This is a genomic window from Methylobacterium komagatae (assembly GCF_042661665.1).
Lineage (GTDB): Bacteria > Pseudomonadota > Alphaproteobacteria > Rhizobiales > Beijerinckiaceae > Methylobacterium > Methylobacterium komagatae.
This window is the reverse complement of the sequence record NZ_JBHSWN010000001.1, coordinates 1,697,244-1,753,182: the sequence shown is the minus strand read 5'-3', so window position 1 is coordinate 1,753,182 and position 55,939 is coordinate 1,697,244. Positions and strand designations below refer to the sequence as shown.

Below are 55,939 nucleotides of genomic sequence, written 5' to 3'. Positions count from 1 at the left end.
ATCGCGGCGACTGAGTCGGCGATGGCCGCATCGGGCGGTGATCCGGTCGAACAGCTTCGCTCGCTCGCCAGCGCCTATCTGCAATGGGCCAACGAACACCCCGCACACTACAACGCGGTCCGGAACCCGGAGGTCGTCCGATGCGCGAGCCCGGGCCTTAAGGCCAAGATGATGCGGTTCGCCGAGAAGCAGAGGGCAACTTTGCGGCAGGCGCAGGCCGCAGGATGGATGGTCGAGGTGGACCTCGACCTCCTGATGTTCCAGTTCGTGGCGACCCTGGTCGGGTCGGCCACGGTGATCTCCGATCCGCTCTATCGTGAGGTGCTCGGACCGATCTGCGCGCCCGACCGCGTGGGTGACATCGTCGAGCGCGCCTTCCCCCGGATGACGGCATCGCCCCGATTCGGCGAGCAGGCCAGGACGCGCGGCTGAGCAGCACCGGCATTGCGCGACCAGGTCCCGGAGAATGCAGCCACAGCAACGATCGGGGTTCACGATGGCATACGAGAAAGGCGCAGCCGCCGTTCTCCGCAACGGCTCGGCCGGAGGTTCCCGCCTCGGGCGGAGCGGGTCGTCGGCGGCAGCACCGAGAGCGCGACGCGCGTGAGGAAGAACGATCCGCCCCAACGTACGGATAGGGCGAGCAGAATCGTCTGCTCGGACGCGGTCATGCTGCGGTTCACGGAAGTGGACTTGGCGGGACGGTTCAGTCGCGGAAGGCCATCCGGTCTGCACCGCGTCCACGGGGTCGCGCATCCCGCTTCTTGCGCCGCAATCTCGATCGATCTGCCGGCGCCCGGCGGCTCAAGCCGTGATCGCCTGGTTGGGCCACAGCCAAGAGCACGGCGTTATTGGACGATCCAGCCCGCAGGCTCGGGAGACCGCCGAGAAGCGCCGGCGCGGTTGTTCGTTCATCGGATGCCTTCACCCATGACAGGCGGATCGGTCGGGTCGCGGAGGACTCCAGACCAGGAATGGCGAGGGTTGGATAACATGATGTCGGCGCACCGCCCGGGGGACTAAGCTGAACGATGACGCACGATCTGCGACAGACGGATGGGGCGCCCGAGGTCTCGACGCATCCGCCCGAAGTGACCCTCGTGGCCGGCTACCAGAGCGGTGCTCTCGCGCGCTGCACGGAGATGCACGCCCAGCACTACGCGAGGATTGCGGGGTTCGGACGCGCGTTCGAGGCACGCATCGCCGCAGGTCTGGCCGATTTCGCAGATCGACTCGATCATCCCTGCAACGGCCTCTGGCTCGCGGTTCGCCGGGGGCAGATCGTCGGCACGGTGGCCATCGACGGCGAGGACATCGGCGCGGGCATCGCGCATCTGCGCTGGTTCATCGTCGATGACGGATTGCGCGGTGGCGGCGTCGGCAGAAGGCTGTTGACCGCCGCTGTGGGCTTCTGCGAGCTGCGGGCCTTCGACGCCGTCCACCTTTGGACGTTCCAGGGCCTACATGCCGCCCGTCACCTGTACGAGTCGCACGGCTTCCGGCTTGTAGAGGAGCGGCCCGGACAGCAATGGGGGGTAGAGGTGCTGGAGCAACGTTTCGCCCGGCCGATCACGCGGGCGGGCTGACCCTCAGACGCAACGGCGCTCAATGGGCGGCGGCGTGTTCGCCTGACTTGGGTCGGAAGCGGAGCGTTCGCTGTTCCGGCGGCCCTTCTCCGAAGCGGGCGGACCGAATCGGCCAGCTCCTGCTGACGTCAAGGGGTAGCTGAACGCCTTGGACGGGTGGATTTCCGCCCGACCGCTCCCGGAGGGCGGATGCATCAAAGCAGGCTTACTCAGGAGATGCGCTGTCCTGTTGTTCGCGCGGTGAGTGCCCGACGATGCGGGAGAACACCCGCGAAAACGCAGCGGGGCTGTCGTAGCCGACCTCCGCGGCCACGCTCTTGACAGACTTGCCCTTGGCGAGGCGCTGGCGCGCCACTGTCATCCGCCAGAGCGTGAGATAGTCGATCGGTGTCCGGCCGACAACGACGCGGAAGCGCTCCGCGAAACGGGTGCGCGACATGCCGGCCACCTCGGCGAGGTTCTCGAGCGACCAAGGCTTGCCCGGCGCCTCGTGCAGCGCGGTGAGCGCACGCGCCAGCCGGGTGTCGGCGAGCCCCGCGAGGACGCCGCCGTCGACGAGACCGCTCCTCACCACGTGCCGCACGATCAGTATCAGCAGGTAATCGAACAGCCGGTCGAGCGCCGTCTGCCGGCCGTCGCCCTCCGCGAAGGCCTCGTCGACGATCAGGTCGCAGGTCGGCCCGAGCGCGGGATGGCTGGCGAGCGGCAGCACCACGAACGCCGGCAGCCCCTCGCCGATCGGGCTACCCGCTTCGCCGCCGAGGTCGACGGCAGCGCAGGCAAGGTCGGCGCCACGCTCGGGGTCGACGAGAAAGCGGTGGGTGCGGCTGCGCGGGAAGAACAGCAGCGTCGGCTCTGAGAGCATAAGGTCGGGCTCGCCACGTTGCGCGAGCGTCAGCGTGCCGGCGTTGAGGAAGTGCAGATGGCCGCCTTCGGCGAATTCTACCGCCTGGCATAGGTTGCCCGTGAAGAAGGTCCGCGCGGTGGGCGTGGCGTGGGCGAAGAGGGCGGCGAGGTGATCCATCGGGACGATCGGCAACGTTCTCGGGACCTACGCTACCGCGTCGTTCGGCATAGAGCGGGCGTGCAAGCCGCACAAACCAAGACGAGGATCTCGCCGATGCCCCGTATCGCTCCCATCGACACCGCCCATGCCGCCGCCGAAGTCCAGGCGACGCTCTCGGCCGTGAAGGCCAAGATCGGCATGGTGCCGAACCTGTTCACCACCTTCGCGCAGTCGCCCGCCGTGCTGAACGGCTATCTCGGCTTCTCCGACGCGCTCGCCAAGGGCGCGCTGACGGCCAAGCAGCGCGAGATCATCGCGCTTGCCGTCGCACAGGCCAACGGCTGCCACTACTGCCTGTCCGCCCACACGCTGATGGGCAAGGGCGCGGGCCTGACGCCCGAAGGCGTCCATGCCGCCCGCCACGGCAAGGCGCAGGACGCGCTCGACAACGCGGTCGCCGCCTTCGCCCAGCGCGTGGCGGAGGCGAAGGGCCACGTGAGCGACGCCGACATCGCCGCCGCCCGTTCGGCCGGCCTCGACGATGGCCGGCTCGTCGAGGTGATCGCCAATGTGGCGATCAATGTCCTCACCAACTTCACCAACAACGTCGCGCTGACCGACATCGACTTCCCCAAGGTCGACGTCGCGCTGGCGGCCTGACCCACGGCGGACGCGGCGTCTTACTAGCCGCCGCGTCCGACTCCCTCGACGTCCATCAACTGCGGCCTCGCCATGACGAGCGTTCGCAAAGCCAACAGGAGAGTGTCATGAACTTCCGTTTCGTCACCAAGACCGTCCACGCTTACCTCGACTATCCGGTGGCGCTGAGCCTGATAATCACCCCGTTCCTGCTGGGACTGGGCAAGACCAACCCGCTGGCGCTGTGGCTGTCGGTCGCGACTGGCGTCGCCGCTTTCGCGCTGACCTTCCTCACTGACCACAAGACCGGCGTCATCCGCGTGCTGCCCTACTGGCTGCATGTGGCGGTCGATCGCTTGGTCGGCGCCACCTTCATCGTCGCGCCGTTCGTGCTTGGCTTCGAGGGCCTCGACGCGATCTACTACTGGGCGAATGGCGCGGCGGTGCTGCTGGTGACGTTCGTCCTGAACGCGCCCGAGACCGAGGACCGCGCTCCGGTTCTCGCCGACGCTTGAGCTCCGGATGACCAGTCCTGAGGCGGCTGGACGCAGGCTCGGCCGCCATTTCATTCGCCTGGATCATCCTCCGGTGGGTTAGGCCGATGCGCAGGCGGAGAGGAGCCGGACATGACGACCACCATGGACGCGCGGCTCATCGAGGCGCGTCGGTGCGTTGTCTTTGTGCTGCACATACCGCGGGGATCCGCTGTCGATCGTGCAAGCGGGTGCAGGCGCCCGACTGCCCGCTTCTCCGGCGTACTTACGGCAAAGCGGATCAGCGGCTTTCGGCCATTCTCGGTCGTCCCGGCGCCAATCAGATTGCCGGCAATCAGACCATCCGAAAGCCTGGTCGGAAGCAGCCCCTCGCTACGGATACCAAGCATTGATTTCCGGCCGGTAGCCGCGCCGGAGAGCGACCTTACTCGGAAGCCACCATGTCCCTTCCACGAGAACTTCATCGGACGACGGTACGCCGAACGCGAAGCTAAATGCCGAACTTCCGGCACTCGATCCGCTTCCGACCTCGCGCCCTCATTCGGGCGCTCCGCAATCTGAGGTAGTACGTTCGGAGGCAGACTTCGCGGCCGTCACAAAGGAACGATCGACCGAGACTATTGCGCGATCGTGCATCGGGCCGAGGCCGGCGGGTTTGGTGCACCGTTCCATCAGGTCTGGACGGCCAAAAGGAACAGGGCAATCCATTGCCAGGCAATCGATACCGTGGCACGGGAGGGCACCGGAAGGAACCGGAAGGAGCGGAGGCCGCACTTCGACCGCCGCTCCAGGCGGGGCCGCGATGTGCGGCGCCGGAGTCGAGCGAGGTTGGCCCCATGAGGTAGATCGCGATCACGCAGAGCGGAACCGAGCCGAAAAATGGGTTTTGGCAATGGTTTTGGCAATTGGATGCCCCGTTCGTGCGTACGCGGGCCGGCAACCTCGGCCCGCGTCCGATCGACGTCCGGCCGCGCGATCCGAAGGAGTGGCGCGGCCGGGCGGACGGGCGACGGCACTTAAGCCCCATGCGGCCCGATCGGACGGGGCGCCCAACCTGAGCGTGCGCCGCCTCCCCGTATCTCATCCGCGACGGAACCATCGAAGCCTCATGAAGCGCCGGCCATTCTATGCGGCAGCAATCGCCACTTCGCGTCGGACGTCGTGCCCGGAGCCTCGTTCGCGCAATTCGCGATTCGGCGGCGGGTGCCGGGCGCGGCGCCGTCCGGCTTCCGATCGGCAACGGTCTCGGCCGAGCCGACCACGCTGGGCTGCCCACGCGTTCGCAGGCGACGTGGGCCCGCACGGAGAAGGGAATCGGGATCCCCAGGCGTCCGACCCGAGATGCAAACAGCCGGCTTCCGGAAGCCGCCGGCAAGGCCGGCAGGAGAACCGGCCAGGAGCGACCTGCAGCCACGATCGTCGCGCCGCCTAGCGGAGTTCAGTTGGCCCTTTCTCCCAGCCTGTAGAACCTCGACCTCGTGCGCGCGTAACCCAAGTCCGGTTCGAGCGTGAACAGTTCGCTGGTTCTGCAGAGTTCTCCGTCCGGTATGACAGGATGACCGAGCACGATGCCGACGAGGTGTGGCGCGGGAGCCAAGCGAAGCCTCCATTCCATCAGGAGTGGCGCATCCCTCAAATCGTCGGCACCGGGATGGTGGCCGCCGGCGATGCGTTCGAGATCCTCCGCCAACCGACGATGGCGGGCAGCGATGCGGGCGAGTTCGGGAAAAGGGCCAGGACCCTTGTGCAGGACCGACATGATCGATGTCCTTCGTTCCGACACCGTGGTCGGATGGGGGGCGACAGAGCGCATCGAGGTCGGCAGGATCGCGCCTCCGAACGCGGCGATGCGACATCGGCCATCGTCGGCCGTCGTCGGGACGGATCGTGCGGCAACTGGGCCCCGATCCTCCCGCGCGCGCCCGAAACTCGCACGGGCGCGATTCCTTTGATCGCGGCTCGAACGACGTCACCGAGCGGTCCCGTCCGAAGCCAGCGCCGGATCCCGGCGTGCGACTGCCGATCGCCTTCGGCGACACGGACTTCCGGGCGGCTTCGAAACCGACCGCCTCGCCGGAGATCGCCTTTCATCGTTGAGTCCCGACCTTCCAGGTCGACAGCCCGGGAGCCGGAACGGAATCCGGATCGTCCCCGGACCGAGATACCGGAGCTTCGCCGACCGACCGAGCCGCCGCCGAACCTGCGACTTCGTCGTAACGGGCGCCGAAGACGTGATGCCGATTGAGCAGGCGCAGTACGAAGTGCGGCGACCTCTGCCGCAGATAGAACTCCTCTCTCGAGCGTCGGGCCCGTCCGCCGCGCGCAGTCAGGTAGGCGACGAGATCCTCGGTCGCCTGGGCCCGCATGAGTGCCGCGGCGAAGGTGAGCCGCGCCGACCGGATCTGCGCACCCTTTCCGAGCGACCTGTCCCGAGCGCAGCGCGCGATCGCAGTCCTGAGATCGGCCGCGCCAAGTGGTTGCTTCGCCGACAACATGAACAGGCCGTTCCCGCCGGTCGCATATTTCCGGCGGTCGCGCATGTACGCTTCCAGAACGTTCCGGACGGGCTTGAGCAGCGGAACCGTTCTGGCGGCGTCCCGGCCGTGGATCGAGCGGCGCGCACCGACCACGATCGTCGCGATGCCGGCTTCTGTCCCGAGATCGTGAGGGTGGACGGCGCATAGCTCGTCCGGTCCTGCCCCTGTTCCTATGGAGACGGCCAGAGCAGCCGCAAGACAGCGTTGCGCTGAGGGAGGAACGTCCGGTCGTGCATGGACGACAGGATCGATCAGCGCCAGAGCGGTCGCCCTGTCGAACGGCAGAGCCGCGAACGACGGGATCATGGCGTACGTCGCCGGTTCGGTCGCTTGGACATGCGCCAATCGCGCGTCCATCTGTCACCACGACCATTGGATCTGCCGGGGTCGCTCGGCACCCGTAATGTGACGGGAGCTGCGGATGCATTGCTCCGGCGGTCCGGCGACACCTGCCGCTTTCGATGAGCGAATGCGTCCACGACCAACTCGTGGGAGTCGAGCGTATGCGAACCGTAGACGTTCTCGAGAGTTTCCACCGTCATCGAGAGGTAGTCCGCCGCAACCCAGATCGGCACCCCCTCGTTTTTCATCCAGTGCGCGCAAGTGTGCCGGAGAGTATGAGGGGTGATGCGCTCGGGGTCCAGTCCGGCGTCTTTGACGATCTGCTTGAAGGTTATTTGAATGTACGCATTGTAACCTGTACCATTTTGCTGATGGACGATGTTCAGAAGATCGCGCTTGTCGTCGTTCTCCTGCCAACGACGTATATGTGCCTGAAGCGATGTTGGGATTCTGCAAGGATTGCGGCTTTTCGAGGTATCGGCCTCGCGATCACCTCTGCGAAACAATGTCCTCAGATCGCCTGAAACGTATCCGGCCGAGTCGTTTTTCTTCCAGCGCAATCGGAGCACCGAGTCGTGCCGTGTTCCGGTCCAAGCTGCCAGCAATATGAAACGGGCGATCCCGGCACGTCGGCGCCGTGTGTAGGGATCCTTGATGACGAGACGGCCGCGAGCGTCGCGAATCCAGTCGTCCGCCTCGGGATCCCAACGACGCCCACGGCACGCTAGGAGGAGGCGGGCGACCTCGTCGTAGGTCAACCACTCGTCCCTAGGCTGAGCTTTCGGCGGAAGCTCGGCCTGTCTGATCGCGGTTAGGTTCTTCTCGCGCGCATAGCGCTGGATCGCCGAGTTCAAAACCTCGGGCTCTCTGCGAGCCGACTGTGTTCCGGTTACGCGGATCTTGGAAGAATCGGACTCCTTCGTCTGATTCTTCCAGCGCACACCCGTTCTGATGTTGCGGTATTCAACACTGGATTGCGCCGTGACATCGGACAGGTACTTTCCGCTCCAGTATTTTCGAAGTTCGGAAATGCAGAACAGGAGGTTCGTGCGATTGCGGATCTCTGCATCCGTCGCGCCCGCCTTTTCAGGGTTGGACGCCTCCATGTGGTCGAGGATGTCGTCGAGGGGAATCTCATCCGCATTGGATGGCGCCGCCGCCGTTCGCGGCCCTTTCGCTTTGTCCACCTTGTACTCGGAAAGCAGAAGATCAGCCTTCGTACCGTCGGGGTCATGCGGATCCCAGAACAGGCCCAGACTGAGCGATTTTTTCCGTCGATGATATACCACATCCACGTTGAAGAATCCTGTTCGTCGCGCTTGCGCAACCAGAGCCGCGCACCCGCCTGTTTCCTTCTTCCAGCCATGGCCCGATCCCTTGCTTCGGTCAGCGGAACATCAAGGTGCAGTCGTTCTCGAGATGTTAACGGGAAGATCTTCTATTCCCTCCGCCGGACCTCGCTTTGGAGTCTGGTTGATGAGACCATAGTCTCACTTCTAAAAGCCGGCGGTAGAGATTCAGCGCGACTTACCAGGATCGATGGAGCAGCTTCGGCTTGCGACCCCGGCGGCGGGCGACGGACGGCACCTCCGCCTCTCGATCCGATCGCGGGCTCCTTCGGTCGTCCATGCTTTCGGCCGATCCGCACGTGTCCTTCGCATCCCGACGAAGCTGCGGCTCGAGAAGCGAGCGGACCGCCGAAGGCGTCGTGTAGAGCCTGCCTGCGATCGAAGCGGATGCGAGTTGACCGAGACGGACCGCCGAACGAAGCGATTTGACCGTCAGCGGGCCGTTCGGGAAGAACAGAGCGCGCGCCTCTTCGAGGGTCACGATCTCGTCGTCGGCCCATTGATCGACCGCCGGCCTTCCGACGAGGCGTCGAAGAGGATCCGCACGGTCGTCGATCCGGCCGCGGCTTGGACGCTCATGCCGCTGGCCGCGGTCTGCGGCCCGAGGCCGGTCGCCTCCGAACGCGTCCGGATCCGGGCCGGGAGCTTCAGAGTTCATCGATCGGCATCCAGGTGAGACGCGCGGACGCGGACGCCCCGCCGGTGACGAAGGCGGTCGCTTCGCGTGCGCTGCGGAAAGTGACGAAGGCGGCGACGGTGAGGTACCGCGCGTCGTCGCCGGGCACGAGGACGCCGGATCCGATCAGTTCGATCCGCTTCTCCCGCAACCACTGCGTGTTCGCGCATACGTCCGCGACGATCCGCGAGCCGGGCAGAAGCACGGTTTCACCGCCGCGCATCGTCGCGGTCGCCAGCGCGCCCCGCCAACGCATCGTATGTGTGGTTCGGACGAGACCGAGGGGATCGAGGCCGCGCGGGGCCATGACCACACGCGCGCCGATCGGCGCCTTCACCGGTTCGACCGCCGCGACGAGTCCCGGCATCGCCATGTCGAGGAGCGGGCGTAGATCTTCGGTCACCTGCGCCGCCGTGGCGATGTCGTGTTCCGTGGCCGTGAACCTCTCCGCGTCCTGCCTGTTCGCAATCGTCGCGAAACCATGGTTGGCGATCTCGTCGACGAACGCGCGCTGGAGGATCAGTCGAACGGTCTCGTTCATGATGCGCGGCCCGGTCGCGACGCACGCGTCCCAAACGAAATCGAGCGTCGGGTCAGCGGCGTGTGCGGCGAGACGCTCTTGAAGCATGCCCGATTCGCCGACTACAGCTCTGAGCTTCGTCGATTGCGGTGCCGGCATCCCGACCAGGATGTACAAGCCGGGACCAAGCATTGCAGGAAGGTCCAGCAGACGATCCATCGACCATATCGGACATGCATGGAGCGCGACGCCCGATGAGACGAACTCGAGTGAGACGTACCCTTCGTCCCGTGTGCCGGCCATCATTCCTCGGAACGGACGCGGACGTTTCTCCAGCATCGCGATTCCTCCTGCACATCATGTTGGGAGTCGCGATCGGTTCGTCGCGACGATCGCGCTACTTGGATCGGAAGGACCGACCGGTCGGCGACGCACCTCCGGTCGTCGACCGCATCGAGGACCGGCGGGTCGCGTCGCCGATCATCGGAACGTCAGCGGAGAAACTCCTCGACTTCGACCGAGGCGAGCGACCTTCGCGATTCGAGCATCTCGGCCAGTTCCAGGAGTCGTTCACGTCGGGTCCCCAGGAGGGCCAGCGCGGACTTCGCCGCCGACCGCAGCGCCCTCTCGACGAGAGTCCCCACCGCAGGGTCGACCATGCGTCCGCCATCCGCCGACAGCCGCCGGTCCAAACCCCAGCGGACGTGCATGTCGCGCGCGAGCGTCGTTGCGGCGAGGAGATCCGCCTCGGCTCCGGCGGAAGGGTCGCCGAACGCGAGTATCTCGGCCGCACGTCCCGCCATGAGAACGATGAGCATGTTCCGGAGCACGTGTCGGGTCACGACCCCGGGGGGCGCAAAGCCCATGTAGCCGCCCCCCGTGTCCGGGCGAGCGCAGGACCAGATCGCCGATCGACAGGCCGAGCGACCGCGCGGCTACGGCATGCCCGCATTCGTGGATCGCCACCCGTCTCTCGTCCTCGACTCGTGCGCGTCCGGCTGAGCCTGCGATCTCCACGAGGATATCGTTCTCGACGAGAGGCCGTCCGGCGCGGCGGGCCCGGCCTCTGGCGCGCCGCACCCAGGCGGCGCAGTCGGCGCCGGTTCCGCCCAACGCCTTTCGGGCAATGGGCCGAAGATCGGAGGCGACGAGATCCGATCCGAGATGGTGGCGCAGGATGGCGGGCAGTTCCTCGAGGGCGGGCCGGGCGATCGCGATCACCCGATCGAGATCGTCCCGCTCTCAGGATCGCGGGATCGATCTGAGTGGCGTCGTTGGTCGCGCCGATCATCAGCACGCCGGCCCGGCCGCCATCGCCGTCGAGACATTCCAGGAAGCCGTTGATGACCTGGACCCCGTAGCTGCGGTTGTAATCCGCGAGTTTGCGGCGATCTCCGAAAGAGTCGGCTCGTCGACGAGCGCGACGCAAGGCGCCATTTTTCGCGCCTCGCGGAAGAAGCCGATCATCGCCTTTAGCGTGGTCCCAAGGTGCGCTTCGCCTTCCGCCTGCCACTGTGCCAACGAACCTGCGATGAAAGGTACATCCGCTTCTCTCGCCAGTGCCGATGCGAAAATGGTCTTGCCGACGCCCGGCGGGCCGCTCAGTAGCGCACCGGGCTCGCAATCCGCCCAGGGCAGCTCACCTCTGCCGAACGCCGCCAGATCTGCCGCTGCAGCGATCCCCCATTCGGCCGCAGCGCCGTAACCCGATAGATGCGACAGACGCGGCGTAGGAGCGGCCGGCGGCTTCGAAACTCTGCGTTCCACGATCGCCCTGAGCCGGTCGATGGACCCGTCCGCTCCCCGGGAGGCATGCAGCGCGATCCGGAGATCCGTCGCGTCGACCCGCGCCGCGATCGAAGCAGGAACGGTCGTCTTCGGATCCGACCCGACGATCCGGGCTGCAATCATGGTCAAATCGTCGGGCTCGAGCGGGCCGAGCGGGATCCGCTCCTCCCACGATCGTTCCACTTCGAAGGGCAGCCGTGATCGGCCGGGGGCCGCGACGCAGATCAAGGCTTGGAAGTTCCGAAACGCTCGTCCGACGTCGACGCCCGGCGTCTCGGCTCTGATCCGAACGTCGTCGGACCGCCCCTTCACGACCACCGCCTGGCCGGCACTTCGCTGCATGCCGGGCGTTCGCTTCCATAGCGTGGATCCGGACCCGAAACCTCGTACGAGGACGTTCGTCATCGGTTCGAGCCAGCTGTCGTCGGGGCAATCCACGATGAGTACCGGCGAGCGCTCCCGGATCCGATCCAGTATCGCGGGGTCCCGCTCGATGGCGCGACCGAACAGGATCGCCGCTGCGATTTCGGCCGGGTCGTCGGGTAGGTGGGACGAAGAGGCACCCGGCTCGGCCTCGTCCGGGTCGACATCGACCGCTCGACGGCTAGAGTCGAGAAGCCGAAGCATCGCGAGGATGCCTGACGGGCGATCTTCCGCGAAGGCGACGCTTGTCGTCGGCCCGCCTTCCGCGGGCCGCTGCGTGCCCTTCGAACGGCCGAGGGACGGGATCGGACCCTGGCCGCTCATCTCGTTCCCCCGGTCGTTCCGACGAGTCCGGGACACGCGATTCCGATGAGAAAGAGGTGACGGCGGGCTTCGCGTGCGCGCTCCACCTCCCCGGCTGGAAAGTTGCATGACCACGGCGCGGCGGTTCGAACCTGCGTTCCGCCGTGCCGCAGCGCGTCCTCGATGCCGGCGACGGCCAGGGCCCGGCGCTGTGCCGAGAGAGGCAGCCCGCCCACCCAAACAACCTGCCGCTTCTCGGATGGATCCTGTCCGTGGTCTGCGCGCCTCTGATCGTCGAGCCGAAGTCGTGCCATGCTCACATCGATCGTAGGACGGCCGTTCGGATCCAGGCTGTGCACCAGCTGAAGCGTACCGCTTTCTGGAGGGCACAGACCGCACAGCAGGTCGAGATCGGCGAACCCGCTCCGAGCCACCCAGGCACAGCTCGCCCGGTCCTCGATTCTGATCGCGAAGCGCCCGAACACGTCACCGGCGAAAATGAATCGCTGGCCGTGAGGCCGCGCGTCGTGCGCACCGGCGGCTTCCGACCAGGGGCGCCCGATCTCGAAAGCATGACGCATCGCTAGTCTCGCCGCCGTGGCAGGCGTGAGGACCCGGCTTCGGGCGAGAGCCGACAACATGTCCACCGTCTCGTCGGCCACGCCGGTCAGATCGCGAAGTTCGATGGAGAGAGGCTGGCGCCCGGATACGGACTGCCGGCGCCGAAGTGCGGACGCCAGCTTCCGTGCCATGGTCGCGACTCTTCCTCGGTCGTTCGTGAGTCGTGGCATCGGTCGTCCGGTCGGGAACACGACGACGTTCTCGTTCCGCATGAGGCACCTGTCGGGTCCGGAAAGGTTCGATAGCGTTCGCGCGCCAGGATCGAAGCAAGCCGCTCGAAGGACGACGAAAGGGTCAGTCCAGGGAACGGGACGGCGAGAGGCTTCGCGGGTCGCGTCTGCACCCGGCCAAGCGGAGCAAGCCCCTTCCCGTGACGAGCACGACGCGTCGGCCGATACGGCGGGCGTCGCGCTTGACCGCGATCAGCCGACGTCTCAGATCCGGCCGCCGCCAGACGCGACCGGCCGCCGCCAGGACGATCACAGTTCCTTGGGCGCGCCGGACTGTTGCGTGCGCCAAGCCGTGGTCGGCGAGCTTCCTGTAGGATTGGATGTCCTCCAACCCCCTGGGAAGGACGGACAGGACGTCGTCGCGCGATCTCGCGACGATCTCGAGTTCGCGGGCCAATCGGATGCGCTCGCCCGCGATGCGGATGCTGCGACACAGGCTGTCATGGATGCCGCCGACGATGGCGTCACCAGATCCGGTGTACGACTTCGACATGGCACAATCTCCCGATCCGCCGAAGGAGCGGAGGAACAAGGCTGCCAAGTTTCGGGGTGCCGTCGCTTCCTCTCGCCTGCGGCGCCAAGGAAGCGCGTCGTCTTCGACAAGCATCGAAGGAATCGCCGTAGCAACGGCGTGGACCCATTTCGACGGACTTGCAGGTCGGCCAAAGATCAGGTCTTCTGGACAGACGCCTTCCGCAATTGGCGTTCCGGCTCCGTCTTCCAGCGATTCGCAGGCTGCACCAGAGATGCGTCCGCGTCAAGTATCTTCCGCGGCCAAAGTGGAAGCTTCGCAGATCCGAGGCGCCAGGGCGATGCTCGGCTGGACACAGAAGGAGCTCGCCGTCCGCTCCGGCGTCGCCAAGAGAAGTATCGCCGGACTGGAACTCGGTACCAGCACACCGAAGCCCGAAACCCTCGAGCGTTTGGTTGCCACGCTTTCGGCCGGCGGCATAGAATTCCGGAACGCCGACGCCGACGGTGTCGGCATCAAGCTTTTCAAAACTTCGAAGTTCGCCCACGGATCGAAGCCGCGGTTCGACGAGATGAAGGGCTGAGGTGATTTCGGTGTGGAATGCACCGGAATTTTCTCACCGCTCTCTGAACTGTCTCGTGTCGCCTGAGGCTGCGCGAGCGGCCAGTCGAGGAGCTTCGGCCTGAGGTGCAGCCCCAGACGACATCCCTCGTACCGTGCCCGCCTCGCGGTTGGCGGGCGCGCGGGGCCCCGAGCGAGCTCCGGATGGGGGCGGCATTCGCCGAGAGCCGCCGCTTTGATCCTCCGGTGAGCCTCCGCCCATCCGCACGCACGCTGGGGCAGCGCCGCTGTGGGCCAACTCCGATCCTTTCATAAACCGGAGGCGACTTCGTGCGTGCAGGACGGCAGGACGTCCATGATCCCGCGCGCGGCGGCCGATCAACGCCGCGCATTTCGTGCCGGCTGGGCAACCGCCGCGGCGAGCATCGGAAAGTGAATATGAAAGAAAACGCTATGTTCCTTTGAGGCCGAAGTATCGCGTCTGCGGCCGAAGTGCAGGCTCTCAAGGCGGCACCGCAGGAGGCGAAGGCTGTGCTGGACAAATTGAGCCGGTTCCTGCTCGCCTGCAGCCAGGATCCAGGATCGGCCACGCTCACGCACTACATCGTCGCGCAAGCGCTGCAGTTTCCCAACCTCGCGCGGCTCGCCTACGAGGAAGGATGGTTGGGTGGCGTGCGCGCGGTTGCACCGCTCCTGGAGGTCATGGCCGCACGGGGCCAGATCGCCGTCGACGACGTCGAGATCGCCGCGGACCTGTTCCTCAACCTTGTGCCCGGACGCAGTTCCAAGCAGGCGCTGTACGGCATCCAGGGCGACCCGGAGGCGCAGGAGAAGCGCTGTCGGGCAGCCGTCGCGCTCTTTCTCGCGGGCGTTCGCCCGCAGCGACAGGGACGGCCGCGACGAGCCGGAGTTCCGTCCCAGGCGGAACCGACGTGAACAGTCGCGTTCGTGAGCCGGTTCCGATCTGACCGCCAGCCCGTATCGACGGGTTTCAAGCTTCGCGCGAACAAATCGACCCGAGCCGTGTCGACAAACGTTAAAGGTCGGCGTTCGTGGTGATCTCGGCCTCTGCACGCGGGGCGGCATGCAGGGTACGCGGCGCGGTCGAGGTCTGGGCTGTCGGCGGAGTTCGTTGCCCGTTGCTCGCGCGGCCTCAGGCGCGGCGAGACAATCCGGAGGCCGGTCCGGTGCAGCTCATGCTTTCGGCAGGAATCCAGACAGCCGATCGGAACGGTGAGGACCGGTACAATTCGTCAGATCCTTCAGAGACCAACTCCCGCGTCCGAGTCATCGGCTTTACTCCTCTGGTATAGTTCGTTCACCCAGGGTGATTGTTGATTTTCTTGAAATATCAACCCAAGCTCTTTCCGTGGTCGGGTAACTCCCACATAGAACAGGCGGCGAGTCTCACGCAGGGCTCCGGCGGTCCTTTTGTCGCGTTCACTGGGAAAGTCTCGTGCATTCACGCCATACATGACTACGGCATCGAACTCCCTTCCCTTGACGCTGTGCAACGTGCTCAGATTGACGCGACCGGTTCCGCCCACGCGGCCGGCGAAATGGCCGAGCGGCATATCGAGACTCGAAGCCGGATCGGTGTTGGCGATCATCTCGACGCAGACATCCCACTCCTGCTCCGAATTACGGCCAATTGACCGCCAAGAGGATATCGAGCTCGCGATCGAAGCGTTGCAGCCAAGCATGCGTGCCGTCGACATGTCCTATCGTCGATTGAAGGAAGCCGATGAGTTGCTCCGACAGAAATCGCTCTTCATCGGCGGTGGCGTGCCTGCCGAAGACGAGCAGCGATGCTCGATAGATCAGACGACTGTATCGCGGGTCCGCATCCCGCCAGCCCCCGACGACCCAGCGCGCACAGTCCTCGATGAAGCGAGCGAGACGCGAGCTACGTCGTACGAGCGCATTTCCATCCGTCCGCACGAAGGGAATGTCGGCTTGCTTCAGGGCGTCCGCGACTTTGTCGCCGAGGTATGCGGCTCGGTACAGCACGGCGATTTCGTCGAGCGGAATGCCTTTTTCCACGAGCTTGGGAACAACCGTCTCGGCGATCGCCCGCGCTTGCATATCGAGGCCCTGGGTCGTCGACCAGAAGGTGAGCTCGCCTTCGGGCGCGCCTGCACGTTCCCGGTAATCGCGCTCCTCGCCCAACGCGCCTAGCCCGACTTATTCATTGGGCTTCGGCGGACGGTGCGTTTTGGGCTGATGGCGAGCGGGATCGCACGTCTGTTCTGACGCGTGTGGATCTGGAGTGTTCTGTCGGCGCTGGAGGGATGGAAGCGGGTTCGTCGGGGCGTCACAGCCCCGTGGTTCAGGCCGGGGCCGGAGCAAACGCGGTCGCGAGGTGGCGTAGCAGGTCGGCCTCGGGACAGGCGGCAGCGAAGGCAAGACGGACACGGGCAGCGGTCTCGCGGATGCGGGCCCCGAGCTTGAGTAACCGCAGCCGGATCGTCGCGAACTCGGCTCTGGCGAGACGATGGGTCTTCGGGATGGCGTCGCGGACGGTCAGCATCAGCCAGTAAGCCGCCGTGTGCAGCACGAGCCGCATCTGGTTGGCGGCAGGGTTCCGGCAGGAGGTGCGGTCGGAGGCCAACTGCGTTTTGTGGAGTTTGATCAGGTTCTCGGCCTGACCGCGGGCGCAGTAGAGGTCGGCGTAGAGCCATTCGGGCGTGCCGGTGGTGATGTTCGTGACCACGTAGCGGATGTCGAGGCCGAGCCGCGTGGCCTCGATGCGGGCAGCGACGCGGCGTTGCTGTCGCCAGGACTTGGCCGCGTGCGTGGTCTCGGCAAAGCCGCGCACCGCATCCTTGTCGTCGATGGCCCGCGCCACCCGGATAGGGTCGGCGGTGTCCTCGACCTTGGCGGCGAGCGCCTTGGTGCCGGTCAGGCCGAAGACGTAGGTGACCCCATTATCCTCGCACCAGTCCATCGCCTCCGGCCGGCCGTAATGGCCGTCACCCCGGATGGTGATCGCGGTGTTCGGCCAGTGGCGGCGGATCGCCCGGACGAGCCGACGCAGATGGCCCCGCACCTCGCGACCCGAGGGCGTCTTGCCCGGGCGCAGGATCATCGCGACGGGACGGCTGGTGGCGGTGTCGTAGACGTGGATCGGCAGAAAGCAGCGCTCAGCGTGATGAGCGTTGAACAGCGACAGTTGCTGCTGGCCGTGCACCACATCACAGGTGTCGTCGATGTCGAGAGTAACGGCGGCTGGCGGCACGGCGTAACTGGCGCAGTAGAGGTCGACCAGCACCCGCCCGAGCCGGATGAGGTCGCGCAGGCCCGGCGTGTTCTCCAGCCGCGAGACGGTGGGTTGGCTCATCAGGTCCGCGCCGCTGTCGGGCAGGCGGCCGCAGGCGAGCTTGAAGGCTGGATCGGCGCGCAGATGGTCGAGGTCATCGGCATCCTCGTACCCGCAGGCGATGGCCAGGATGCGTGCCAGCAGGATCTCGGGCAACGGATGCAGAACCCGGCTCGGATCACGCCGGTCCGGGATCACCGCGGCGAGCTTCTCGGCGATGCCCAACCGTCGGGCAGCCTGGGCGAGCAGCAGGACGCCGCCGTCCGAGGTCAGGCGTCCGCCGTCAAACGCAGCCGTGAGCTTCTTGCCCCAGACGGATGGAAACGCGAACGGGAGACACGTAGGATCGGACATGGCGGGCGTGGCGGGCTCGATGCGGTCTGAAGGCTTGGCAACAGCACCCAATCCCTAAGCCATATCAATGGCCTACGCTACGCTCGCCACCTCAGATCCACTGCCCTCATGAATAAGACGGGCTAGGCTCGGCAGGTCGATGCCTGCGAACAGGTGCTCGCCCCGGCCCATAACAATGGGCGACACCGCCAGGTGCATTTCGTCGATCGCCCCAGCGAGCAGATACTGCCGGACGGTGGACACGCCACCTCCGATCTTGACGTCCAAGTCGCCAGCGGCGGCCTTGGCTTGGGCGAGCGCCGCCTCGATCCCCCCGGTCACAAAATGGAAGGTCGTCCCGCCCTTCATCACGATGGACGCGCGAGCGTGATGGGTGAGGATGAAGGTCGGCGCATGATACGGGGGATTGTCGCCCCACCAGCCCTTCCAGGCGTCGTCCGGCCATTCGCCTCGGATCGGGCCGAACATATTGCGGCCGAGGATGAAGGCGCCAAAACCTTCCATCCCGGTTTCGGCGAAGCGATCGTCAGTCCCGCCGTCTTGCCCGATCATTGATCGAAAGGCTCGCGTCGGGAAGAACCAACGCATCAACTCCGGCCCGCCTTTGCCGAGCGGATGCTCCATGCTCTGGTCCAGGCCGGCCCCGAAGCCGTCGACGGACACGGCGAAACCTCTTACGCGCACCTTGCTCATAGCGATCAGACCTTCGCGTCCAGGCTGATGATAAGCTCGTCCAGCTGTTCGAATTGCTCACTCCACCCGCTGGTGCTTCCGGAGGCTACGGCGTCATCAAGCGCTTCCTTCGAGGGATAGAGTTCGTGCACGACGATGCGTGTCGCGCCATCAGTGTCCTCGAACGCCACTGTGGTGATGGGCCCGTCTTCGCCCCCTTCGTCGTTGGTCCAGACGAGGCGGGTATGGGGCGCCACCTCGATGTATCGGCCGAAGAACGCCATGGGTCGTTCCGCTGAGGGGTGGCCCATCAGCAGACGGTACGCTCCACCCGTGACGATGTCGGCCTCGAAGGAGATCAGGGAGACGCCACAGGATTTGGGCACCCACCATTTCTGGAACAGCCCGGCCTCGACCATGCTTCGAAGACGATCTGCGCCGGGCCGTCGACAATTCGCATGACGGCGAGCCCCTGTCCGATGCCCTCTCTACCGTCGTGCGTGCCTTGCTGGCCGCGGGCGCACTCTGTCTGCCTGCGTGCATCAGCGTCTCGTTCGTCATCGCTAGCCTCCGTTCACGCTGCCTGGCGCGGGCCGGCAAGCCCGAGTCTGTTGCCTGACGGATCGGCAATGTTGGCTGAGTAGCTGCCTCCGGGGATCGGATCTGGTCCCTGAAGCACCGTGCCGCCCTTATCGCGGACCGTCGCGAGCGCGGCATCAATGTCGGCCACGTGTACGTACCAGTTCCAACGGGATGGCGCTCCAATAGCGGCACTCGACATCACGGCGCCAGGCCGTAAGTCGCCCCGGCCGATGAAGGCGTACTCGCCCATCCCGCCCATTGGCATGGCCCCGAGCTTCTCCCAGCCGAACAGCGCTCCGTAGAACGCGAAGGCAGCTTCGGGATCAGGGGTCGCGAGTTCGATCCAGACGCCGTGCCCGAGGGTTTGCTCCATCCCGAGGGGCACCGGCCCAAAAGCCCGGCTCTCGCCGGGGCTCGTCGCAGCCATCAGGGCGAAGACCACGTCCTGCGGGTCGCTGACCATGACGAAACGCCCGACATGGGGAATGTCGACAGGCCCGAACCGGATCCGGCCGCCGAGATCCACCACCCGAGAGACCGTGGCGTCGACGTCGCGGGTCGCGAGATAGACCACCCAGCCGGGCAAGCCGGGCGCCTCCGGCATCGTTTGCCGGATCCCTGCGACGGGGCGTCCGTCCGCCTCGGCGATCCGGTAGCCACCATGCTCGGACATTGGCGACGGCGCGACGCACCAGCCGGTGATAGCCTGGTAGAAGGCCTGCGCCGCGTCCTGGTCCGTCGCGTTCAGTTCAAACCAGATGGGTGTACCCTCGACAGCTGGCATTGAGCGTATTCCTCCATGTCGATGGGCCCGTCGTCCGCATCGCGGCACCGCTGAAGGCTCCGCTTTGCCAAGGCTGGCATTCTCGGTTACACAAGACAACCATGAAGTTAGATAAAATAACTAACGAGGCATCTGCGCCACGAGAGCGTCGGTACGACGACGCGTGCGGCACTGCGCTCGCCCTGGAGTTTGTCGGCGAGCGCTGGTCGTTGCTGATTATGCGCGAACTGGTCTTCGGTGCGCGTCGCTTCGGTGAGATCCGGGCAAACCTCCCGGGCATCAGCGCGAACGTTCTGACCCAGCGCCTGGAAAGCCTGGAAGATGCAGGCATCGTCCAGCGCTATCGATTGCCATCACCGGCCAACGTGCAGGTCTACGATCTGACGGAGTGGGGCCGCGAAGCCGGGCCGCTGATGCGCGACCTGGGTCGCTGGGCGGCTCGCTCGCCGCGGCATGACCGGAGCCTCTTCATGTCGGCGGCCTCAGCCATGATGTCGCTCCAAGCCCTGATCGACCGAAAGCGCGCTGCAGAACTCCCAGTGTCGGTCGCTTTCCACTTTCCCGGTGAGGACTTTGGCGCGACGGTGACTGGCGGCGAGATCCTTGTGAGCCGTGGTGCCATAGAGGCATCCAACCTCGCTTTTACCGGAGATACGATGGCGATGCGCCGCACGATCTATGGCAAGGCGCCCTTAGCCAAAGACGGTGCAGGCGGCACGCTTGCTTTCGTTGGCGAGGCCGATCTCGCACGGTCCTTCGTCGATCTCTTCTATCTGCCGGCCAAGATTTCTTGAGGAGCGACTTAGCGGGTTGCTGGGATTTGACGCCGTACCTGATTGCAGAGCAAGCTGCACGAAGGCAATCCGGAACGCATCTTCGCGGGTGCGGACGCGCCGCTTCCAGTCCAATTCGGTTGCCGCTGCGCTACGGAGCGCGACCCAAAAGCGGCTATGCATTCGGGACCGAGGACTGTCTCTAATCGGCTATCGTTCAGACCGCAGTTGTACGAGGAGCGCGCGCAGAACCGCCAAGGCGTTCCTAGATGCCAGGCTCTGGAAAGCCTCCATCTCGTTCGAGCCGGCATTCCCGCCAGCTAGGTCTGACAAGCTGCGGATCGATAGGAACGGCACCTTGTTCATGTAGGAGGTGTGCGCCACCGCAGCGGCCTCCATGTCGACGGCTTCGGCCTGAAAGGCGCGGCGCGTGAATTCACGGAAAGCGGCGTTGTCGACGAAGGCCGGCCCCGAGATGCCATTGCCGCCCACGATCACGCGGGGCTTCGATGGCAGGCATTTGCGGTCGGCCGTGCAGTTTTCCAGAGTCACGTCGGCCGACACCTTCCGAGCAGCGTCCAAAAGACGGGCATCCGCCGGGAACCACGTGTGAAGATCGGTTCCGCCCATAGGCTTCTGGATCCGCACGGGCTGCGGGAAGATCATCCCGAAGTGCTCGGTCTGCGGCACCGCGAAGTAGCTCGGCAAGGTGTATTGGCCATTCTGCTCCCGAGCGAACACGGAGTCCAGATATTCGCGCCATTGGGTCGGGACGACGACGTCACCGACGTGCAGATCGGGGTCGACCCCGCCCGAGATGCCCATCACGATGATGCCGTCGAGGTTGTAGTGGTCGATCGCGGTCTGTGTGGCTATGGCCGCGTTGACCTGGCTGATGCCGCTCTCGATGAGCACGACTGGCGTGCCCTCGATCCGCCCGAGGACGAAGGTCACACCAGCATACGTCGCATCTTGCCGGTCCGTGAGCGATGGCAACAGCGCCTGCCATTCCGGCTCGTAGGCGCACAGGATCGCCGTGCGCGAGCCGTGTCTGGCGCCTGTCTCGGCGCTGGCCGGCGCGAAAGTGGCGAGGGACGCCAGCATGAGCAGCGTCGCAGTCATGCTTCCGAGCGCGGCACGAATGCTCCGACGTTGGGCCACAGAGCCGGCGCTGATGTCATGTTTCATTTGGATCTTGGCTCCGTCCGGATTGAGAGCGTGAGGCCCGGTCGGCCACAGGCTTGGGGTGTGGCACGCGCTTCTCCCCGGCCATCGAGGTTCAATGCTGGCCTCAAGCTACAAAATGATTTCAGGCCGCGGCCGGCGGTCCAAGTCGTGAACCCTCAACAGCTGGCATGCTTTGGGCAAGGCGTCGTTGGGCCTCTGAGCGGATGAACGAGGATGGCGCCGCTTAATCTGACGGACGCGGAATGGCGCTGATCAAGACGGATCTGCCGACGGACGTACATGACGAGGATCGTGTGCACGACCGGCGGGGGCTCACGATCTTCCAGCGGCAAACCACGGACGTATCCTTAGGCCGACATCCCAGCGCACTACGGATCCGACACGACCTACGACAACCGGTCCCGGCGCTGACTGACGGCCAGGTGGCGGAACAGGGCCGTCATGGTGGGAAGGGCGGCGCCTACTGGTCGAGCGGCGGCCTCGGTGTTCGGGCGTTGGCGAGGGATGCCGATCCCATCAAGGTGAGGCCGACGAGGAACGGGCGGATGATGGTGATCATGACAGGTCTCCCATTGTCGATGCTTGGAGAAGTGGTCCAGGGCTGCGCGCTACCTGAGCGGCGGCCTATCGCGGTGAACCCGCACGATCACCATGCTCGGCAGTGACGGATAGTGACGGATTCACTCGCCAGGATCGGCCCAGGCCGCAAGTCGACCGGACGCGAGAGCGTCACGGGTACATTCCGCCCCGAGCGCGGCGATATTCTCGAAGCTGGACCAGGCGCGAAGGTCCACGCCGGCAAGGGCTGGTTTCAGCACGACGGTCGCCTGGCTGACCGCCATCATGCTCTGGGCGTCGCTCGAGACGGTTGCGGCCCTGAGGAGCAGAGGGGCGATCGCGGGCATCGCGTCGGGAGCACCGAGCCAGCGACGCAGGGTGCGGCCGCGCCAGGACCGCATCGGCATGGACTGGAACGCGAGGTCGCTCCCGACATCCACCGCGAGAACCCGGCCGCGCTTCAGGCGTGCCATTACGTCGGCGGGAAGATTGTTCATCATCCCGCCGTCGACGAGGACGCCCTCGGGCGAACAGACCGGCGGCAGGAGGCCCGGAATTGCGATGCTGGCGCGCAGGGCAGCCGCGACCTTGCCCGCGCGATGGATCATCGCGCTGCCGGTGGTCAGATTCGACGAAATGCAGAAGAACGGCAGCCACAGGTTCTCGATCGTGGCATTTCCGAACCGTTCGGCGAGCCCGGCATCGACCTTCGCACCACGCGTCAGGGCAAGATACGGCAGCGTGTAATCGTTGAGTGGGTTTCGCCCGACGAAGGACTCGATCGTGCGCTCGCGGATCTCAGCCAGGTTCCATCCCATGGCGACGCTTGCGGCGATGATCGCCCCCATGCTTGTGCCCCCGATCAGGTCGATCGTCAGGCCCGCCTCTTCGAGAACCTCGAGTACGCCGAGATGCGCCAGGCCACGCGCCCCGCCCCCGCCGAGGACGAGCCCACGCGCGCAGCCGCTGACGAGCCTCGCCAGACGGACCAAGTCGGGCGCACGCCCCTGGCGGACATGGATGGTGAGCGAGGCGGAAAGGGCTGCAATCTCCGGATGGAGCGGTCGTGGCAGGCGCGCCGCCTCATCCTGGCAGACGACGAGGTCCGTCTCCACCCAATCGGAACGGATGCGGGCCACGTATTCGGCCACCCCGGGTCGCGGCGGCGCACCGGCCGCGGCCAGCAGCAGGACGTGGTCGGCATGGCGCAGGCAGAGCTGGCACCAGGGGCAGTCGATCTGCTGGGCGACGAAGATCGTACGGGCATGCGCCGCCTCGAAGGCGTGAAACCACGCCTCGTCCGCCTCGGCCGGCCAGTCCGCGAGGCATCCGGTCGTGCCGGGCAGAACGGCATCGAGCGCTTCGGCGAGGCGATGACCGAACCCGGTCGTGGCAGGGCCTTCCGTCACGGCCAGTACCGCGAAGGTGCGCGGCCGGTCGTCCAGGGGCCTGCCCTCGTAAACGCTTCGCAAGCGCTCGACGAGCAGACGGCTGAAGTAGAGCAGCGTCTCCGGATGCTGCGCGATGATTCGTTCGAAGGCCGGCCGCGCTAGGTACAGAACATGGCTGTCGCGCAGGGCGGTCGCGGTCGCGGAGCGCGGCGCGGAGGAGAGCAGGGCCATTTCCCCGACGGTCTCGGGCGGGTTGAGGCGGGCGATCCGCTTCAGGGTGCCGGTGTGCGGATCGCGCATCGAGATCCCAACGCATCCCGAGACCAGCGTATACAGCCCGTCGCCTGCATCGCCCTCATCGAAGAGCGTGGCTCCGCCGGGGATTGCGAGGGACACCATGTTGGCGGCGACGGCCTCCGAGATTGCGGGGTCCAAACCAGCGAGAAACGGGATGTCGCGAAGGCTCATGCCAGGTCGGCCTTCAGCTGCTGCGCGGCTCGTGCATAGCCACCGTCGGCTCCGTCGACAAAATGTACGTGGCCCGCGCTCATCACCGAGGGGCTGATGCAGGTCACCACGGCCGAATCCTGTCGGGTCAGGCCGAACCGGAGCAGGCCTGCTGCCCGGGCGGCGGTAAGCTGCGCTTCGATCGCATCAGCGGTCGCGTGGGGGCAGGCGATGGTCAGGCGAAGGCCGTCGTCGAACTTTCGAAAATCGGCGTTGGCTGCGAGATGGCGGCGGTAGGTGCGTGGTGAGAATCCGCCGAGTGGCAGGCCGATCCGGAACACGGCATAGGCGAGGCAGGCCCGGACGAAGACGGCAACGCGCCGGAGGATGCGCGATCCGGCAAGGGGGCCCGCCGCGGCGGCCTCCGCCTCGATGCCCGACCAGGGCGGGCGCATCGATGGTCCCTGTGGCGGCAGCGGCCGCCCCGCGGCCGGGCTCGCCTCCACCGCGGACAACACTGCCGCGAGGGTCTCTCGGACTCGGACGCGATCTGCACCCTGCCTCGGGACGACGATCAGCGAGAGAACGACCCCGTCCTTCACCGCAAGGGGCTCGAAGCGGCAGGATAATCCGGTGAGATCCGGCCGCGGTCCGTCGGCTGTGGGTTCCAGGGTGTAGTCGCCCCGCTTCATCAGCGTGTCGGCGAGAGTCAGACCACCGCCCGTGAACATCGCGTAGTCGGCATGTTCGGACGCGGAGTAGCGGGCTACCCGCAGGTCCATTCCAGCGGCCCGCAGGGCTGCGACGGGGATCAAGGCCGTACGCAAGTCGAGCTTGAGTTCTGCGCGGACCCAAGCCGCCGTGGCGGCGAGCGCTGTGCCAACCGCCGCGCGATCTGACGGTGCCACGAGAATACTCGCGCCGTCGCCTCCGAAGGCGAAGCCGAAAGGAACACCCTTCAGCGCATTCCGGACCGCAGCAATCACGGCCGCGCCGGCGAAATTCACGGCGCGGTAGCGCCCCTGCGCGATCGCACCGGTCGAATCGACCACGTCGCAGAGACCGACCGCCCAGTCGTTCGGCACAGGCGCGTACCGGCTCTCGTCGAGGACGTCGGCAAAGTACCGCAAATGTGGCAGGGACGCGTAGGAAAATGGAGGGTCGCCCTCTCCGATGCCCCGAAGGCTCACGTGCTGGCGCATCGCCCGCCACCCCCAGGAAGCTCCGGTCGCCGCCTCCTCCATCTGTCGAACGCGGAAGGCACGAGCCCGGAGCCGCGACGAACTATCGGGTCGAACCTTTGGTGCCGCCGAACATCATCTCCGAGTCGTCGGCATAAGGCGAGAAATTCTTCACTTTCTCCACCGGGAGCAGGACCATCATTTTTCCATTCGGTGCTTTGACGACGTTGAATTTGCGGCCGTTCCTGTCGGATGCGACGGCGACGGACGCTTCCATCTTCTCGAACGGTGTCGAGCTCGAATTTCGAGCCGTAGGCATCGATCGATCCGTAGGTTTGAGCCAGAACCGGGGATCCTCCCGTCACGATGACTGAGAACCCCATCGCGAGTGCCGTGCGCTTCATGTCTCACATCCTTAGGAAGAGTTGTGACCTCGAAAGGGCAAGCCGCTCACGCATCGGATTGACGCCGAGGCGACCTGCCCCGCTTCGCGGTAGCGGTTCGATGGCTAGTCCGTACAATGCCGAGTTGGTATCGTGGCGATCAGATTCCCTGCAGATACCAATCCCGATTCAAATCACCGAATCGGAAATCAACCAACTCTACAAAGGCAAGATCGCTGCAGACACCGGGTCGGGCTTCTATGCCTTGCTCTGCGTGCTTGCCCCGGGATGAGGACTCAGTCGCCCTTCCGCTGAGACGTCAGGCTGGTCCTATTCATGGGCAAAATTGCCTTGCGGCGAACGCCGGCGGATCGGCGTTTCCAGACCACAACCATGCCTGTCCGCGTCGGCTTGCAATCATTCATCAGGGGCGCCTCGAACGCGTTCGCTGCGCCCTGAGGCAGCTTGGATTGAGGCATATCGGGCAACCCGTGCCCAGGAGACGCTTTTCACCGAAGCACCTCCTCAGGAAATCCCTACCGCAATCCCTCCAATTCGGATGCCGAGGGTCTCGGGACCGCGCAGGGACGCACCGGGACGATACGGAGGCGGATCGGCCAAGAGCCGCGGAGCGACGAGGCGGCGGCAGAGGGCCACCAGGGCGATCTCGGCCTCGATCCGCGCGAGCGGCGCACCCATGCAATAGTGCAACCCGCCGCCAAAACCGAAGTGCTGGTTGTCCTCACGATCCGGGTCGAAACGGTCCGGTTCCCTGAAGCGGTCCGGGTCTCGGTTCGCGGCGGCGAAGAGCAGGATGACCGGCGCGCCCTTCGGGATGGTGCGTCCCGCGATCTCGATCGCCCCGAGGGCCTTTCGGGTCCGGAAATGTACGGGTGGCTCGTAGCGGAGAAGTTCCTCGATGACACGCGGCGCGCGCTCGGGATCGGCGCGGAGGCGCTCCAGTTCTCGGGGGTGGCGGAGCAGGGTCAACATGCCGTTGGTGATCAGGTTCACCGTGGTCTCGTGGCCCGCCACCAGCAACAGGATCGCCGTCGAGATCAGATCGAAATCACCCATCACCGGCTTGCCGGAGGGACCCGGTGCGGCGAGTGCGCTGAGCATGTCGGCCGTTGGCCGTCGCCGCTTCTCGCGGATCAGGGCGCGCATGTAGCCGGAGATCGCGTCGAAGGCCGCGACCGTCCGGTGCCGGCTGGCCTCGTCGTGGCGGGCATCGGGCTCCAGAGCGGTTGCCAGTTGCGTCGCCCAGGCCTGAAACTGGGGCTCGTCCGCCTCCGGTACGCCGAGCATGTCGCAGATCACCGAGACCGGGAGCGGATAGGACAGATCCTCCACGAGGCAGACCTCCTCGCGCCCTTGGCATGCGTCGATGAGGGCGTCCACGTCCCGGACGACGCGCTGCTTCAGGCCCTGCACCCGGGCCACCGAGAACTCGCGCATCACGGCGTGGCGCAGGGTGTCGTGATCGGGCGGATCGCGGAAGATCAGCGGGCGATGGGCCGTGGCGATGCGGTCCTTGATCGGATTGAGGAACCAATCCTTGAGTGGGTTGCCGGTACGCGGTCGGTGGGAGGGCGGCAGGTCCTCGGAACTGAGGCGTGGATCGAAGATCAGGCTGCGGATGGCCGCATGCGTGCTCACCACGATGCTGCCGTCGCGCTGAAGCGCGACAGGATTCTCGCGAAGCCGCGCGTAGATCGGATAGGGATCGGCCCGGTTGGCGGGGTCGAGCACCTCGGAAAACAGCGTGTCCTCAGCCATGGCGTGCCTCGATGGGATGCGAATCGGCACGCGGCGGCGGGAAGGCGGGTGCCCTGGAGAGGAGTTCGCCCTGGTCGCTCGCATCGCGGATCGGTGGAAATGCCTGGCCGGCCTCGATCGCCTCGGCATAGGCGGGAAGCCACCGCGCCTGATCGAACGACACGGCACCGATGCTGCGGCCGGCGCGACCGTAGACAGCGAGAAAGCGATGCGACGAGCGCGAACCCTGCACGATCGCGACCGAGTCCGCACCTTCCGTCAGGCCCACGGCCTTGATGTTGATGCCGAACTGGCTCGACCAGAAAGCCGGCAGGTGCCGGTAGGCCTTCTGGTCCTCGGCGGGCGCCAGCATGTTGCGGGCGGCGTGCGCGGATTGCGCGACGGCGTTGCCCCAGTGCTCCACAGCCATCAACCGGCCGCCGTAGAGGGGGTTCGGCCAGCGCGCCACGTCTCCGGCCGCGTATATGTCCGGACATGGCGTCCCATCCGTGGTGAGGACCCGGCAGGCGCCGTCGCAGGTCACGCCGCGGGAATCGGCCATCAGCCCCGCGCCCGAAAGCCATTCGGTGGCCCGCGTCGCGCCGAGCGCCACGATCACGAGGTCGGCCTCCACCACGTTCCGGTCCGCGAGATGGGCACGAACGACCCGACCCGCCGGATCGCCCTCGAAGCGAAGAACTTGTGCGCCTGGGCGAAAGGCCACGCCGGCATCCCTCAGGCAATCCGCGATCACGCCGCCGACCCAGGTGCCCAGCGAGCGGGCGAGCGGCGTCGGGTTGGGATCGACCAGCGTGACGGGCAGTCCGAGATCGCGGCAGCAGGACGCCGCCTCGCAACCGATCAGACCAGCGCCGACGATGAGGACGCGGCGGGGCCCCTCGGCCAACGCGGTTCGCAGGCGGGCGGCATCGTCCCGGCCGCGCAACGTGAAGATCCCGGCCAACCCGCCACCGGAGGGTACGGGCCAGGGGCGCGCCTGCGCGCCGGTGGCGACGAGCAGGCGCTCGTAGGCGAGCACCGCCCCATCAGCGAGGCGGATCCGGTGCGCATCGCGCTCAAGGGCGACGGCTCCATGCCCCAGGCGCCAGTCGGCCTCAAGGGCGAAGAGTTCCGGCAACGCGGTGGCGTCCGGTGTCAACGCGCCCGACAGCACGTGCTTCGACAGCGGGGGGCGGTCGTAGGGACGATGTGGTTCGTCGCCGACGATCGTCAGCCGTCCGGCGTAGCCGTTGCGGCGCAGGGCCTCCGCGCCCCGGAGGCCGGCGAGTGAGGCGCCGACGACGACGAAGCCGGCCGACTCCGCTGTGCTCACGGTGCTTCTCCGAAGTCGACCTGAAGACTGATGGCGCGGACGGGGCAGGCCTGGACGGCCCGTTCGATCTCACCTCGTCGCGCGCGCGGCGGAGCAGGATCGTAGAACAGGATTTCGTGACCCCGAACTTCGAAGGCCCCGGGTGCCGCGTAGCAGCATTGCGCGTAGCCTTGGCATCGGTTGAGGTCGACCACGACCCGCAGGGGAGCGGGCTGGCCGGGCGTCGCATCGGCGACATGCGTCATGGGTCGTGCCTCGCTCATCGTTAGATACCGATGAAGGGATCGGTGTGATCGTCCGCCTGCGGAACCAGGCGGGCGACGGAAGTCCAAGGCAGGCGCGTAGTGCTGACCAGAACCAGAGCGGCAATGAAGCCGACCACTCGCGGCGCGCGCAGCGCCCATGGCCGGTTCGTATCGGCTCCGAGATCACTGACGAACGTGAGCGCGCTCATGCGACGGCCTCCTCGACCGCGGCGTGCACCCCAACTACCTCGTCGATCGCGTCGAGGATCTGCCGGCTCGAATCCAGCCCCTGGAAGTCGCGCGCTAGGGCTGCGGCGCGGGCTCGGAAGCGGGGACTCCCGAGAACCGTGTCGATCGCCGTGCGAAGGGCGCCCTGCGTCGGGGTGTTGGTCGCGAGATTGAGGCCCGCTCCTGCCCAGCCGATGCGGGCACCGACTTCGGCCTTGTCCTCGGTGAGCCCCGCGGAGACGATGGGCACACCGACCGCCAGGGCCTGCGAGACGCTGCCATAGCCGCCGTTGGTGACGAGAAGGTTGATCTGCGGAAGGAGAGCGTCGAACGGCAGGAACGAGGCCGCGCGAGCGTTGCCGGGCAGCGGCATCTCGAGGGCTTCGACCGGGCGCCCTCCTGTCGTGACGACGACAAGGAGATCGTCGCGGTCGGCGAGGGCAGCCAGGGTCGGCTCGATCAACTCGCCGAAATCCGCGTTTGCCAACGTGCCCTGTGTGACCAGGACGACGGGCTTGGCGGGATCGCGCGCATGCCACCAATCGGGCAGCGGGGCTTCAGACTTGGGCGCCGGGAGCAGACCGACGAAGCGGAGATTGAGCGGCAGTCGTCCGAAATCATACTCGAAGGCTGGAACGGTTGGTTGGAGGAACAGGTCCGGCAGGACGGCGATCGAGTGCGGGAGCGAGGCCGGCAGGGAGGAGGCTCCCAGGCGCGCAAGCTGCGTGTCCGTAGCAGAGCGGACGGGATCTGCGAACGCCGCGTCCATGCCGACCTTCAGAAGGGCATAGTGGGTGCGCTCGGCCTCGGTCCGCGCCGGCGGGAGACCGAGGCCGACGGGCGCTTGGTCCGGCCGATCAAGGAACAGGAAGCTCACGTTCAGGACGATGATTGGTGGACGTCGGTCAGACGCGAGCAGCAGCGGCAGAACCCCGAGCATCATGCTTCCGGCGATGATGACGTCGGGTTCCTCCGCGGCGATCAGTGTCCGCAACACCCCGGTCTGCAGAGGAATGGGATCGATGAAGCGGCGGGCGAACTCGATGCGGTAGCGCTCCGGGCCCGCTGGCAGGGCCGTCTCCCGATACTCGGCGGCGTCGCCGTCGTCGTACGGCGCGAACCGGAGGCCGGATGCTTCGATCTTCGTCCGGAACCGCTCGGCGGTCATCACGACGACATCATCCCCTCGCGCAGTGAGCCGCCGGCCGACGGCGAGAAGGGGATTGATATGCCCGGTCAGGGCCGTGGCTGCGATCAGCACCTTCATGGCGAAACGTCCTCGGTTCACCTGTTGCAATGCTGGGTTCTCGCGATTGGACATCGAATGGTTACGCCGGCGCTGTTTCGTGCGTGCGCCTCCGCACCCTGTTCCGCCCTCTTGCTCGGACGCGGTCTAATGCCGGCCTTCGCCAGTCATCATGCGCGCGACGACATCCGGCGCGGTTTGCGACGAGGCCTCTTCACACCGTGGGACCGGGTGGATCCATCGGTCGGGCATCGAAGGCTGAGGCAACGACTGGCGCTGTCACGTTCGACTGCCCAAGTGCCGGCATCGGAACGTTCATCGCGACAATCGGCGGCGTGCCACGTTCGAGTTTCCCATAAATGTATCGATCCTCGTTCAGTGGGTCATGAGATCTCCAGCTTAGCCATTGCGCAGGCTCGATGCTCATGCCTTTTAAGCATCGAAATCATAGGCGTTGCTTATTTTGAGCCGTCCCCTGCCAAAGGCGCGATAGTGTCGGCTGTGGCATCCGGAACGATCAAGGACGTGCGCAAAAGAGCAGTGGCCCACCGAGTGGTGGGTTCAGAATCGTGTATGCCCCGACCACGATCTTTGTTGCATGGAGCAACGATTCCCGTGCCCGGGGCGACACTCGTATGCCGCTGCAAATTAGCGACACAATCCGCCTTCTTGCTTGGGCGTGCCCAGATCCGTGCAGTGGCGAGCGATCGTGCATGGTGTGAATAAGCGCTTTTCCTATGCGCTTCGACCAGGGACTTAGCTCGACTTTGGCCATTCATGCGGCGTGGCAGAGCGCATAGAGCCAGGGTGCAGGCAATCGGAAGGGGTGTTTTGTTCGAGCGCGTCGGCGCGGTGATGTTGCCAAAGTCCTCTCGCGCCAGATCGCACAGCGCACGGCGGCGAGCGCATCGGCAAAAGTCGGGCGCGGTTTTGGGTACCACGCGGCGGCTGCGATGCGTCGCCGTTGGCGGGCCGGGAGCCGTGCAGCCAGCAGTGTGATGATCGAGAACAGGGCGAGTAGGCAGGGCGTGGTGCGGGCAATCGCCTTGTCGGACCACTGCCGCTCTCGTCTCGACGCCGAGGTGGGCGCGCACTTCCTGGAACGTGACCTCGACGTTCCCGCGCTGCACGAACCATCCTACGATCTGCGCGGGCTCGCGCATCGGATAGGTGCAGAGCAGGGCCTGGGGCGGGAAGCGCGCCTCGGGATCGCGGATGAGTACGAGAGCGGATCGGTACGACGGGCAGGCCCCCGTGCCGCCACACTGCGGTGTCCGGGGCGATCTCGATCGTGCGCTCACCTGCTCCGTACCGGCCCGGCACCACAACTGCGTGCCAGCGCGTGTCCTTGGACGCGAGGGTTGCGGCTGGCGTCGGCAGCCGTGCGCCTTTGGTGCGCGGGCGTCCGATCGTGCCGCGCAACCGCGGCGGAGCGGGGTCGTAGAGGGCTGCGTCGAGCCGTAGGCGGGTGATCGCTGTTATGCGGGCACGGCGCATCGCGTCGAGGAACAGCAGGGCCGAGAAGCCGCCATCACCGACTAGCACGAGGTCGCGCCCCGGTAGCCAGCGGCGGGCCTGGAGGGCGAGTTGACGTCCGACGTCGAGCAACGGCTTGTGCCGACGGCCTCGTTCGCGACAGGCACGCTCGGACGGCACCAGCGCGGTCAGGAACGGCAGCGCCCAGACGCGCCCCGCCCAAGGGAGTGGGGCGAGCAGCATCAGGCTCATCCAGCGCAGCCCGCTCGCCTTGACGAAATGGCTGTTGGAGGAGCGAACCGGATCTCGGTAGAGGCCCTTGGCGGTGATCCGCTTGCCGCGGCGGCGCTCGCTCGTGTCGTCCAGTCCCAGGACCACGGGGCCGCGTTGCGCGAACGCGTTGACTAAGAGACCGAGCAGGATGCGGCTGCCAGTGCGCGGGCACCACGCTGCCCGATCGAGGACGCGGTGGACGTTCACGAACCGTCGCTCCTGCGCACGGCCCATGATCCGCAGGACGCTGGTCACCGTGCGCCGACCGAGGGTGAGGATCGCGCCGATCAGTAGAACCTGAGCGTGTCGCCACGAGCGATGGACGAACAGCGGCGCGAACGCCAGGATGAGTTCGGCGAAGCGGGCGGGCAGATCAGGCATCAGGTGTTTCTTGGTCGGGACGCCCCGAACCTACCCGTCATGTCCGCTTCGTCACCCCACCCCTCAACCGCCCGTCAAATTGGCCAAAGTCGAGCTTAGATCGCCGAGAGTACGCATGCGCTTACGACCACTTCGCCGCCCTCTGATCACGGCGCCGGGGCCAGCGGCGTGACGCGGAAGCAACCGCCCAGAGGTGCGAGACCGCACGGCCTTCGCGTTCGTCGCGTAACGCGTGGCCCCCACCTGCGAATTCCCGGCAGATTCCCAGGAGACATGCCATGATCGCCGTTCGTCGCGCCGCGCTACTTGCCGCCGCCCTGACCCACGCGACGGCCTTCGCCCTGTTCGTCGGTCCGGCCTCCGCGAAACAGCCCGGGCCCTTGCCGGTTCCGGCGGCTTCAATCCTGTTCCGTCATATGGTCGCCGATCAAGCGACAAAGGTCTCCGGTGCCGTTCTGAACACCCGTCCGGTGTTCGGAATGGTTCGGGCACCAGCCGACAGGCGCCTCGACCGAGTTGTGCGCGCGGCCGTATGCACCGGCTGCTGAGATCGTTTACGGATAACGGCCCCAATTCGCCGCTTCTTTGCCTTACGCCCGCTAAGGCCGCAGAAATCGCGATATCCGCCAACGTTCCAATCGCTCCCGCGCGGGAAGCTCTGCCGGAGCCGGCTGGCGAAGGCGAGATCACGGAAGGTCAGGGAAATGGAATTTCACGAGATCCGCTACTTTCTGGCGGTCGGTGAGACGCGCAACTTCACCAAAGCCGCAGCCGCCTGCCGCATCACCCAGCCCGCGCTGACGCGCGCGATTCGCAAGCTCGAGGAGGAGCTCGGCGGGATGCTGGTGTCGCGTGAGCGAGGCAACATCCATCTCACCGATCTCGGCCGCCTCCTCGAGCCGAGCCTGCGGGAGATGATCGTCCAGGCGGGAGAGGCGAAGCGCACTGCCGAGAGCTTCCTGAGCCTGACCGGTGCACCGATCCGGCTCGGGGTGATGTGCACCGTCGGACCGGTCCGGTTCACTGGCTTCCTGAATGAGTTCCGCGTCTCGCATCCCGGCATCGAGCTGACGCTGATCGAGGGGATGTCATCCGAGCTCAAGGATCTCCTGCGCAGCGGCGACCTCGATGTCGCCGTCATTTCCGATCCCGACGGATTCGAGCCGCCGCTCCTTGCGAGGGTGCTCTACGAGGAGCCCTTCGTTCTTGCCTGCGGACCGACCCATGCCTTCGCCGCACGGAAGGCGGTCACGCCGGAGGACCTGGAGGGCGAGATCTACCTCCAGCGCATCCATTGCGAGTACCGGGACCGCCTCGCGCAGATGCTGGCCGACCGCGGCATCACCATCCGGCGCGCTCATCGTAGCGAGCGCGAGGACTGGATCCAGAGCATGGTGGCGGCCGGCATGGGCGTCTGCTTCCTGCCGTCGTTTTCGGCGACGGTCCCCGGCCTCGTGCAGTTGCCCGTCGTCGACCCTGGAATCTCGCGCGAGGTCTGCATCGTCACGATCGCCCAGCGACGTCCGTCGCCGCCGATGGCGGCCCTGCTCTCGGCACTCGACCGCTACGTCTGGACGAACGACCGAATGGAGCCGGACAGGCTCGGCGCGGGCGAGCTGCCACACATCTGAAGGCGGTTCGCGGGTCGGCCAAAAGTCACGCTACTGCACAGCCACGAAGAGGTATCGATCCAGCGCATCGAAAGCCGGAACCGCCCCGAGACGGCCGAGGCCGATGCGCAGGTGATCTGTCGGGACCTGTCCCAGCCGCGAGCGCCACAGGCTCGCCGGCAGGACGAGGATATCGGCCCGGCCGGCGAGATCGTTGGCAAAGCGGTCAGCGCCTTCGGTTCCGAGATAGCGTGGGAAGGCGAAGGCGAGGTTGTGCGAGGCATCCGCCCCGAAGGTTTCCGGATGCTGGGCAATCAGGGCATCGAGGCGTGCGCGGCTCCGCTCACCCACGGAGCGGCTGCGGGCAAGGATGCGGTCCTCCGCGCGGAGGGCCACCTGGGCCAGGATCTCGCTCGCCGCGGACAGGCGAGCTCGACATGCGGTTCTTGGCATTGAGGGCGGCGGCCAGGAGCCGCCGATCGCGGCACGCGATCCAGCCGACGCGGAGCCCCGCGAGCCCATACCCCTTCGACAGGCTGTCGATGGAGATGCCGCGCTCGTAGAGGTCGGCGACCGCAGGGGTTGCACCAAGCCCGTGCGAGCGGTCCAGGGTATGCCGATAGACCTCGTCGCTGACGAGCCAGAGGCCGCGGCGGCGACAGAGCGCGACGAGATCGTCCATGGTCGCCGCGTCGAGGGTCGCGCCGGTGGGGCTGTTCGGCATGTTCATCAGGACGAGCTTTGTCTGCGGCCGGAGCGCGGCTTCGACCGCGCCGACATCGAGGCACCAGCCATCGGTCGCGCGGAGCGCGACGCCCGTGGCGGTGCAGAGCGCGGTGACAGCCTCCTCGGAGGGCTGGTAGATCGGGAGCACGACCACCGCATGGTCGTGCGGAGTCAAAAGCGCTGCCACCACCGCGGCGAGTGCCTCCTGCGCCCCAGCACAGCAGACCACGTCGTCGGCCGCCAGCCGCTCATGACGAGCCGCCACGGTGTGCCGCAGCCACTCCGCCCCGCGCGGGTCGAGGTAGCCGAAGCCGAGCTCGTGCCAGCGCTCGAGATCGTCCTGCCCCGCCAGATCGAGGAGGTCGGAGAGGGTCGTCGTCTCGGAATCCGAGGAGGCGAGGTCGTGCCGGACCGAGGGGACCCACCGGCTCAGGAAGTTTGCCAGGGCGAAGGGCTCTCTCACGGTCGCGCCACCCCGTGGGGCGGTGCCGGCGTCGCGGCCACGCGCAGGAACGTCGTGACGATCTTGGTCCCGGCCCGAATCGTTCCCTTGACCGAGCCCGCGACCTTGGAGTCGCCGGCCATCCGGCAGCGATAGGGCAGCGGCACTTCCTCGATACGCAGGCCTGCCCGAGCCGCCTGCATCTGCATCTCGATGTTCCAGCCGTAGGTCATCTCGCGCAGGGCCAGCCCCTGCAACGCGCTGCGCTCGATGGCGCGAAAGGCGCACATGTCGCTGTAGCGCGCGCCGTAGAGCGCGCCGATGCCGAAGCCCGCCAGCCGACCAGCCAGAACCTGGTGCCAGAGCATGGCGCCGGGCTCTCGATCTCCACGTGTGCGGGAGGCGAGGACGAAATCCCGTGCGCCGTGCAGCACCGGGCCGGCGATCGTCGCGATCAGGTCGCCACGATCGGCGCCGTCGCCATCCATGAAGACGATGACGCGGCTCGCCGGATCGGCGGCAGCGACACCGCGGGCACAGGCACGGCCGTAGCCGCGTCCTCCGTCGATGACCCGCGCCCCCGCTTCGCGGGCGATGCGGGCGGTGCCGTCTTGGCTGCCGCTGTCGGCGACGATGATGTCGCCGGCATAGGCTGCTGGGATCTCGCGGATGACGCTGCCGATCGAGCCGGCCTCGTTCAGCGTGGGAATGACGACGCTTACAGGCTCCATCGCATCCCGCAATTCTGGCAGGGCGCGGGCGGCGCGCTCGAGAGGAGCGAGGTGCGGAAGTCGCGATAGGCCGGGCTGTTCCAGATCTCGCGCAGGCTCTGCTGGGTGGCGTCGCCCAGCGTGTAGTTGCTGTAGCCGCGCACCGAGAAGGGGGCGATGCAGCAGGGCAAGGCCCGGCCATGAGCGGTGAAGTACATCAGCGACCACGGCCTTCGGCAGGTCGCCCAGGGCTGGTCCTCGCTCTGGCGCTTCAGGCTCATGCCGGGCTCGGTGGCACCGGAGGCGTCGAGGCTGACGCCGAGGTCACGTCCGAGAGCCTGCGCCGCCTCGATCGCCGCCAGTTCCTCGCCTTGCGTCGACTCGAACAGCGACAGGTCGGCGCGGGCCATGCCGTACCCGACCTCGTCGAAGACGAGGCGCTGGAGATGGACGTCGGTGACGCCCATCGTGGCGGCGAGGCGGACGAAGGCAGGGAGCTGGTCCACCGTCTCCTTCATGCCGGTCAGCCACAGCGACACAGCGGGAGTCGCAGCTCCGACCTGCTTCTTGAAGGCGATGAATTTGCCGACATCGCGCACGATGCGGTCGAAGAAGTCCTTGCCGCGCACCTTCGCGTAGGACTTGCGGTCTGCCGCATCGAGGGAGACGCGCAACTCGTCGAGGCCCGTATCGATGGCTCCTGGAAGCGTTTGGGCTGCATCAGGGTGCCGTTCGTATTGAACAACACGTAGGTTCCACGGTCCTTGAGGTAGCGGATCATCCGCTGCAGGTCCGCGACCAGCATCGGCTCGCCGACCCCATGCAGGACCACGCGGGCGACATTCGGAACCTGGTCGACGATGCGGGTAAACAGCTCCCAGCTCATGTCGGCCGGCGGCTCGAGTTCCTCGAACGTGCGCGGGCAGGTCTCGCAGAGGAGATTGCAGCGGTTCGTCACCTCCAGGTAGAGGCAGACCGGCGCGCTCTCCGTAGCGCCGGAACGTTCTCGACCGACCTCCTCGAAGTAGCGGCGGGGGTCCTTGATCGCAGCGGAGGCTGACATCAGCGCGGTCCTTCCGGGCTTGGAACTGGGGTGACGGCGCGGGCCTGGAGCAGGCCGCGAAGGGCGAGCGCGAGCGCGGGCACGAAGACGAGGCTTGGCCAGAGAAACCGCTCGTTGAAGGGGTCGACGTAGAACAGGACCGGCGCGGCCGAGAGCCAGACCACCGCCGGAATCGGCGCGACGACCGCCGGCAGGGCAAGCCAGGCGTAGTACCAGGCATAATGGGGGTTCGCCGCCGCGGTGGTGCAGGTTACGAGGATCGCGGTGTCCCGGCACAGGGCGATGGTCGCGGCCGGCCCCCGCAAGGCCGGCCTGCGAGCGATCCAGAAGGCCAGGGCCCCGAGCAGGATCGCGGCGCAGATCAGGTAGATCCGTCCCGCTCCGTCCGGCAGGGGCACGAGATGGGACATGCCGGACAGCAGCCAGAACCCCTTGCCGGAGCGATAGCCCTCCTCGTCACCATAGGCGGAGAGGAAGCCGAGGACGCCTGAGCCCACCGAGAGGTAGGGTGCGTATAGGAGGACGATGACGAGGAGGCCGGCCAGCACCGGTTTCCAGAACCGCCCGCCGCGCAACAGGGCGGGGGCCGCGGCCACCGGCAGGAACTTGACTAGAATAGCCGCCGCCAGCATCGCGCCGGCAAGGCCTTCTCGTGCCCGCGCCCGGCACAGGAGCGCCACGGCCAGCAGACCAATGGCGATTGCGTCGACATGGCCGTCGCAGGCGAAGGACCAGAGCGCGAGGGGATTCCACGCATAGAGCAGGACGCGTTCCCGAGGGAGCCGTGCCAGCGCCAGCACTCGGAGGAGGCAGAGGACGGCCAAGGCCTCGAAGCAGACCATGGCGACCTTCATTCCGAGCACTGTCGGCGTGATCACGCCGACGAGGGCGAACACGGCCTGGGCCGCCGGCGGGTAGATCGTCAGCGCGTAGGTCGCGCGGTTGATCCAGGGAAACACCGCCGGGTCGCGCAGATGCGCGAGTGCCGGATCGACGGGCAGGTAGCGGTAGGGATTGATGCCGGCGGCCTGGACCTGGCCGTCCCAGACATAGCGGTAGATGTCGCTCGACAGGAACGGCAGCGAGGGCAGCAGCGCCGCGCGTAGGGCGAATGCGATGCCGATGATGATCCAAAAGGCCTGAGGCGGGAGAATGGTCCGCAGCACGAGCCGTACGGCGACGAAATAGACGGCGACGCCTAGGGCCAGCACGGCGACGAAGATATTTGCCCGCTCCGGTGAGCCGACGGTGTCGGCGCCGGGCACGTGCAGCATCAGCGCACCGAGCATGATGAGGGCGAGCAGAAGACCGAGGCCGGTCAGACGTGCCAGCGGCGAGGTCATGCGAGGGCCACGAGCTCTGCGAGACCCCCGGTTCGTTCAAGTTCGCCCAGGACCGCCCGTGTGGCCGGAGCCGCGTAGCCGTCGGTCTCGGCGATCAGGACGGACAGGGACGGCGCGTCATCGACATCGTACCAAGGATCGAGCTCGATCAAGGGGAGGCCGATCCCGCGCGCCCGCTCCCGTGTCGCCTCGGCGACCGAAGCCGTGCTCCAGGCGATGTCGGCGAACATCTCGGCATGCGCCGCCTTCAGCCCGAGGATGTAGTAGCCGCCATCGTCAGAAGCTCCCAGCACCGCCCGATCGCCTGGGGCGAGAAGGTGCTCGGCCGCTTCGATCAGGAGGCGCGTCGGCAGGGTCGGGATGTCGGAACTGAGTACGCAGGCCGCCGCGTGGCCGCGCTCCAGCATGCCCTTGATTGCGTGAAGCAGGCAGCGGCCGAATCCCTGAACGTCCCCGGGCATCGGGGCTGTGCCGTCGGCAAGAACGAGGCCAGTTTTGGCACCGACATGGGCTGCGATCAAGGCCTCCGTCCCGCGCGGCGCATAGGCGGCGTAGGCGGCGATTGGCGCGGATCGCGATGCGTCCGCGATGTTGGCGGCGGTGTCCCGGAGGAAAGCTCCGCTGAGCGCGGCGGCCTCGTCCGGAGTCAGCGGCGGGCACAGGCGGGTCTTGGAGCGGCCGGCCTGGGGCGCCTTCGCCATGATGCCGATGGCGCAGGTCGGAGAGCGCGTGCCGTCGGCCGCGGGGCGGTCGGCGGCGCTCACAGGCCGCTATGCCAGTTGAAGCCGCGGCTCTCCCAATAGCCGGCCTGGTAGACGTTACCGACCTCAATCGCGGTGATCCATTTCGGGTTCTTGAAGCCAAGCTTCGTCGACGTGCGCAGGCGTAAGGGGTAGCCGAACGGGTCGGGCAACGTCTCACGGGCGTACTTGGTCGCGAGCAGCGTCTGCGGGTGCAGAGCGGTCGCCATGTCGATGCTGCTCGGATAGTCGTCGGCGGTCCTGAAGGACACGTACTTGGCCTTCAGGTCGGCACCGATCCGCTCAAGGAACGTCCGCATGGGCACGCCCGACCATTGGCCGATATAGTCCCAGCCCTCGACGCAGATGTGCCGGACGATGATCTCCTTCTCCGGCAATGCCGCGATGTCCTGACTCGTCCAGGGACGCTTGTTCTCGACGAGGCCCGCGACTTCGAGGCGCCAGGTCTCGCCGTTCACCGGGCGCAGGCTCCTCGATCGGATAATAGGCGTTGAAGCGCGGCGGCTTGAGCACCTGGCTCTCGGGATATTCGGGAGCGAGCTTGTTTGGATCGAACAAGGCGGCCTGGACGCCGTCGTTGAGGGTCGAGACCGCTCGCAAGGCCTTGCCGATGGCGCTGGAATCGCCGACGTCGCAGCCCGTCAGCATCGTCAGCGCCCCTAGCGAAAGGCCGCCCCGCAGTAGACCGCGCCGCTCCAGTGAACGGATTTCCGGACGGTGGTCGTCGAGGATCCGCGGGTTCGGGAGCGTTTGGGGACGGAACAGCGACCTCATCGATGCTCTCCAAGGGTGGGGTTCCGGAGGCGGGACGGGGCGAGGCGCGGACCGCCGCTGAGCATCGCCCAGATTGTTTGGGGCACGAGGAGGGCCAGAGTGACATGCACCAGCAGGAAGCCGACGATGACGGCCATGCCGAGGAAGTGCGCCAGGCGCGCACCCTGGAAGCCGCCGAACAGGTCGACGAGCCAGGAGAACTGGACCGGCTTCCACACTGCCAGACCGGTGATCACCTGCGTCACCCCGGCGATCATGACGACGAGGTAGAGGATCTTCTGGACCGCGTTGTAGACGGTGAGATCGTCGTGCGAGATCTGGAAGCGCAGCGTCTCGCGCACGGTCTGGATCAAGTCGGCGATACGGATCGGGAAAAGCCGCTCGCGAAACCGTCCGGTGACGAAGCCGTAGACCAGGTAGGCGACGCCGTTCAGGGCCAGCACCCACATCCCGGCGAAATGCCAGAGTAGGCTCTCGGCCGCCCAGCTGCCCAGCCGGATTGGCTGCGGGAAGTACAGCGATCCGAAGATCACCGAGTCGTTGTAGATGCCCCAGCCCGATCCGATCATCACGATCATCGCGACCGCGTTGATCCAGTGCATGATCCGCACCGGCCAGGGATGCAGCCGTTTTCCGCCAGAGGCGAAGTGATGGGAGATTGTCACGCTCATAACCACCTTTTCGTCGTGAAAACGCGGTTCGTTACCATGCGAGCTGAAATAAGAATGATGACATTTTGTAATCGTGAAGATGCACAAATATTATCGTTGTTGGGGCCTCGTCACATCTTGCTAAAACAAGCTGGTCTGGCCGATCATGAAGCCCCTTCGGTGCCAAGACCGACGCTTGTGCGCCGCGCGCCGACGGAGCATCCCCATGACCCTTCGCCTATCCGTGATCGCCCTGACTGCACTGGTCTCGACCGCCATCGTCTCCGAAGCGGCCGTCGCCACCTCGACGCTCACGGACAAGTCCGCCCGCCGCTACCCGCAGCCGGTCCGGGTCGGCGACCTCATCGGTCGTCAGGTGCTAGAGCCGGTTCCAGCTCAGCACGTGCTCGGACGCGTGGCATCGGTTGATCAGAACGCGCGAGGCGGAGTCGACATCGTCGTTCGGTTCGGAGGATTTCTCGGCTTCGGCACGAGGCTGATCGCCGTGCCCGTCGAGGCCGTCGCGCTCCTCGGTGAGCATCTCGCCGTGCTGGACTTCACGCCGGAGCAGCTGCGCGAATTCCCGACCGCGGATGAGGCCGCCGAGCGTGCCCTCGCGCCCGACAGGAGCATCCGCGTTGGGCTGACCAAGCCGTTTCACTAGCCGGACGGTCCGATCGGTAACGCGGCTGAGGAAGTCGCGGGTGAGCTGGGCGCCCTCGCCGGCGTCAGGCTGCATGGACCTGGGGCAGGTCCGCCTCTTGGAGGACGAGGCCGCGGCGGACCCGTCGCTGAAGGAGTTCGTGCGGGACATGCGGACCAGGCTGGCGCCGGGCAAGTTGGCCCGGCACGAGGTGCTCCGGCAGGTTTTCGACGTCTACGGGGAGGCCCTGGTCTGTCGCCTGCTCTGGGAGCGGCTCGGGGGCCGCCTGAGGATCACCAAGATCCCGGAGACGTCCGAGCCCGGCCCGGACTTCGCGTGCGAACTCGATGTCGTCCGGCAGGGGCGGACGGTGACGCTCTACTTCTACCTGGAGGTCAAGTCGCGCGACATCGTCACGGCGCCGCAACGGCTCCCCGAGATGATGATGGAAGCGCTGGAGGTCGAGATCGAGCTGGAGCGCCAGGTCGGCGAGGGCAGGCGCATCGCGATGGCCGAGGGTGTCATCGAACCCTACCGGCCGGTCGGCGACGCCCCTGACTACGACCCCCGGTCCGTCCGGTCGCCCATCGAGGCCATCGCCGGGAAGGCTGCGGGCAACTTCAAGGGCGCCCAGTTCCGGCGCGGACCGACCTTCGCCCTGGCGAACCTGCTTCGGCTACCGCTACCCCAGCCTACGCCCACCTCAACCGGCTATTCGCGTATGGGGAGATGTTCACACTTGCGAAGGCAACAATTACCCAAGCGGGTAAGCCGCTCACAACACGCGAGATCGCACTAGCGATTATCCAAGCGAAGCGCTGGGATGAACGGGATATGATGCTTCGGAAGGCAGTGGCTTACCGCCTAATTCAGTCCCTAACGACAGCATGCCGCCAAGGGCGAATTGGGGATGCCGGCAAGCGAGCTAATGTGCGCGTATGGCGACTGCCCTAGGGCATCTATGTTCCGGCGATATCAGAGGCCGAAAGCCTCGCTTCCACAAAAACACCAAAGTCGGCGGCGTCGACCAGAGGCGAAAAATTCAAACTCGCAATTGACAATTAACGATTGACTCTGTCGGATGCAGCCCCACATGCCAACCTGCTTAGCAGCTGAACCGCTGACTCGTCGACCCATTGGACTGTTATGCTAGTCACGCCTTCGAACCACGGCACCATCACCAAACGCGTCAACGCCTTGAGCGCGGATGCGCTTTTTTCATTAACTGATATCGACGAGTTACTGGAGCTACGTAAAGGCAAAGCTCGATCGCACGTAGGCTCCGACGAAACCTTCTTCCCGACCAAGGAAAAGGGCAGCAGGAACAAAAAACAATATTCAATCGGAGTTCTTAAGCGCTACGTCCTGCTCCTCGCTCTTACTGACGGCATAAACGACACGTTTTTCAAATTCCCAGATGCTAAAAAACGAATTCAATCCATCGGGACAGATAAAGCTTGGGAAGCTTTTTGTGAAAGCAACATTGCATTGCTACAACTATGTCTGATCGCTTCAATGCCTGCTCAAACAAATAGTGCAAATGACCAAAGTGACGCACCGGTCGTTCAAACCGAACCATCGGCCAATCCGTCCGTCTCTACTGGCGATGTAATAAATATCTCACAGTCGTTTAGAAAAAGAACGTGAGGCTGGCCATGGGCGGAACGTTTCCACACAGATTTAGTGAAATCAAAGTTTTTACCACTAGTCGAGATCTTAACTTATTTTTCCATGCCATTAACTCGCGTTAGTCAAATGCCAAATTTCCTATTATCATATTTACGTCTCTTGAAGGCAGTCAGATCGCTTCCAAGCGCTGAAGCTTTGGAGCAACGCATTAAAGAGCTGCACGAAGCACGCTCTATTGATGTAACGAAGCGATTTTCGCGTGGTAACGTATCTCTTCAAGCGGGCCAGTACATAACTGCGACAGAACTAGATGAATGTTACGGCGGAATTGCTCCATGGCGGGCTCATTAAAACTCACGCGCAGCTAACATAATCAAAGAGACGGTTAGTGAATATTCTTGAATTTGACAATCGTCTTGAGGCAATCCTGGTACGGTGGGACAATGTTGAGGCCTCTATTAAATCGGCCGAGTTATTTCAAGGCAAGGTAACGGTTCCCGCAATCAACGAGCTTAGGTATGCTGGTCGCCAGATTATTAGAGCGATAAGCCAAAGTAGAAATTTAGCAGACAGAGATGTATATGATAAAGCTCTATATAATGCTGAGCAGTGCTTGACCAATGCGGATCATGATATTGCCGACTCCTTGGTTATGTTTATTGGAAGACGAATTGACGATTTAAATGCGCGATTTGGCGGCCTTTCGATTGAGCGAGCATATCCACCATACAGAGAGTTGCGTTCTGCTATTAGAGAATGCCAAAAAAGATTGAACAAGCCAGAAAAGATAGCGAAAAACGGCACGAGCTATATGAGTCACTGAAGAAGAATTACCTGCCAAGATTGATGGCCGGTTATAAAGATTTATTCGACGCTGAGCTTTTTATGGCTGTAGAAGTAGAAAAATACAAATCGGAAATCACGAAACAAAAGCTAACAATTTATACTCTGGCGGGGGCTTTATTGCTCGCATCTGTGCTTGCGCTCACCCTAGTTGCTTATATCTTTTATATCAAGTTTCAATAATGACAAATATTATTGTCATTATTGATGGGACAACGAACTCTGCTGCGCGTGGCAAGCGGCAATATTTTACAAATGCATTCTGCATAGCAGAAGCTTGTATTTTAGGCGGGCGATCTGTCGGCGATGAGCCCGTTGTACTTTATTACCCGGGCCCTGCAAATCGAGATGTATACGGCAAGGTACTGAATGCAGCCACGGGCGCCGAAATGGAGGCCTTGGTTCGCGAAGTATACCTAGCTTTATGTCTCAATCTAAATTCGATGGAACATGATAAGATATATATATTTGGCTATTCTCGAGGCGCTATAGTTGCAAAAGCGTTGATATCGATGATTGATGCCTCTGGTATACTTCAAAGATCTCAAATAGAATATCTTGATAGGGCCTACCAGTACTATATGAACCGCCTGGATATAGACAGGCTGTTCCTGGTAGACAGAATACGAAAGATGCCTATAGAATTTGTGGGATTATATGATCCTGTAATGGGTCCAGAGAATTACAGAATTAGTATTCGAATAGACGACAACGTGAGTAGCCTTGTGCGGCACGCCGTTGAGATATTTGCTCTCAACGAGAGGAGAGATAGTTTCATCCCAAATATATGGTTCGCGTCAAATTCCAATTACGATCCATTTCAGAGCATCGCAGAAGAAGACTCAATCAATCTGCCTGTCAATCTCGAACAGATTTGGGTACCTGGATGCCATGGCGACGTCGCTGACTTTACGACGAATAGTCTTATAACTGACATTGTGCTCTTAACAATGTTCCAGCGCATAAGGCTGCGAAGCCAGTTGGTTATCTGTCAATCTTATATCGACTCTGTTTTCAAGAGAACGATTTCACAATCAAGGAAACCAAGTATATACGATAAGAGTAAATTAGGCTGGAGGGCGGATCGCCTAATACCACAAAATGGAATTTCCGAGATCCATCCACTCTGCCTTCAATTTGAGAATAACTACATCATTCGTAACGGATCGAAAAAAATGTACTCGTTAGGTCCTAGCGCTGATGCTAATAACGGAAGTTTTTTCAAAGAATTCGATTTTTCTTTGAATGGTATCGTAACAAGTACAAATCCGACCCCGGAAGCTGACATAGCTATGTCAGTACAAAATGCGCTTAACAGTGTATGATGATTTGGGTTAGTCGCTGAGCTTTCCTGCGTAGCAAGCCTCTCCTCCTGCAAAGTCGTCGAGGCGCAAGGACGCTGTTCAAAGCCAGGAGACTGAAGCAACAGACCTCAACCTCAACGCTTTTGGGTGAGGTTGCTGCATAATACCGCGAAGTTCCAGCACGAGCCGGCCGCCTTCAAGGGCGGCCCGCGACCCGAGCTCCTCGTGGTCGCGCTCGAGGAACGCCTTGTCGTCGAGGTGAAGACCCCATCGCTCCTGGCGCACGCCCGCCAGCGCGGGGAGAACGGCGTGCAGTTGCCCTACCGCGAGGGCTTGCCGCTGGAGGGGGCGCGGGAAGCCTTGGGGGCCGGCGGACTGACGCTACCGAGGGACAACCCGATCCTGGATTTCCTGAAGGACGCTGACCGGAAGTTTCGGGGTTTCCGGTCCGACGGCCAAACCGCGGGCCTGCTCGTCATTGTCTGGGACGACCACATCTACGAGCCGATATCGACGTTGGTGAACCCCCGGTCCGGCCTCCTGACGCCGAACAGCTTCGCCAAGGGCGAGGACGGTGCCGCCCTGCGCTTCCCCGACGTCGATGCCGTCGTCGTGGTCCGACACCTGCACAACTTCGTGCGGGCGGCGGGGGACGCGCCGCTGTTCGACCGGCGCCATGGGCTGGATTTCGGCGACGACCGGGCGCTCCCCAACGTGTTGTTCGGCGGCGATGGTGGCAGGCCGATCCCCGGCGAGGTCCTCACCCGCCTCCGGGCTTGGCCGCACGACGACCCGAGGCTTGCGAACATGGCCGAGTACAAGCCGAATGACGTCGTCCTCTGGGTGTAGGACCACCAATCCCTAGGCGATGAACAATCCGACGTCCGGCAAAAGGAAACCCCGCGGCGCGCATCTGAGGCGCAGCGGGGTTCGAGGCCTCAGGGAAGGCGCCGGCGGCATCGAGCCGTCGGCGGGTGTTTCCGGCGCGGACCTGCAGCCCAAATCTGCCATTCCATGCCAATGGCAGCTTTCGGAAGCTAAGCGGCCATTCCAGCTGCTCCATTCGGAAGACCGCTTATGGCGCAGAGCTGCCTAGCGCCGCCATCAAGTGAACTTTGGCTTTCCTGTCTTGCCAGGCGAAACTGGGCTGGCAGGAATACACCCATCGCGTTCGTATCAGCAGTTTAGCTGACCGGCCGAACGCGAACGCTTCTAGCCCGTCTTATTCATGAGGGCAGTGGATCTGAGGTGGCGAGCGTAGCGTAGGCCATTGATATGGCTTAGGGATTGGGTGCTGTTGCCAAGCCTTCAGACCGCATCGAGCCCGCCACGCCCGCCATGTCCGATCCTACGTGTCTCCCGTTCGCGTTTCCATCCGTCTGGGGCAAGAAGCTCACAGCTGCGTTTGACGGCGGACGCCTGACCTCGGACGGCGGCGTCCTGCTGCTCGCCCAGGCTGCCCGACGGTTGGGCATCGCCGAGAAGCTCGCCGCGGTGATCCCGGACCGGCGTGATCCGAGCCGGGTTCTGCATCCGTTGCCCGAGATCCTGCTGGCACGCATCCTGGCCATCGCCTGCGGGTACGAGGATGCCGATGACCTCGACCATCTGCGCGCCGATCCAGCCTTCAAGCTCGCCTGCGGCCGCCTGCCCGACAGCGGCGCGGACCTGATGAGCCAACCCACCGTCTCGCGGCTGGAGAACACGCCGGGCCTGCGCGACCTCATCCGGCTCGGGCGGGTGCTGGTCGACCTCTACTGCGCCAGTTACGCCGTGCCGCCAGCCGCCGTTACTCTCGACATCGACGACACCTGTGATGTGGTGCACGGCCAGCAGCAACTGTCGCTGTTCAACGCTCATCACGCTGAGCGCTGCTTTCTGCCGATCCACGTCTACGACACCGCCACCAGCCGTCCCGTCGCGATGATCCTGCGCCCGGGCAAGACGCCCTCGGGTCGCGAGGTGCGGGGCCATCTGCGTCGGCTCGTCCGGGCGATCCGCCGCCACTGGCCGAACACCGCGATCACCATCCGGGGTGACGGCCATTACGGCCGGCCGGAGGCGATGGACTGGTGCGAGGATAATGGGGTCACCTACGTCTTCGGCCTGACCGGCACCAAGGCGCTCGCCGCCAAGGTCGAGGACACCGCCGACCCTATCCGGGTGGCGCGGGCCATCGACGACAAGGATGCGGTGCGCGGCTTTGCCGAGACCACGCACGCGGCCAAGTCCTGGCGACAGCAACGCCGCGTCGCTGCCCGCATCGAGGCCACGCGGCTCGGCCTCGACATCCGCTACGTGGTCACGAACATCACCACCGGCACGCCCGAATGGCTCTACGCCGACCTCTACTGCGCCCGCGGTCAGGCCGAGAACCTGATCAAACTCCACAAAACGCAGTTGGCCTCCGACCGCACCTCCTGCCGGAACCCTGCCGCCAACCAGATGCGGCTCGTGCTGCACACGGCGGCTTACTGGCTGATGCTGACCGTCCGCGACGCCATCCCGAAGACCCATCGTCTCGCCAGAGCCGAGTTCGCGACGATCCGGCTGCGGTTACTCAAGCTCGGGGCCCGCATCCGCGAGACCGCTGCCCGTGTCCGTCTTGCCTTCGCTGCCGCCTGTCCCGAGGCCGACCTGCTACGCCACCTCGCGACCGCGTTTGCTCCGGCCCCGGCCTGAACCACGGGGCTGTGACGCCCCGACGAACCCGCTTCCATCCCTCCAGCGCCGACAGAACACTCCAGATCCACACGCGTCAGAACAGACGTGCGATCCCGCTCGCCATCAGCCCAAAACGCACCGTCCGCCGAAGCCCAATGAATAAGTCGGGCTAGGGAGGCGCGGACGATCTTCCTGCCGGACCGATAGTTGAAGCGCAATCTGATCGTTCGCACATCCGGTCGTTCGGTCAGGCCCTCGAGCAGTTCCGGGTTCGCTCCCGTGAAACCATATATCGACTGGTCCGCGTCGCCGACCGCGAACAATCGGATGCCTCCGCCGAAGCACGACAGGAGAACGAGCCGTGCAGTGCATGGCCGAGATCCTGATATTCGTCGACGAACAGGATGGGAAAGCGGGCGCGAAGCGCGTCGCGTATCCAGTCATGCTCCTTGATCATGCGATAGGCCAGTAGTGGCATGTCATCGAAATCGATCAAGCCTTGCTGCCGAAGCTTGAACTCGTATGCTTCGATGAACATCGCGAGCCCGGATTGCGTCCCCGCCACTCCGGTCGGGTGCGATCCACGTCCCGACGACGCTTCTCCGAGGCGAAGCTCCATCGGCGATGAGGGTCGTCCGTGCCGGCGATCGCGACCGCGTAGGCGGCTTCCACCGACGCGCGCATCTCGGCGCGCTTCGCGACCCGGAAATCGGCGGGCAGTCCGATCGGCACGCATCGGGCGTACGGCGCGATCACCTGGCTAAGCGCAAAGCCGTGAACCGTACCGACGAAGACGCGGTCGCCAGCTTCCATGCCGAGGCGCGCCAGCCGCATTTCGAGCTCAATCGCGCATTCGTTGTTGTAGGTGATGCATGCCACGCCGCGTGGTTCAACCACGTCCTCCGCCAGCGCGCGCGCCATTGCGGTAGTCAGCGTCTTGGTCTTTCCGCTGCCTGGGCCCGCCAGCACCACGCAATGCCCGGTCTCGCGTACGGCCGCCGACTGCTCCGGATTCGCGGCGAGTTCCTCGAGCGCCTGAAGAAGCAACCGACTACTGGACACGGCCGGCCACGAAGCGGATTGCATCGGTGATGTAGTCGGGTGGAGCCAGACCAACCGCCTTTTTCGCGAGCTTCGCGCTCAGCCGGCCTTTACCGATGTCCGCCACCATGGCCAGCAGCTGCGACGCGTCGACGGGGGCCGAGCCTGCCCTCCAGTTCGCTATGCGGGTGCTTCGGGTGGATCCGAAGCCCTGCTCATCGAGGATGTCGAGGAGAGGCTTCAGCAGCGACGGCGTATTCGCGACGGAGACTTCAAATGTCTGCTCGTTGAGAAAGATGCCGGCACCGGCCCAGGTCGATGCGAACGACACGAACTGGAGCGCCTCCCACGCTGTCCGCTGCGCGGGATGGATGGGCGGCTGCCCACGCACCTTCAGCACATCGCTCCAGAGATCGATCACACGCTTTTTTCCGAGCGGTTGTTTGGCACCATCCAAAGGATCCCAGTCGGTAATCACCGCGTAGGGCATGCCCAGAGCTTCGGCGAGCTTGACGTATGGACCGAAGTTCGTGCCGGCGACGTTGCACACCGTGATGCCGAGATCATCCAATACTTGTCCGAGAGCCGAGGCGAACACGGGAACCAGCGCCTCCTCGGCGTCGCCTTCGACGAATATCACGCCGCGGGCGAAGAGCAGCTCCGCTCGCGTGGCATCGAGGTAGTTCTCGAGATCGTCCAACTCGTCGGACGTCACCGGCAGGTTGGCAAGGGAGAATGCCTGCGTCGACCGGTTCCGTCCTTTCAGCTGGATGATCGACCGCAGCGGCGTGACCGCGGCGAGCGTCGGGGAATGGCTGGTGACGATCAATGCCTGTGCGGCATCCGCAGAAGCGAACAGCTTCTTGAAGACGGACCGCTGCAGCTGCGGGTGAAGGTGCGCCTCCGGTTCCTCGATGCACAGCAGGGAGAAGTTGCGCTCGTTCTTCCTCCGGCGCCATGCGAATTCGGCCAGCTTCAACGCCAGCAGGGCGACGTTGGCTGATCCAAGACTCGCCTCCGCGATGCCGCGCTTGCCGCCGTCGATGAACATCGCGATCGCCCGGAACAGTCGCAGCGGGTCGGACGGCGCGAATCCCAGACGTGGATCGATATCATGCGCTTCGCCGGAGAGATGAAGGATGCCGGCGCGCAGCTCGTTCTCCAGCACCTTGATCGTCGGAAACGCCTCCAGCGTCTTCGTGGCCTTGTCGAGATCGGCCGCGACCGCGGCGAGATCCTCGCGGGTCACGCTCGAAATCGCGTCCTCAAGAAGGGGGCGCAGTGGCGAACCTCTCCATGTGCCGAGATGCCCTTCGGCATCGCGCAACGCGTCGAGCACGTCGATTGCGATCCGGCGTCGAACCTTGCTGGGCACCGGCCGGGACTCCTCGCCGCCGCCGAACACGACAAATTCGAAGTCGTCGCTCGACTGCGGAATTCCAGCGACGTCGGCCTTCTTCCGGAAGATGTAGCTGAGTCGCGCAATCGTCGGATCGCCGGCGACACGATACTCCGTCAATAAGGCGAGCAGACCGAAATCGGTCGTGAATTCCGCGAAATCCAGATGGATTTCGATCGGACTGCCGTAGTCGGGCGCCGCACCATCCCAGAAGTCCGACATCTTGAGCTGACGCGCCGAGTCCGGAAGCGTAGGATCGAGAACCAAGCGTATCGCGAACAGGAGATTGCTCTTTCCGATGCGGTTTTCCCCCAGGATAACGATGTTTCCCGAGAGAGGGATATCGACCTGTAGAAAATTTCTGAAATTTCTTATGCTGAAATTACTCAACAGCATCCGCTTAGATCCGATTCTCTAAAGTGAAATAATTCAAGAGTAAGATCAGTAACCTAGAGCAGTCGCTTCCACAATAGGAAAAGACCACGGACCCGCTTGAAATACCTTCGGGTTTCCGACGCGTGCCTGATCTTTGCTGCGATGATATCCGGGATCGAGAGGCGCCGGGCCAGCGCTTCGTAGATATCCATTCCGTCTGCGAGAATGATCTTCCTGACTGTGAACGCCTGCAGACCGACTTCGGTGAATCCCGCGAAGCTAACGAAAAGACCGCGCGTCCATTTCGGACGTTCGTTCACCTTACCTTGAAAACCGCGCAAAGTACTGGCGTCGGTCTTCACGCGGTGCCACTTCGCCTCGAGCAGATACGTGTTGCCATTCAACTGGAACGAACCGTCGATCTGCTCGCCGACAACGGTGAAACCTCCGCGCGCATCCATGTCCCATGCGTTGTAGAGGTCCGTAAGTAGCCGCTCGAAATGGCGCCCTCGGGCCTGAGGATCATCCGACAATTCGTGAAGAGCAAGAAAGCGCTCCTCAAGTCGTCGCAACTCCTGCTCGTTCGAACGTAGTGCTTTCCGAGTGTTCGGCGGATTCGGATCGACGCCGCTCCGAACGATTTCGTAATCTGGAAGTAGAGGTCCGCCCAATCGCTCCACGATTAGGCTTAGACGCCGATGTGCATCGACGGCCATCTCGATCTGCTGGCTAGCGACTCGCTTCGTCTCACAGTATTCCCATAACGCGGCCAGTGCTCTTACGATCGCCCGCGGTTGCCCGACCGTCAAGAATGCGCGGAGGCGTTTACCCTTGCTGCCGCCATAGATCGCGTAGGCGCCATCATCGATATCGACCCCGACCTCCCGGTTGAAGAAATCCGCGAAAGTGTTGTTGGTAAAATCAACCACGTAGCCCGAGCTCATGCCGAACAGCTCGTCGACGAGAATTAGTTCGATTGGTCGAAGCTGCTCCATCCGTTCGACTATCCGCATGTTCGTGTGCAGCCCTGCTCCGTTCCGCGCTGTTCGCGGGACCTCCTTGCTGCGTCCGAGCCTGTGCGAACGGCCGGGCGACGCGCTTCGGCCGCAGACGCGGATTCGGGTGGCACACCGCGTAACCTGACGAGCTTGCGGCGCAAAGGGTTCGAGACCCCGAAGCGAGCCTCCGACGCGAGCGGTGCACAAGGAGTGTCGCTTCCGCCTCCCGACGGGCGGCGCCCGCTCCGACGTACATCCCGGAAGCCTGGTCGAGCGAGGCGCGTTCTACCGCTCTCCGGATTTCTGCGTGGAATGCATGAGCCGCTCCGAACCTGCCTTCGGACTGCCTCGCCTCGCATGAGATCGCGCGAGCGGCAGGGCCACGCGTTCGGTACCGCGCAGTTCATCGGCCGGCCCGGCTACCAGCGGAAGTCGGGAAAGCGGATTGTCAAAATCCGACAACGGACCGGGCGCTGTCAGCCTCCGAAAAGATTTCCGGCCCGGTCCCTGCCCGACGTCTCGCGATGAGGGGGCAGAAATCGCGAGACACGGCGGAGTGGCACAGGCTCCGAATTCGGCCCGCACCGATGACGAAAGGTGTTCAGTTCGCGCTATACGGCCAATGCAGCCGGAGTTCGCGACACCTGCCACTTCGATCTCGTGTGCCAGCGCCTCATCACAATGGACCCGACCTCGCGGCGACAAACTAGCATACTGCGCCAACGAACTCGCTGGATGCGCCGGCTACGCGAGTTGGCAAGATGCGCCTGAACGTCCGTGTGTGGACGCCCCATCGGATTCAAGGGGGTGTTTGAGAGATCTGTGCGCGCAGGTTCAGGTGCTTCCGTGTGTCCGGCCTTTCGATGCAGCCATCCTCACGGCTGCTGGCCTGTATGGAGATCGCGGATCGGGTCCAAGTCGCTTTGGCGCGCTCGAGGCGCTTGGACGTTCACTGGTTTTCCCGACCCCGTCTTCTGACCGTTGCGCCATACCTCTCGCCTGACCTTCCCTGCCTCCCTGACGCCTCAGGCCGTGGCGGTCACGCCGTGGCCGGAGCTCTGTAGGAGCCGCCGCGGGCCATCAACGCCCAGACGATCCTCGCCATCTTGTTCGCCAGGGCGACGGTGATCAGCATGCGCGGCTTGCGCGACAGCATACCGGCCAACCACGCCCCAGCTTTGTCGGGAGCGCGCGCCGCGACCTTGGTCGCAGAACTCGCGCCCAGGATCAGCAACCGTCGCAAGCTGCGCTCGCCCATCTTAGTCGTTCGCCCCAGCCGCTCCTTGCCGCCGCTGGAGTGCTGCCGCGGGACGAGGCCGAGCCAGGCCGCAAAGTCGCGCCCGCGGCGGAAGGTACTGGCGGCCGGTGCCAGTGCCACCAGTGCGGTCGCGACCACCGGGCCGATACCCGGTACCGTCATCAGCCGCTTAGCCACGGCATCGTCCTTCGCACGCTGGGCGATCGCGCGGTCGAGGCGCGCGATCTGCGCTTGGAGCGCTTGCAGGCTGTCCGCGATGACGGCCAGGACCGGCCGTGCCTCGGCCGGAACGTCAGATGTGGGGTCGCGGACGATCGCGACGAGCTGGCCAACGTGCCCGGCCCCCTGGCGAACGACGTATCCAAACTCGGTGAGGTGCCCGCGCAGCGCGTTGATCAACTGGGTCCGCTGACGCACGAGCAGGTCGCGCGTACGGAACACCACTGCCGCAGCTTGAGCCTGCGCGCTCTTGCCCTGGACGAACCGCATCGTCGGGCGCTGCGCCGCCTCGCAAATCGCTTCCGCGTCGGCCATGTCGTTCTTCTGCCGCTTCACAAACGGCTTCACGTAGGCTGGTGGGATGAGCCGCGTGTCGTGACCTGCCACGGCTATCTCGCGCGCCCAGTAATGAGCACTGGCGCACGCCTCCATCGCGACCACGCATCGCGGAAGTGTCGAGAAGAACGCCAGCACCTGATCACGCCGCAGCTTCTTGCGGAACACGACTGCGCCACTCGGACCGGAGCCGTGAACTTGGAAAACCGATTTGGCCAGATCGATTCCGACCGTGCTAACCTCGCCCATGGACGCCTCCTGCAGTGGTGTCACAACACCTCCACTCTGGCACGCCGATGCCGTCAGGGGGCGTCCACCCCAACGCTCCCGGGAACGGCAAGGACCCGCTTCGACCGCGAGATCGGCCGGAGAGCGGCTCCACGTGCACCCGCGCCGCCTCACGAAGGTGGCGAAGCGGATTCGATCTTCCGGAGAATTTCGGGCAACGAAACCGGCCTGAAATTCCAAACGTCCACTCCGACGTCGCAGGTGGCTGGCAGGTTCGGCAAGGCTCCGTGGCTATGTCCATGCAAAGCCAGAGATCCGCGGCGGGATCCCCTCCACCCGCGCAATGCGTAATGGAACAGGACCAGCAGGCGGCCATTCGCGTCGATCTCGGCGTAGTGCTGCACCGAAGCCCAAGGCAGCGCCAGGGTTCTTCCACGGTCGTGGTTGCCGCGCACCAGATGGATCGCCCGACCGTGTAGGCGACCGAAGATCTCCGCCTGCCGATTGGGACCACAGCGGTAGGCGAAGTCGCCCAGATGCCAGACTTCGTCGCGGTCCTCGACGACGGCGTTCCAGCGTTCGATCATCGCCTCGTCCATCTCGGCCACGTCGGCGAATGGACGATGGCAGAAGCGGATGATGTTGGCGTGGCCGAAATGGTGATCTGCCGTGAACCAGAGGGTCATGGCTCCCTCCCCCATGCGCCTGCTGAGTCGCGATCGGCGCCCACTTAGAAAACCAGATTTTCTGATAATCTTCCATCCGGTCTAGCTGGCTGGTCGGCTTTCTCGATCCCGCCGACGGGCCAATGCCCAAGACCCTCAGAAGCGCACGTCATCGAAGATTGATCGAACTGCTCGTCGAAGCTCGTGAGCGATCAGGCCTGACTCAAAGCGAGCTCGCCTCGCGACTTGGCCGATATCAATCGGTCGTCGCCGCGATCGAAGGAGGGGGAAGGCGGATCGATCTGGTCGAGTTTCTCGAGATCGCGGACGCGTTGGAAATCGACGCGACGGTGGTCCTGAAGGCAGTTCGCGCGATCTCCCCCTGACGTCGGTTCAGCCCGACCAATCCTCGTCGAGGAACCCCAGGCCGGCGAAGGGCGGCTCGGGTTTGCAGCGATCGTATCGATTGCGACGGTCGCTGCGACGGCACCAGCGCCCATCGCGGATTCCGTCATTGTAGCTGGCGACAGGCTACGGCCGCACGGCTAGGATCCTCTCCATGACTGCGCCGATGGATGAATTCTCACCTCTCACGATCGCAGGCTACGCCTCGCTCGCCTCGTCCACCGACCAGCGAAGCGACGGTGGCTCGCTGGCGTTCCCTCTGCTCGGGCTCTTCGGGGAAACGGGCAGCCTTCTCAGCGAAGTCAAAAAGAAGCAACGTGATCGGGCCTCGTATCTCGGATACGCCAGCGCCGTCGTCGAAGAACTCGGCGATGTCCTCTGGTACGTGACCGCGGTCGCTTCACGCGGCGGACTCCGATTGGAGGAGATCTTCGCAAGCCCGACCCAGACCGGTGCGGCGACCTTCGCATCCCTCCAGCCCGCGATCATGCCGCATCAGGACGCGCCGAACGCGGCTTTCGAAAGGACGCTTCTCCAGCTTGCCAGCGAGGTCGGTGTGCTGCTCGCCGACCAGCACGAGGAGCGGCTCGGACAAGGCGATCTGCTTGCGGATCGGTTGAGATCGATCACACGGTCCCTGGTCGAGGCCGCCACCGAAGCGGGAGTGACGCTCGAGGCGGCGGCAGTGAAGAACCTGGAGAAGATCTTCGACAGGTGGCCGCACGAGCGCATCTATCCGGTGCCCCTCGATGCGCAGTCCGATCCGGCGGAGCAGCTGCCGCGAGACCTGTACGTCGACATCTTCGAGCGCGACGTCCGCGAGCGCAAATTCGTCTACCAGCGTTGCAACGGCATCAACATCGGCGACCGGCTGACGGACAACGCCATGCTTCAGGACGACTACCGCTTCCACGACGTCTTCCACTACGCCTACGTCGCCGTGCTCGGCTGGTCGCCGGTCGTCCGGGCCCTGCTCCGGGTGAAGCGCAAGAGCGCGCCGAAAGTGGACGAAGCGCAGGACGGCGCACGGGCGATCCTGATCGAGGAGGGGATCACGACCTGGATCTTCGGGCAGGCAGTGGACCTGGAATTGTTCGCCGGCGCTCGGCCCGGCGACATCCCGTTCGACCTCCTGAAGCACGTCCGCCAGTTCGCGGCGGGCTACGAGGCGGAGCGCTGCCCGCTTTGGATGTGGGAAGAAGCCATTCTTCAGGGCTATGCGGCTTTCCGCTTCCTGCGCGAACATCGGCGCGGGCGTATCCACATCGACATGGTCAACCACCGCCTCTCGATCGAGCACCTGCTTTGAGAACGCCCGCATCCTTCGCTGCAGCGCTCGCCGAAGTTCGGCTGCCCTCGGTCTTCAATCCGTACGGAGACGTCTGCCCGGAACATGATCGCGCCGATGCCGCCACCGTGCGTCGACGCAATCTCACGCGCTGCCTGGAAGCGGCGCTCGACGCCAACGTCGATACGATCTGGATCGCCCGCGACCTCGGATATCGCGGCGGCCGCCGGACCGGATTGCCCCTGACGGACGAGGTCCATCTCGAGCCGGCCGGCGCCCTTATGGGCGGCATCGACCTCAAGCGCGCCACCCGCGGTCCCGTCGTCGCCGAGCGCACCGCGGCGATCATCTGGCGTGTTCTCGCCCGGATAGGCGAGCCTGCGATCCTATGGAACGTCTTCCCGCTCCACCCACACGAGCCGAAGAACCCGTTCTCGAACCGATGC

Annotated in this window: 57 protein-coding genes and 3 pseudogenes (2 of these 60 only partly in view); 19 read left to right on the top strand and 41 right to left on the bottom strand. The window is 64.8% G+C overall.

What is annotated here, in order from left to right; genetic code table 11:
• Positions 1–432 carry the 3' portion of a TetR/AcrR family transcriptional regulator gene (locus ACFQE0_RS08530; protein WP_081948533.1) on the top strand. Its footprint begins 240 nt before the window's first position, so the window shows 432 of its 672 coding nt (coding positions 241–672); its start codon lies beyond the left edge, outside the window; it ends in the stop codon at positions 430–432.
• A 599-nt stretch (positions 433–1,031) separates the two neighbouring features.
• Positions 1,032–1,586 carry a GNAT family N-acetyltransferase gene (locus ACFQE0_RS08525; protein WP_051975895.1) on the top strand — a complete coding sequence of 185 codons (555 nt, stop codon included), beginning with the start codon at positions 1,032–1,034 and terminating at the stop codon, positions 1,584–1,586.
• Between the two features lie 205 nt (positions 1,587–1,791).
• Here the strand turns inward: ACFQE0_RS08525 and ACFQE0_RS08520 are convergent, their stop codons facing one another.
• A complete protein-coding gene (locus ACFQE0_RS08520) occupies positions 1,792–2,610 on the bottom strand; it encodes a helix-turn-helix transcriptional regulator (RefSeq protein ID WP_043378391.1) in 819 nt (272 codons plus the stop codon).
• 96 nt (positions 2,611–2,706) lie between these two features.
• Here ACFQE0_RS08520 and ACFQE0_RS08515 point away from each other — a divergent pair, with 96 nt between their 5' ends.
• Both ACFQE0_RS08515 and ACFQE0_RS08510 read left to right on the top strand, forming a co-directional pair.
• A complete protein-coding gene (locus tag ACFQE0_RS08515) occupies positions 2,707–3,252 on the top strand; it encodes a carboxymuconolactone decarboxylase family protein (protein ID WP_043378394.1) in 546 nt (181 codons plus the stop codon).
• 107 nt (positions 3,253–3,359) lie between these two features.
• Entirely contained in the window at positions 3,360–3,746 is a 387-nt protein-coding gene (locus ACFQE0_RS08510; RefSeq protein WP_043378397.1) for an SPW repeat domain-containing protein, read from the top strand.
• 1,417 nt (positions 3,747–5,163) lie between these two features.
• Here the strand turns inward: ACFQE0_RS08510 and ACFQE0_RS08505 are convergent.
• From ACFQE0_RS08505 to ACFQE0_RS08465, 9 genes are all read right to left on the bottom strand, one after another.
• Positions 5,164–5,484: a DUF6634 family protein gene (locus tag ACFQE0_RS08505; RefSeq protein ID WP_081948535.1), complete on the bottom strand. Its 321-nt coding sequence runs from the start codon at positions 5,482–5,484 to the stop codon at positions 5,164–5,166.
• Positions 5,485–5,812: 328 nt separating this feature from the next.
• Positions 5,813–6,568, bottom strand: a complete 756-nt coding sequence (locus ACFQE0_RS08500; RefSeq protein ID WP_158713260.1) for a tyrosine-type recombinase/integrase — start codon at positions 6,566–6,568, stop codon at positions 5,813–5,815.
• Complete coding sequence (locus ACFQE0_RS08495; protein ID WP_378968803.1) at positions 6,565–7,899, bottom strand: tyrosine-type recombinase/integrase; 1,335 nt, start codon at positions 7,897–7,899, stop codon at positions 6,565–6,567. The genes ACFQE0_RS08500 and ACFQE0_RS08495 overlap by 4 nt, the downstream gene beginning before the upstream one ends.
• A gap of 701 nt (positions 7,900–8,600) precedes the next feature.
• The gene (locus ACFQE0_RS08490; protein WP_043378403.1) at positions 8,601–9,257 is read right to left on the bottom strand and encodes a DUF4357 domain-containing protein; all 657 of its coding nucleotides are present in this window, start codon (positions 9,255–9,257) and stop codon (positions 8,601–8,603) included.
• 383 nt (positions 9,258–9,640) lie between these two features.
• Complete coding sequence (locus tag ACFQE0_RS08485; RefSeq protein WP_378968800.1) at positions 9,641–10,015, bottom strand: hypothetical protein; 375 nt, start codon at positions 10,013–10,015, stop codon at positions 9,641–9,643.
• Entirely contained in the window at positions 9,988–10,494 is a 507-nt protein-coding gene (locus ACFQE0_RS08480; protein WP_378975381.1) for a P-loop NTPase family protein, read from the bottom strand. The genes ACFQE0_RS08485 and ACFQE0_RS08480 overlap by 28 nt, the downstream gene beginning before the upstream one ends.
• Positions 10,440–11,684, bottom strand: a complete 1,245-nt coding sequence (locus ACFQE0_RS08475) for an ATP-binding protein (protein WP_378968798.1) — start codon at positions 11,682–11,684, stop codon at positions 10,440–10,442. The genes ACFQE0_RS08480 and ACFQE0_RS08475 overlap by 55 nt, the downstream gene beginning before the upstream one ends.
• Positions 11,681–12,415 (bottom strand): hypothetical protein, encoded by a 735-nt coding sequence (locus tag ACFQE0_RS08470; RefSeq protein ID WP_043378406.1) that lies wholly within the window; start codon positions 12,413–12,415, stop codon positions 11,681–11,683. The genes ACFQE0_RS08475 and ACFQE0_RS08470 overlap by 4 nt, the downstream gene beginning before the upstream one ends.
• A 163-nt stretch (positions 12,416–12,578) precedes the next feature.
• Positions 12,579–13,007, bottom strand: coding sequence for a hypothetical protein (locus ACFQE0_RS08465; RefSeq protein WP_043378410.1), 429 nt, complete (start codon positions 13,005–13,007; stop codon positions 12,579–12,581).
• On the opposite strand from ACFQE0_RS08465, the gene ACFQE0_RS08460 reads away from it, so the two are divergent.
• Positions 12,991–13,569, top strand: coding sequence for a helix-turn-helix domain-containing protein (locus tag ACFQE0_RS08460; protein WP_179239979.1), 579 nt, complete (start codon positions 12,991–12,993; stop codon positions 13,567–13,569). The two genes, ACFQE0_RS08465 and ACFQE0_RS08460, sit on opposite strands and share 17 nt — an antisense overlap.
• Before the next feature lie 470 nt (positions 13,570–14,039).
• Positions 14,040–14,483, top strand: a complete 444-nt coding sequence (locus ACFQE0_RS08455) for a TetR/AcrR family transcriptional regulator C-terminal domain-containing protein (RefSeq protein ID WP_051975898.1) — start codon at positions 14,040–14,042, stop codon at positions 14,481–14,483.
• Between the two features lie 326 nt (positions 14,484–14,809).
• Here the strand turns inward: ACFQE0_RS08455 and ACFQE0_RS08450 are convergent, their stop codons facing one another.
• From ACFQE0_RS08450 to ACFQE0_RS08425, 6 genes are all read right to left on the bottom strand, one after another.
• Positions 14,810–15,157 carry a 3'-5' exonuclease gene (locus ACFQE0_RS08450; RefSeq protein WP_378968794.1) on the bottom strand — a complete coding sequence of 116 codons (348 nt, stop codon included), beginning with the start codon at positions 15,155–15,157 and terminating at the stop codon, positions 14,810–14,812.
• A 31-nt stretch (positions 15,158–15,188) separates the two neighbouring features.
• Positions 15,189–15,716 (bottom strand): hypothetical protein, encoded by a 528-nt coding sequence (locus ACFQE0_RS08445; RefSeq protein WP_378968792.1) that lies wholly within the window; start codon positions 15,714–15,716, stop codon positions 15,189–15,191.
• A 160-nt stretch (positions 15,717–15,876) separates the two neighbouring features.
• The gene (locus tag ACFQE0_RS08440; protein ID WP_378968723.1) at positions 15,877–17,220 is read right to left on the bottom strand and encodes an IS1380 family transposase; all 1,344 of its coding nucleotides are present in this window, start codon (positions 17,218–17,220) and stop codon (positions 15,877–15,879) included.
• A 72-nt stretch (positions 17,221–17,292) separates the two neighbouring features.
• Complete coding sequence (locus tag ACFQE0_RS08435) at positions 17,293–17,913, bottom strand: dihydrofolate reductase family protein (protein ID WP_378968789.1); 621 nt, start codon at positions 17,911–17,913, stop codon at positions 17,293–17,295.
• A 5-nt stretch (positions 17,914–17,918) separates the two neighbouring features.
• Complete coding sequence (locus tag ACFQE0_RS08430; RefSeq protein WP_378968787.1) at positions 17,919–18,311, bottom strand: SRPBCC domain-containing protein; 393 nt, start codon at positions 18,309–18,311, stop codon at positions 17,919–17,921.
• A 155-nt stretch (positions 18,312–18,466) separates the two neighbouring features.
• Complete coding sequence (locus ACFQE0_RS08425) at positions 18,467–19,258, bottom strand: VOC family protein (RefSeq protein WP_378968785.1); 792 nt, start codon at positions 19,256–19,258, stop codon at positions 18,467–18,469.
• On the opposite strand from ACFQE0_RS08425, the gene ACFQE0_RS08420 reads away from it, so the two are divergent.
• Complete coding sequence (locus tag ACFQE0_RS08420) at positions 19,258–20,052, top strand: winged helix-turn-helix transcriptional regulator (RefSeq protein WP_378968782.1); 795 nt, start codon at positions 19,258–19,260, stop codon at positions 20,050–20,052. The two genes, ACFQE0_RS08425 and ACFQE0_RS08420, sit on opposite strands and share 1 nt — an antisense overlap.
• 189 nt (positions 20,053–20,241) lie before the next feature.
• Here the strand turns inward: ACFQE0_RS08420 and ACFQE0_RS08415 are convergent, their stop codons facing one another.
• The 10 genes from ACFQE0_RS08415 to ACFQE0_RS08370 form a co-directional block, all read right to left on the bottom strand.
• Positions 20,242–21,219 (bottom strand): 5'-methylthioadenosine/S-adenosylhomocysteine nucleosidase, encoded by a 978-nt coding sequence (locus ACFQE0_RS08415; protein ID WP_378968780.1) that lies wholly within the window; start codon positions 21,217–21,219, stop codon positions 20,242–20,244.
• A gap of 680 nt (positions 21,220–21,899) precedes the next feature.
• Complete coding sequence (locus tag ACFQE0_RS08410) at positions 21,900–23,636, bottom strand: patatin-like phospholipase family protein (protein ID WP_378968778.1); 1,737 nt, start codon at positions 23,634–23,636, stop codon at positions 21,900–21,902.
• The gene (locus tag ACFQE0_RS08405; protein WP_378968775.1) at positions 23,633–24,817 is read right to left on the bottom strand and encodes a DUF3095 domain-containing protein; all 1,185 of its coding nucleotides are present in this window, start codon (positions 24,815–24,817) and stop codon (positions 23,633–23,635) included. The genes ACFQE0_RS08410 and ACFQE0_RS08405 overlap by 4 nt, the downstream gene beginning before the upstream one ends.
• Before the next feature lie 82 nt (positions 24,818–24,899).
• On the bottom strand, positions 24,900–25,073 hold the full coding sequence (locus ACFQE0_RS08400; protein ID WP_378968773.1) for a hypothetical protein: 174 nt from the start codon (positions 25,071–25,073) through the stop codon (positions 24,900–24,902).
• A gap of 631 nt (positions 25,074–25,704) precedes the next feature.
• Entirely contained in the window at positions 25,705–26,958 is a 1,254-nt protein-coding gene (locus tag ACFQE0_RS08395; RefSeq protein ID WP_378968771.1) for a cytochrome P450, read from the bottom strand.
• Positions 26,951–28,270: an NAD(P)/FAD-dependent oxidoreductase gene (locus ACFQE0_RS08390; RefSeq protein WP_378968769.1), complete on the bottom strand. Its 1,320-nt coding sequence runs from the start codon at positions 28,268–28,270 to the stop codon at positions 26,951–26,953. The genes ACFQE0_RS08395 and ACFQE0_RS08390 overlap by 8 nt, the downstream gene beginning before the upstream one ends.
• Positions 28,267–28,473, bottom strand: a complete 207-nt coding sequence (locus ACFQE0_RS08385; RefSeq protein ID WP_378975379.1) for a ferredoxin — start codon at positions 28,471–28,473, stop codon at positions 28,267–28,269. Before ACFQE0_RS08385 ends, ACFQE0_RS08390 begins: the two co-directional genes overlap by 4 nt.
• 62 nt (positions 28,474–28,535) lie before the next feature.
• A complete protein-coding gene (locus ACFQE0_RS08380) occupies positions 28,536–28,724 on the bottom strand; it encodes a hypothetical protein (RefSeq protein ID WP_378968767.1) in 189 nt (62 codons plus the stop codon).
• Positions 28,721–30,010, bottom strand: a complete 1,290-nt coding sequence (locus ACFQE0_RS08375; RefSeq protein WP_378968764.1) for a glycosyltransferase — start codon at positions 30,008–30,010, stop codon at positions 28,721–28,723. Before ACFQE0_RS08375 ends, ACFQE0_RS08380 begins: the two co-directional genes overlap by 4 nt.
• Before the next feature lie 735 nt (positions 30,011–30,745).
• Positions 30,746–32,119, bottom strand: coding sequence for an IS701 family transposase (locus tag ACFQE0_RS08370; RefSeq protein WP_378968762.1), 1,374 nt, complete (start codon positions 32,117–32,119; stop codon positions 30,746–30,748).
• Positions 32,120–32,397: 278 nt separating this feature from the next.
• On the opposite strand from ACFQE0_RS08370, the gene ACFQE0_RS08365 reads away from it, so the two are divergent.
• Positions 32,398–32,667 (top strand): hypothetical protein, encoded by a 270-nt coding sequence (locus ACFQE0_RS08365; RefSeq protein ID WP_378968760.1) that lies wholly within the window; start codon positions 32,398–32,400, stop codon positions 32,665–32,667.
• Between the two features lie 156 nt (positions 32,668–32,823).
• Positions 32,824–33,750, top strand: coding sequence for a LysR family transcriptional regulator (locus ACFQE0_RS08360; protein ID WP_378968758.1), 927 nt, complete (start codon positions 32,824–32,826; stop codon positions 33,748–33,750).
• 30 nt (positions 33,751–33,780) lie between these two features.
• On the opposite strand, the gene ACFQE0_RS08355 is transcribed toward ACFQE0_RS08360, so the two are convergent.
• The 9 genes and pseudogenes from ACFQE0_RS08355 to ACFQE0_RS08315 all read right to left on the bottom strand — a co-directional run bounded on the left by ACFQE0_RS08355 (position 33,781) and on the right by ACFQE0_RS08315 (position 40,219).
• Positions 33,781–34,080 carry a hypothetical protein gene (locus ACFQE0_RS08355; RefSeq protein ID WP_378968755.1) on the bottom strand — a complete coding sequence of 100 codons (300 nt, stop codon included), beginning with the start codon at positions 34,078–34,080 and terminating at the stop codon, positions 33,781–33,783.
• On the bottom strand, positions 34,073–34,918 hold the full coding sequence (locus tag ACFQE0_RS08350; RefSeq protein ID WP_378968753.1) for an aminotransferase class I/II-fold pyridoxal phosphate-dependent enzyme: 846 nt from the start codon (positions 34,916–34,918) through the stop codon (positions 34,073–34,075). The genes ACFQE0_RS08355 and ACFQE0_RS08350 overlap by 8 nt, the downstream gene beginning before the upstream one ends.
• Positions 34,915–35,628, bottom strand: coding sequence for a glycosyltransferase family 2 protein (locus tag ACFQE0_RS08345; RefSeq protein WP_378968750.1), 714 nt, complete (start codon positions 35,626–35,628; stop codon positions 34,915–34,917). Before ACFQE0_RS08345 ends, ACFQE0_RS08350 begins: the two co-directional genes overlap by 4 nt.
• Entirely contained in the window at positions 35,616–36,281 is a 666-nt protein-coding gene (locus tag ACFQE0_RS08340; RefSeq protein ID WP_378968748.1) for an SPASM domain-containing protein, read from the bottom strand. Before ACFQE0_RS08340 ends, ACFQE0_RS08345 begins: the two co-directional genes overlap by 13 nt.
• 89 nt (positions 36,282–36,370) lie before the next feature.
• A pseudogene (locus tag ACFQE0_RS08335) lies at positions 36,371–36,670 on the bottom strand (radical SAM protein); the annotation flags it as partial.
• Positions 36,670–38,013: an MptA/MptB family glycosyltransferase gene (locus ACFQE0_RS08330; RefSeq protein WP_378968745.1), complete on the bottom strand. Its 1,344-nt coding sequence runs from the start codon at positions 38,011–38,013 to the stop codon at positions 36,670–36,672. The gene ACFQE0_RS08330 and the pseudogene ACFQE0_RS08335, both read right to left, overlap by 1 nt.
• A complete protein-coding gene (locus ACFQE0_RS08325; protein ID WP_378968743.1) occupies positions 38,010–38,777 on the bottom strand; it encodes a TIGR04282 family arsenosugar biosynthesis glycosyltransferase in 768 nt (255 codons plus the stop codon). The genes ACFQE0_RS08330 and ACFQE0_RS08325 overlap by 4 nt, the downstream gene beginning before the upstream one ends.
• A pseudogene (locus ACFQE0_RS08320) lies at positions 38,774–39,548 on the bottom strand (molybdopterin-dependent oxidoreductase). Before ACFQE0_RS08320 ends, ACFQE0_RS08325 begins: the two are co-directional and overlap by 4 nt.
• Positions 39,545–40,219 (bottom strand): cytochrome b/b6 domain-containing protein, encoded by a 675-nt coding sequence (locus ACFQE0_RS08315; RefSeq protein WP_378968740.1) that lies wholly within the window; start codon positions 40,217–40,219, stop codon positions 39,545–39,547. Before ACFQE0_RS08315 ends, ACFQE0_RS08320 begins: the two are co-directional and overlap by 4 nt.
• A 205-nt stretch (positions 40,220–40,424) precedes the next feature.
• Here ACFQE0_RS08315 and ACFQE0_RS08310 point away from each other — a divergent pair, with 205 nt between their 5' ends.
• From ACFQE0_RS08310 to ACFQE0_RS08280, 7 genes are all read left to right on the top strand, one after another.
• Positions 40,425–40,862 (top strand): hypothetical protein, encoded by a 438-nt coding sequence (locus tag ACFQE0_RS08310; protein ID WP_378968738.1) that lies wholly within the window; start codon positions 40,425–40,427, stop codon positions 40,860–40,862.
• Positions 40,863–40,935: 73 nt separating this feature from the next.
• On the top strand, positions 40,936–41,640 hold the full coding sequence (locus ACFQE0_RS08305) for a hypothetical protein (protein ID WP_378968736.1): 705 nt from the start codon (positions 40,936–40,938) through the stop codon (positions 41,638–41,640).
• Between the two features lie 347 nt (positions 41,641–41,987).
• Entirely contained in the window at positions 41,988–42,488 is a 501-nt protein-coding gene (locus ACFQE0_RS08300) for a hypothetical protein (protein ID WP_378968733.1), read from the top strand.
• Between the two features lie 370 nt (positions 42,489–42,858).
• A complete protein-coding gene (locus tag ACFQE0_RS08295) occupies positions 42,859–43,293 on the top strand; it encodes a hypothetical protein (RefSeq protein ID WP_378968731.1) in 435 nt (144 codons plus the stop codon).
• A 202-nt stretch (positions 43,294–43,495) separates the two neighbouring features.
• Positions 43,496–44,638 (top strand): phospholipase effector Tle1 domain-containing protein, encoded by a 1,143-nt coding sequence (locus ACFQE0_RS08290; RefSeq protein WP_378968728.1) that lies wholly within the window; start codon positions 43,496–43,498, stop codon positions 44,636–44,638.
• A 132-nt stretch (positions 44,639–44,770) separates the two neighbouring features.
• Positions 44,771–45,466 (top strand): hypothetical protein, encoded by a 696-nt coding sequence (locus ACFQE0_RS08285; protein WP_378968725.1) that lies wholly within the window; start codon positions 44,771–44,773, stop codon positions 45,464–45,466.
• A 489-nt stretch (positions 45,467–45,955) separates the two neighbouring features.
• Positions 45,956–47,299, top strand: coding sequence for an IS1380 family transposase (locus ACFQE0_RS08280; RefSeq protein WP_378968723.1), 1,344 nt, complete (start codon positions 45,956–45,958; stop codon positions 47,297–47,299).
• A 409-nt stretch (positions 47,300–47,708) separates the two neighbouring features.
• On the opposite strand, the pseudogene ACFQE0_RS08275 reads toward ACFQE0_RS08280, so the two are convergent.
• The 6 genes and pseudogenes from ACFQE0_RS08275 to ACFQE0_RS08250 all read right to left on the bottom strand — a co-directional run.
• A pseudogene (locus ACFQE0_RS08275) lies at positions 47,709–47,819 on the bottom strand (hypothetical protein); the annotation flags it as partial.
• Complete coding sequence (locus tag ACFQE0_RS08270; RefSeq protein WP_378968720.1) at positions 47,774–48,367, bottom strand: UvrD-helicase domain-containing protein; 594 nt, start codon at positions 48,365–48,367, stop codon at positions 47,774–47,776. The pseudogene ACFQE0_RS08275 and the gene ACFQE0_RS08270, both read right to left, overlap by 46 nt.
• Positions 48,333–50,117 (bottom strand): ATP-dependent nuclease, encoded by a 1,785-nt coding sequence (locus ACFQE0_RS08265; protein WP_043378416.1) that lies wholly within the window; start codon positions 50,115–50,117, stop codon positions 48,333–48,335. Before ACFQE0_RS08265 ends, ACFQE0_RS08270 begins: the two co-directional genes overlap by 35 nt.
• A 53-nt stretch (positions 50,118–50,170) precedes the next feature.
• On the bottom strand, positions 50,171–51,091 hold the full coding sequence (locus ACFQE0_RS08260) for a restriction endonuclease (RefSeq protein ID WP_043378421.1): 921 nt from the start codon (positions 51,089–51,091) through the stop codon (positions 50,171–50,173).
• A 1,042-nt stretch (positions 51,092–52,133) separates the two neighbouring features.
• Positions 52,134–53,156 (bottom strand): IS110 family RNA-guided transposase, encoded by a 1,023-nt coding sequence (locus ACFQE0_RS08255; protein ID WP_043378424.1) that lies wholly within the window; start codon positions 53,154–53,156, stop codon positions 52,134–52,136.
• Positions 53,157–53,305: 149 nt separating this feature from the next.
• On the bottom strand, positions 53,306–53,821 hold the full coding sequence (locus ACFQE0_RS08250) for a metallophosphoesterase (protein WP_043378427.1): 516 nt from the start codon (positions 53,819–53,821) through the stop codon (positions 53,306–53,308).
• A gap of 122 nt (positions 53,822–53,943) precedes the next feature.
• On the opposite strand from ACFQE0_RS08250, the gene ACFQE0_RS08245 reads away from it, so the two are divergent.
• The 3 genes from ACFQE0_RS08245 to ACFQE0_RS08235 form a co-directional block, all read left to right on the top strand.
• Positions 53,944–54,186, top strand: coding sequence for a helix-turn-helix domain-containing protein (locus ACFQE0_RS08245; protein ID WP_043378430.1), 243 nt, complete (start codon positions 53,944–53,946; stop codon positions 54,184–54,186).
• 173 nt (positions 54,187–54,359) lie between these two features.
• Positions 54,360–55,514, top strand: a complete 1,155-nt coding sequence (locus ACFQE0_RS08240) for a nucleoside triphosphate pyrophosphohydrolase family protein (protein ID WP_230365903.1) — start codon at positions 54,360–54,362, stop codon at positions 55,512–55,514.
• Positions 55,515–55,621: 107 nt separating this feature from the next.
• A protein-coding gene (locus ACFQE0_RS08235) for a uracil-DNA glycosylase (protein WP_230365902.1) crosses the window boundary here: on the top strand, positions 55,622–55,939 show its 5' portion. The gene runs 249 nt beyond the window's last position; 318 of the gene's 567 nt are visible here — the first part of the coding sequence; it begins with the start codon at positions 55,622–55,624; the stop codon falls past the right edge of the window.

Bases quoted from the DNA above. Each gene is read 5' to 3' on its own strand.
- ACFQE0_RS08525 (WP_051975895.1), top strand. From the start codon at position 1,032: ATGACGCACGATCTGCGACAGACGGATGGGGCGCCCGAGGTCTCGACG.
- ACFQE0_RS08520 (WP_043378391.1), bottom strand. From the start codon at position 2,610: ATGGATCACCTCGCCGCCCTCTTCGCCCACGCCACGCCCACCGCGCGG.
- ACFQE0_RS08515 (WP_043378394.1), top strand. From the start codon at position 2,707: ATGCCCCGTATCGCTCCCATCGACACCGCCCATGCCGCCGCCGAAGTC.
- ACFQE0_RS08510 (WP_043378397.1), top strand. From the start codon at position 3,360: ATGAACTTCCGTTTCGTCACCAAGACCGTCCACGCTTACCTCGACTAT.
- ACFQE0_RS08505 (WP_081948535.1), bottom strand. From the start codon at position 5,484: ATGTCGGTCCTGCACAAGGGTCCTGGCCCTTTTCCCGAACTCGCCCGC.
- ACFQE0_RS08500 (WP_158713260.1), bottom strand. From the start codon at position 6,568: ATGATCCCGTCGTTCGCGGCTCTGCCGTTCGACAGGGCGACCGCTCTG.
- ACFQE0_RS08490 (WP_043378403.1), bottom strand. From the start codon at position 9,257: ATGCTTCAAGAGCGTCTCGCCGCACACGCCGCTGACCCGACGCTCGAT.
- ACFQE0_RS08485 (WP_378968800.1), bottom strand. From the start codon at position 10,015: ATGGGCTTTGCGCCCCCCGGGGTCGTGACCCGACACGTGCTCCGGAAC.
- ACFQE0_RS08475 (WP_378968798.1), bottom strand. From the start codon at position 11,684: ATGAGCGGCCAGGGTCCGATCCCGTCCCTCGGCCGTTCGAAGGGCACG.
- ACFQE0_RS08470 (WP_043378406.1), bottom strand. From the start codon at position 12,415: ATGGCACGGAAGCTGGCGTCCGCACTTCGGCGCCGGCAGTCCGTATCC.
- ACFQE0_RS08465 (WP_043378410.1), bottom strand. From the start codon at position 13,007: ATGTCGAAGTCGTACACCGGATCTGGTGACGCCATCGTCGGCGGCATC.
- ACFQE0_RS08450 (WP_378968794.1), bottom strand. From the start codon at position 15,157: ATGATCGCCAACACCGATCCGGCTTCGAGTCTCGATATGCCGCTCGGC.
- ACFQE0_RS08440 (WP_378968723.1), bottom strand. From the start codon at position 17,220: ATGTCCGATCCTACGTGTCTCCCGTTCGCGTTTCCATCCGTCTGGGGC.
- ACFQE0_RS08435 (WP_378968789.1), bottom strand. From the start codon at position 17,913: ATGAGCAAGGTGCGCGTAAGAGGTTTCGCCGTGTCCGTCGACGGCTTC.
- ACFQE0_RS08430 (WP_378968787.1), bottom strand. From the start codon at position 18,311: ATGGTCGAGGCCGGGCTGTTCCAGAAATGGTGGGTGCCCAAATCCTGT.
- ACFQE0_RS08425 (WP_378968785.1), bottom strand. From the start codon at position 19,258: ATGCCAGCTGTCGAGGGTACACCCATCTGGTTTGAACTGAACGCGACG.
- ACFQE0_RS08415 (WP_378968780.1), bottom strand. From the start codon at position 21,219: ATGAAACATGACATCAGCGCCGGCTCTGTGGCCCAACGTCGGAGCATT.
- ACFQE0_RS08410 (WP_378968778.1), bottom strand. From the start codon at position 23,636: ATGAGCCTTCGCGACATCCCGTTTCTCGCTGGTTTGGACCCCGCAATC.
- ACFQE0_RS08405 (WP_378968775.1), bottom strand. From the start codon at position 24,817: ATGCGCCAGCACGTGAGCCTTCGGGGCATCGGAGAGGGCGACCCTCCA.
- ACFQE0_RS08400 (WP_378968773.1), bottom strand. From the start codon at position 25,073: ATGGAAGCGTCCGTCGCCGTCGCATCCGACAGGAACGGCCGCAAATTC.
- ACFQE0_RS08395 (WP_378968771.1), bottom strand. From the start codon at position 26,958: ATGGCTGAGGACACGCTGTTTTCCGAGGTGCTCGACCCCGCCAACCGG.
- ACFQE0_RS08380 (WP_378968767.1), bottom strand. From the start codon at position 28,724: ATGAGCGCGCTCACGTTCGTCAGTGATCTCGGAGCCGATACGAACCGG.
- ACFQE0_RS08375 (WP_378968764.1), bottom strand. From the start codon at position 30,010: ATGAAGGTGCTGATCGCAGCCACGGCCCTGACCGGGCATATCAATCCC.
- ACFQE0_RS08370 (WP_378968762.1), bottom strand. From the start codon at position 32,119: ATGCCTGATCTGCCCGCCCGCTTCGCCGAACTCATCCTGGCGTTCGCG.
- ACFQE0_RS08365 (WP_378968760.1), top strand. From the start codon at position 32,398: ATGATCGCCGTTCGTCGCGCCGCGCTACTTGCCGCCGCCCTGACCCAC.
- ACFQE0_RS08360 (WP_378968758.1), top strand. From the start codon at position 32,824: ATGGAATTTCACGAGATCCGCTACTTTCTGGCGGTCGGTGAGACGCGC.
- ACFQE0_RS08345 (WP_378968750.1), bottom strand. From the start codon at position 35,628: ATGGAGCCTGTAAGCGTCGTCATTCCCACGCTGAACGAGGCCGGCTCG.
- ACFQE0_RS08330 (WP_378968745.1), bottom strand. From the start codon at position 38,013: ATGACCTCGCCGCTGGCACGTCTGACCGGCCTCGGTCTTCTGCTCGCC.
- ACFQE0_RS08315 (WP_378968740.1), bottom strand. From the start codon at position 40,219: ATGAGCGTGACAATCTCCCATCACTTCGCCTCTGGCGGAAAACGGCTG.
- ACFQE0_RS08310 (WP_378968738.1), top strand. From the start codon at position 40,425: ATGACCCTTCGCCTATCCGTGATCGCCCTGACTGCACTGGTCTCGACC.
- ACFQE0_RS08305 (WP_378968736.1), top strand. From the start codon at position 40,936: ATGGACCTGGGGCAGGTCCGCCTCTTGGAGGACGAGGCCGCGGCGGAC.
- ACFQE0_RS08300 (WP_378968733.1), top strand. From the start codon at position 41,988: ATGCTAGTCACGCCTTCGAACCACGGCACCATCACCAAACGCGTCAAC.
- ACFQE0_RS08290 (WP_378968728.1), top strand. From the start codon at position 43,496: ATGACAAATATTATTGTCATTATTGATGGGACAACGAACTCTGCTGCG.
- ACFQE0_RS08280 (WP_378968723.1), top strand. From the start codon at position 45,956: ATGTCCGATCCTACGTGTCTCCCGTTCGCGTTTCCATCCGTCTGGGGC.
- ACFQE0_RS08270 (WP_378968720.1), bottom strand. From the start codon at position 48,367: ATGCAATCCGCTTCGTGGCCGGCCGTGTCCAGTAGTCGGTTGCTTCTT.
- ACFQE0_RS08265 (WP_043378416.1), bottom strand. From the start codon at position 50,117: ATGCTGTTGAGTAATTTCAGCATAAGAAATTTCAGAAATTTTCTACAG.
- ACFQE0_RS08260 (WP_043378421.1), bottom strand. From the start codon at position 51,091: ATGGAGCAGCTTCGACCAATCGAACTAATTCTCGTCGACGAGCTGTTC.
- ACFQE0_RS08255 (WP_043378424.1), bottom strand. From the start codon at position 53,156: ATGGGCGAGGTTAGCACGGTCGGAATCGATCTGGCCAAATCGGTTTTC.
- ACFQE0_RS08250 (WP_043378427.1), bottom strand. From the start codon at position 53,821: ATGACCCTCTGGTTCACGGCAGATCACCATTTCGGCCACGCCAACATC.
- ACFQE0_RS08245 (WP_043378430.1), top strand. From the start codon at position 53,944: ATGCCCAAGACCCTCAGAAGCGCACGTCATCGAAGATTGATCGAACTG.
- ACFQE0_RS08240 (WP_230365903.1), top strand. From the start codon at position 54,360: ATGACTGCGCCGATGGATGAATTCTCACCTCTCACGATCGCAGGCTAC.